Annotated in this window: 46 protein-coding genes (1 of these 46 only partly in view); 6 read left to right on the forward strand and 40 right to left on the reverse strand. The window is 53.1% G+C overall.

The window, feature by feature from the left end; all coding sequences use genetic code 11:
• Nucleotides 1-219: 219 nt before the first annotated feature.
• Together zntB and ACP4QI_RS12140 are read right to left on the reverse strand one after the other, a co-directional pair.
• Nucleotides 220-1203, reverse strand: a complete 984-nt coding sequence (gene zntB, locus ACP4QI_RS12135) for a zinc transporter ZntB (protein WP_142489748.1) — start codon at nucleotides 1201-1203, stop codon at nucleotides 220-222.
• A gap of 169 nt (nucleotides 1204-1372) precedes the next feature.
• A complete protein-coding gene (locus ACP4QI_RS12140) occupies nucleotides 1373-2341 on the reverse strand; it encodes a methyl-accepting chemotaxis protein (protein WP_426494532.1) in 969 nt (322 codons plus the stop codon).
• 598 nt (nucleotides 2342-2939) lie between these two features.
• On the opposite strand from ACP4QI_RS12140, the gene ACP4QI_RS12145 reads away from it, so the two are divergent.
• From ACP4QI_RS12145 to ACP4QI_RS12155, 3 genes are all read left to right on the forward strand, one after another.
• The gene (locus tag ACP4QI_RS12145; RefSeq protein WP_426494531.1) at nucleotides 2940-4214 is read left to right on the forward strand and encodes an MHYT domain-containing protein; all 1275 of its coding nucleotides are present in this window, start codon (nucleotides 2940-2942) and stop codon (nucleotides 4212-4214) included.
• 293 nt (nucleotides 4215-4507) lie between these two features.
• Nucleotides 4508-5740: a sensor domain-containing diguanylate cyclase gene (locus tag ACP4QI_RS12150; protein WP_142489751.1), complete on the forward strand. Its 1233-nt coding sequence runs from the start codon at nucleotides 4508-4510 to the stop codon at nucleotides 5738-5740.
• 44 nt (nucleotides 5741-5784) lie between these two features.
• A complete protein-coding gene (locus ACP4QI_RS12155) occupies nucleotides 5785-6351 on the forward strand; it encodes a DJ-1/PfpI family protein (RefSeq protein ID WP_426494530.1) in 567 nt (188 codons plus the stop codon).
• 11 nt (nucleotides 6352-6362) lie between these two features.
• Here ACP4QI_RS12155 and ACP4QI_RS12160 read toward each other — a convergent pair whose 3' ends face one another.
• The 33 genes from ACP4QI_RS12160 to ACP4QI_RS12320 form a co-directional block, all read right to left on the reverse strand.
• Nucleotides 6363-6842: a hypothetical protein gene (locus ACP4QI_RS12160; protein ID WP_285125827.1), complete on the reverse strand. Its 480-nt coding sequence runs from the start codon at nucleotides 6840-6842 to the stop codon at nucleotides 6363-6365.
• A gap of 514 nt (nucleotides 6843-7356) precedes the next feature.
• Complete coding sequence (locus ACP4QI_RS12165; protein WP_426494926.1) at nucleotides 7357-8685, reverse strand: VasL domain-containing protein; 1329 nt, start codon at nucleotides 8683-8685, stop codon at nucleotides 7357-7359.
• 28 nt (nucleotides 8686-8713) lie between these two features.
• Entirely contained in the window at nucleotides 8714-9163 is a 450-nt protein-coding gene (tssE, locus tag ACP4QI_RS12170) for a type VI secretion system baseplate subunit TssE (RefSeq protein WP_285111691.1), read from the reverse strand.
• Nucleotides 9160-9432 carry a hypothetical protein gene (locus ACP4QI_RS12175; RefSeq protein ID WP_426494529.1) on the reverse strand — a complete coding sequence of 91 codons (273 nt, stop codon included), beginning with the start codon at nucleotides 9430-9432 and terminating at the stop codon, nucleotides 9160-9162. The genes tssE and ACP4QI_RS12175 overlap by 4 nt, the downstream gene beginning before the upstream one ends.
• Nucleotides 9433-9550: 118 nt before the next feature.
• Nucleotides 9551-9781 carry a hypothetical protein gene (locus tag ACP4QI_RS12180; protein ID WP_426494528.1) on the reverse strand — a complete coding sequence of 77 codons (231 nt, stop codon included), beginning with the start codon at nucleotides 9779-9781 and terminating at the stop codon, nucleotides 9551-9553.
• Between the two features lie 151 nt (nucleotides 9782-9932).
• On the reverse strand, nucleotides 9933-10295 hold the full coding sequence (locus ACP4QI_RS12185) for a DUF6201 family protein (RefSeq protein WP_426494527.1): 363 nt from the start codon (nucleotides 10293-10295) through the stop codon (nucleotides 9933-9935).
• The gene (locus ACP4QI_RS12190) at nucleotides 10296-11165 is read right to left on the reverse strand and encodes a DUF6402 family protein (protein WP_426494526.1); all 870 of its coding nucleotides are present in this window, start codon (nucleotides 11163-11165) and stop codon (nucleotides 10296-10298) included.
• Entirely contained in the window at nucleotides 11165-13642 is a 2478-nt protein-coding gene (locus ACP4QI_RS12195) for a type VI secretion system Vgr family protein (RefSeq protein WP_426494525.1), read from the reverse strand. Before ACP4QI_RS12195 ends, ACP4QI_RS12190 begins: the two co-directional genes overlap by 1 nt.
• A gap of 4 nt (nucleotides 13643-13646) precedes the next feature.
• Complete coding sequence (gene tssJ / locus ACP4QI_RS12200; RefSeq protein WP_426494524.1) at nucleotides 13647-14171, reverse strand: type VI secretion system lipoprotein TssJ; 525 nt, start codon at nucleotides 14169-14171, stop codon at nucleotides 13647-13649.
• Nucleotides 14172-14204: 33 nt separating this feature from the next.
• Nucleotides 14205-15287, reverse strand: coding sequence for a type VI secretion system baseplate subunit TssG (gene tssG / locus ACP4QI_RS12205; protein ID WP_426494523.1), 1083 nt, complete (start codon nucleotides 15285-15287; stop codon nucleotides 14205-14207).
• A complete protein-coding gene (tssF, locus tag ACP4QI_RS12210; protein WP_426494522.1) occupies nucleotides 15251-17020 on the reverse strand; it encodes a type VI secretion system baseplate subunit TssF in 1770 nt (589 codons plus the stop codon). Before tssF ends, tssG begins: the two co-directional genes overlap by 37 nt.
• Nucleotides 17021-17052: 32 nt before the next feature.
• Nucleotides 17053-18660, reverse strand: a complete 1608-nt coding sequence (gene tssA / locus ACP4QI_RS12215) for a type VI secretion system protein TssA (RefSeq protein ID WP_426494521.1) — start codon at nucleotides 18658-18660, stop codon at nucleotides 17053-17055.
• 19 nt (nucleotides 18661-18679) lie between these two features.
• On the reverse strand, nucleotides 18680-22051 hold the full coding sequence (locus ACP4QI_RS12220) for an ImcF-related family protein (protein ID WP_426494520.1): 3372 nt from the start codon (nucleotides 22049-22051) through the stop codon (nucleotides 18680-18682).
• The gene (locus ACP4QI_RS12225; RefSeq protein ID WP_426494519.1) at nucleotides 22044-23252 is read right to left on the reverse strand and encodes a hypothetical protein; all 1209 of its coding nucleotides are present in this window, start codon (nucleotides 23250-23252) and stop codon (nucleotides 22044-22046) included. The genes ACP4QI_RS12220 and ACP4QI_RS12225 overlap by 8 nt, the downstream gene beginning before the upstream one ends.
• A 2-nt stretch (nucleotides 23253-23254) precedes the next feature.
• A complete protein-coding gene (locus tag ACP4QI_RS12230; protein ID WP_142489767.1) occupies nucleotides 23255-23518 on the reverse strand; it encodes a PAAR domain-containing protein in 264 nt (87 codons plus the stop codon).
• 570 nt (nucleotides 23519-24088) lie between these two features.
• Complete coding sequence (locus ACP4QI_RS12235) at nucleotides 24089-24304, reverse strand: hypothetical protein (RefSeq protein ID WP_260609650.1); 216 nt, start codon at nucleotides 24302-24304, stop codon at nucleotides 24089-24091.
• Nucleotides 24305-24437: 133 nt separating this feature from the next.
• Entirely contained in the window at nucleotides 24438-25397 is a 960-nt protein-coding gene (locus tag ACP4QI_RS12240; RefSeq protein WP_426494518.1) for a hypothetical protein, read from the reverse strand.
• Nucleotides 25384-26856, reverse strand: a complete 1473-nt coding sequence (locus tag ACP4QI_RS12245) for a hypothetical protein (RefSeq protein ID WP_445730291.1) — start codon at nucleotides 26854-26856, stop codon at nucleotides 25384-25386. The genes ACP4QI_RS12240 and ACP4QI_RS12245 overlap by 14 nt, the downstream gene beginning before the upstream one ends.
• 150 nt (nucleotides 26857-27006) lie before the next feature.
• Nucleotides 27007-27864 (reverse strand): hypothetical protein, encoded by an 858-nt coding sequence (locus ACP4QI_RS12250; RefSeq protein ID WP_426496020.1) that lies wholly within the window; start codon nucleotides 27862-27864, stop codon nucleotides 27007-27009.
• Complete coding sequence (locus tag ACP4QI_RS12255; RefSeq protein WP_445730292.1) at nucleotides 27851-29455, reverse strand: glycoside hydrolase family 19 protein; 1605 nt, start codon at nucleotides 29453-29455, stop codon at nucleotides 27851-27853. The genes ACP4QI_RS12250 and ACP4QI_RS12255 overlap by 14 nt, the downstream gene beginning before the upstream one ends.
• 668 nt (nucleotides 29456-30123) lie before the next feature.
• A complete protein-coding gene (locus ACP4QI_RS12260; RefSeq protein WP_426494516.1) occupies nucleotides 30124-30429 on the reverse strand; it encodes a hypothetical protein in 306 nt (101 codons plus the stop codon).
• Nucleotides 30430-30433: 4 nt separating this feature from the next.
• Nucleotides 30434-30727, reverse strand: coding sequence for a hypothetical protein (locus ACP4QI_RS12265; protein WP_286966027.1), 294 nt, complete (start codon nucleotides 30725-30727; stop codon nucleotides 30434-30436).
• 210 nt (nucleotides 30728-30937) lie between these two features.
• Nucleotides 30938-31864, reverse strand: a complete 927-nt coding sequence (locus tag ACP4QI_RS12270) for a hypothetical protein (protein ID WP_286966026.1) — start codon at nucleotides 31862-31864, stop codon at nucleotides 30938-30940.
• Between the two features lies 1 nt (nucleotide 31865).
• The gene (locus ACP4QI_RS12275) at nucleotides 31866-34547 is read right to left on the reverse strand and encodes a hypothetical protein (RefSeq protein ID WP_445730293.1); all 2682 of its coding nucleotides are present in this window, start codon (nucleotides 34545-34547) and stop codon (nucleotides 31866-31868) included.
• A 14-nt stretch (nucleotides 34548-34561) separates the two neighbouring features.
• Nucleotides 34562-37003, reverse strand: a complete 2442-nt coding sequence (locus ACP4QI_RS12280; protein ID WP_426495385.1) for a type VI secretion system Vgr family protein — start codon at nucleotides 37001-37003, stop codon at nucleotides 34562-34564.
• Entirely contained in the window at nucleotides 37000-39630 is a 2631-nt protein-coding gene (gene tssH / locus ACP4QI_RS12285) for a type VI secretion system ATPase TssH (protein WP_426495384.1), read from the reverse strand. The genes ACP4QI_RS12280 and tssH overlap by 4 nt, the downstream gene beginning before the upstream one ends.
• A 173-nt stretch (nucleotides 39631-39803) precedes the next feature.
• Nucleotides 39804-40295 carry a type VI secretion system effector Hcp gene (gene hcp, locus ACP4QI_RS12290; RefSeq protein WP_029883904.1) on the reverse strand — a complete coding sequence of 164 codons (492 nt, stop codon included), beginning with the start codon at nucleotides 40293-40295 and terminating at the stop codon, nucleotides 39804-39806.
• A 5-nt stretch (nucleotides 40296-40300) separates the two neighbouring features.
• Entirely contained in the window at nucleotides 40301-41971 is a 1671-nt protein-coding gene (locus tag ACP4QI_RS12295) for an OmpA family protein (RefSeq protein WP_426495383.1), read from the reverse strand.
• Nucleotides 41971-42636: a type VI secretion system protein TssL, short form gene (gene tssL, locus ACP4QI_RS12300; RefSeq protein WP_426495382.1), complete on the reverse strand. Its 666-nt coding sequence runs from the start codon at nucleotides 42634-42636 to the stop codon at nucleotides 41971-41973. The genes ACP4QI_RS12295 and tssL overlap by 1 nt, the downstream gene beginning before the upstream one ends.
• Complete coding sequence (gene tssK / locus ACP4QI_RS12305; RefSeq protein WP_426495381.1) at nucleotides 42633-43973, reverse strand: type VI secretion system baseplate subunit TssK; 1341 nt, start codon at nucleotides 43971-43973, stop codon at nucleotides 42633-42635. The genes tssL and tssK overlap by 4 nt, the downstream gene beginning before the upstream one ends.
• Before the next feature lie 13 nt (nucleotides 43974-43986).
• Nucleotides 43987-45522, reverse strand: a complete 1536-nt coding sequence (tssC, locus tag ACP4QI_RS12310) for a type VI secretion system contractile sheath large subunit (RefSeq protein WP_285128854.1) — start codon at nucleotides 45520-45522, stop codon at nucleotides 43987-43989.
• A 42-nt stretch (nucleotides 45523-45564) separates the two neighbouring features.
• Nucleotides 45565-46056, reverse strand: a complete 492-nt coding sequence (tssB, locus tag ACP4QI_RS12315; RefSeq protein ID WP_285128853.1) for a type VI secretion system contractile sheath small subunit — start codon at nucleotides 46054-46056, stop codon at nucleotides 45565-45567.
• Nucleotides 46057-46430: 374 nt separating this feature from the next.
• Nucleotides 46431-48047 carry a peptide ABC transporter substrate-binding protein gene (locus tag ACP4QI_RS12320; RefSeq protein ID WP_426495380.1) on the reverse strand — a complete coding sequence of 539 codons (1617 nt, stop codon included), beginning with the start codon at nucleotides 48045-48047 and terminating at the stop codon, nucleotides 46431-46433.
• Nucleotides 48048-48232: 185 nt separating this feature from the next.
• Between ACP4QI_RS12320 and mpaA the strand changes: the two genes are divergently transcribed.
• Complete coding sequence (gene mpaA, locus ACP4QI_RS12325; RefSeq protein ID WP_426495379.1) at nucleotides 48233-48946, forward strand: murein tripeptide amidase MpaA; 714 nt, start codon at nucleotides 48233-48235, stop codon at nucleotides 48944-48946.
• Here mpaA and ycjG read toward each other — a convergent pair.
• Entirely contained in the window at nucleotides 48937-49902 is a 966-nt protein-coding gene (gene ycjG, locus ACP4QI_RS12330; RefSeq protein ID WP_426495378.1) for an L-Ala-D/L-Glu epimerase, read from the reverse strand. The genes mpaA and ycjG overlap by 10 nt on opposite strands.
• Before the next feature lie 105 nt (nucleotides 49903-50007).
• On the opposite strand from ycjG, the gene tpx reads away from it, so the two are divergent.
• The gene (tpx, locus tag ACP4QI_RS12335) at nucleotides 50008-50514 is read left to right on the forward strand and encodes a thiol peroxidase (protein WP_285128849.1); all 507 of its coding nucleotides are present in this window, start codon (nucleotides 50008-50010) and stop codon (nucleotides 50512-50514) included.
• A 108-nt stretch (nucleotides 50515-50622) separates the two neighbouring features.
• Here tpx and ACP4QI_RS12340 read toward each other — a convergent pair whose 3' ends face one another.
• Nucleotides 50623-51678, reverse strand: coding sequence for an AraC family transcriptional regulator (locus ACP4QI_RS12340; protein WP_426495377.1), 1056 nt, complete (start codon nucleotides 51676-51678; stop codon nucleotides 50623-50625).
• A gap of 169 nt (nucleotides 51679-51847) precedes the next feature.
• Here ACP4QI_RS12340 and ACP4QI_RS12345 point away from each other — a divergent pair, with 169 nt between their 5' ends.
• Entirely contained in the window at nucleotides 51848-54595 is a 2748-nt protein-coding gene (locus tag ACP4QI_RS12345) for a nucleoside hydrolase-like domain-containing protein (RefSeq protein ID WP_426495376.1), read from the forward strand.
• 53 nt (nucleotides 54596-54648) lie between these two features.
• On the opposite strand, the gene tyrR is transcribed toward ACP4QI_RS12345, so the two are convergent.
• From tyrR to ACP4QI_RS12360, 3 genes are all read right to left on the reverse strand, one after another.
• A complete protein-coding gene (gene tyrR / locus ACP4QI_RS12350; protein WP_106993113.1) occupies nucleotides 54649-56190 on the reverse strand; it encodes a transcriptional regulator TyrR in 1542 nt (513 codons plus the stop codon).
• Nucleotides 56191-56318: 128 nt separating this feature from the next.
• On the reverse strand, nucleotides 56319-57368 hold the full coding sequence (locus ACP4QI_RS12355) for a TIGR01620 family protein (RefSeq protein ID WP_426495375.1): 1050 nt from the start codon (nucleotides 57366-57368) through the stop codon (nucleotides 56319-56321).
• Nucleotides 57365-57671 carry the final stretch of a YcjX family GTP-binding protein gene (locus ACP4QI_RS12360; protein WP_156263947.1) on the reverse strand. It continues 1091 nt past the right edge of the window, so 307 of the gene's 1398 nt are visible here — the last part of the coding sequence; its start codon lies beyond the right edge, outside the window; its stop codon occupies nucleotides 57365-57367. Before ACP4QI_RS12360 ends, ACP4QI_RS12355 begins: the two co-directional genes overlap by 4 nt.

Consider the following 57671-nt stretch of genomic DNA (forward strand, 5'->3'; position numbering starts at 1 on the left):
GCAAAAAAAAGCCGACTTATTTAAGTCGGCGTCGTACGAATCAATTTTGCTATGCAGTAATTCAAAAAAGGAAGTAAGACAATATGGAGCGCAACGCCCATCGCTTGACGTTGCATTCACCTGCGGGAGAGATAGTGCACCTTATGGGTAAAGGGTTTATTGACCTCGCTCAATTAAAATAGCGTTTCAGGCGCATCTGAACGCCAGAATAGTGTAAATTTACAACCATTTACTGCGATGTAACCACCACGCAACACCACCGATTAAAACGACTAACATGATGCAAAACAGCGAAAAGCCGAAGCGGAACTCCCCGCCGGGGATACCTCCGAGGTTGACGCCAAATAGCCCGGTTAAGAAGGTGCTGGGCAGAAAGACCATCGCCATCAGCGACATGGTGTAGGTTCTGCGGGAGAGCGACTCCTGCATGACCTGCGCGATTTCGTCTGTCAGTATCGCCGTACGGGCAATACAGGCGTCGATTTCATCGAGGCCGCGCCCGAGGCGGTCGGCAATATCCTGCATTCTGCGGCGCTGATCGTCATTCATCCAGGGGAGTCGTTCACTTGCCAGCCGGGCATAAACATCGCGCTGCGGGGCCATGTAGCGGCGCATCACGATCAGCTGTTTACGCAGCAACGCCAGAAATCCGCGAGGCGGAATAACCTGATCGATCAGATTATCTTCCAGATCGATGATCTTATCGTGCAGCTCTTCGATAAACTCGCTGGCATGATCGGTGAGCGCGTCGCAGACATCCACCAGCCAGCTCCCGCAATCCTCCGGGCCGGTGCCCTCTTTTAAATCCCCGACGACATCGTCCAGCGCCAGCACTTTTCGCTGCCGGGTCGAGACAATAAGTCGCTCATCCATATAAAGGCGCATCGCCACCAGCTGATCCGGCCGCTCATCGGTGCTGCCATTAATACAGCGCAGGGTAATGAGTGTCCCCTCGCCCATACGGGTCACGCGCGGGCGCAGGCTTTCCCCCGCCAGCGCGTCGCGCACGTTGTTGGGCAATAACGGGGTTGAAGCCAGCCAGTGAGCGCTCTCCGGCTGGGTATAGTTCAGGTGCAGCCAGCAGGGATGTTGCCGATCGATAATATCGTTATCGGTGAGCGGTCTCGCCCCACCTTTCCCATCGAGTAACCACGCAAAAACTGCGTCAGGAACGTTAACTTCCGATCCTTTTAAGCCTTCCACAGCGCCTCCGCCAGTAGCTGTTCTTTGCTGTCAGTCTAGCCACACCGGCAAGTTAAGCAACCATTTACCCCGCCATCGCGCTGAATTTATTCATAAAATAGACTATTCCTGAATCAACTGCGGCGGACAAAAAAGCCTGGCGAACCAGGCTTTTATATCAGATGGCGTGTCAGGCACGCGCGGGGTGATGTTGCCCATCGAATAATGGCGCAGAGGATGCCGGTTCCAGATGGAAATTTCGCGTACGGGCCTGCAACTCAACCACCTGTTTTTTTAGCACCGTCGAGGAGCCGGACAGCTCTTCCACCATCCCCACGTTACTCTGGGTGACGTTTTCCAGATCGGTCAGGGCCTGAGTGATTTGCGCGATGCCCTTCTCCTGTTCATAGGTCGAGGTGGAAATCTCATCCATCAGCTTGCTGACCTGTCCTGAGCCGCTGACGATTTCATGCATGTTCTTTTCGGCTTCGGCCACCACCATCGCCCCCTGACTGACGTTGCTGCTGGTCACGGCAATCAGGGATTTAATGCTTTTTGCCGCCTCGGCACTACGATGCGCCAGGCTGCGCACTTCACCCGCCACCACGGAGAAGCCCTTGCCATGATCGCCGGCCCGGGCAGCTTCAACCGCGGCATTGAGCGCCAGGATATTGGTCTGGAACGCGATACCGTCAATCATGGTGATGATCTCGGTCATCTGCTGGGCGCATTCGGTAATGGAGTGCATATTGTTGGCAACCTGCCCCATCAGCTCGCCTCCTCTCTTTGCCTGCAGAGTCGCCACGTTTGCCTTTTCATTGGCGAGGCGAGTGTTATCAGCGGTGTTTTTAGTGGTGGCTGCCATCTGTTCCATGCTGGCAGAGGTCTGGATCAGCGACGCGGACTGCAGCTCCGTTTTCGCTGCCAGTGCCGAACTGCGGGCGGCCAGCTGTTCAGACAGACTCATTGCGGTTGCGGAGGAGGTGCGAATCTCACGCACCAGCGTGGCGATGTTGCCCGACAGGGTGTTAATGCCCGGGATCAATCGCCCCGCGCAGTTATTACCAAATTCAGGAATAGTAACGCCCAGATTGCCGGAGACAACTTCTTCGATACTTCTTTTTACCGTATTGATGGGCACAACCAGGTACCGGGTCATGTAAACCCGGAGGAACATGAACGCGACGATAAACAGAATATTAAGTGAAATTAACAGAGGTGTTTGCGGTGCTAAAGAAATGACCAAGCCATCAATTAAGAGAAAGACAACCATCAGATAAGAAAGAATAAAAGTCCTTACGCTAATGTTCCTGAGCATAATATATCCCACAACGGAATTTTTAGATGATAAGGAATATATAGCATTGCGTTTTTAATTTTTCATCTTCATTTCGTAGAGACAATTCATAAATGGTATACCTCTTGTTATTTGCGTTAGGTAGAACAAATTCATCCACCAAAGCAATAATTAAAGTACTATACACTGTTGTTACCGTAACCTGAGAATGTCAAAGCGGTGAGCGATAATGCAGCTATTCAGACCTTCATACTTAAGCCCTATTCCTACTCCAGATGATGGCAATTTAGCCACGCTTAACTAACGCATTAAGGAATATATTTTAAGTTTTTACTGAAAAAACATTAATGTTTTCCCAGCGCTAATCCGATACTGAATTAAATAGATACCCTCGTATACCTGTGCGGTTCGTTTTAACGCCGCCAGTGTGTTTCTGTGAATGTTAAGCGTGAGAATTTTGATGATGTACATCGCGTGGGATCCCATCCTCATAGGCGTTTCCTGGCTGGTCGCGTTTTTCGCCGCATTTGTCGCGCTGGACAGTGCAGAGAAAATACGGCTCGCCAACTCGCGAGCCTCGCTGTTCTGGCGCTTCGCTGGCGGCGTAACGCTGGGCACGGGGATCTGGTCGATGCATTTTATCGGCATGCTGGCGATGCGCATGCCGGTAATGATGAGCTACGATCCGGAGCTCACCCTCACCTCATTCGGCATTTCGCTGGTCGCGGCAACGCTGGCTATCAATATTGCCGTGTCAGGGGGGTCGCTCTCCCTGCCCCGCCTGCTGCTGGCCACCGTCATCCTCAGTGCGGGCATCGTCTCGATGCATTATGTGGGGATGTCTGCCCTGCTGGCCCATAGCGCGATTCGCTGGAATATGCCCGTTGTGCTGCTGTCGGGGGTGATTTCGCTCATCGCATCTGGCACCGGCTTGCGGCTGGCCTTTCATCTTCGCCATCAACACAAAGGTGTGGTGAAGAAGCGGATTATCGCCGCCGGGGTGCTGGGTGCGGCCGTGTGCGCAACGCACTATACCGGCATGGCCGCCGCGGATTTCCATTCGGGCGCACATGCCATATCCGCCGGGATCGGCGAAATGAGACTCTCTGTCTGGGTTTCAGCCACAACGCTGTTATTGCTCGGCATTATGTTAATTATCTCTCACATCGATTCACATAACCGCGCCCACCAACTGACCGAGAACCTGCGCCAGCTGAACAACCAGCTGGAGATCCAGGCGCGCTACGACGCCCTCACCGGACTGGCGAACCGCCATCAAATGGACCTCATGCTGCTGGATGGTCTGCGCCTGGCAGATGAAAACAACCGCCCTTTTGCGCTTATTTTTCTCAATCTCGACCGCTTCAGGAGTATTAATGACACCTGGGGCCATTTTGTCGGGGATGCATTGCTGATCAATGTCGTTAAACGCATCAAGGCCAGATTGCACCCCGCCATGACCCTTGCCCGTATGGGCGGGGATGAGTTTGTGATTTCGGGGCCAGACTGTGACGAAGCCCAGATGTCAGCACTCTGTACAACGCTGGTGAGTGATATTGCCCAGCCTTTTTACTTTAGCGGTCATGCGTTGAATATATCCCTCAGCGCCGGGATAAGTCTCTACCCTGAACACGGCCTGACCCTGCATGAGCTTAAACTGAAAGCGGATATGGCGTTGTTTAACGCCAGGAATGAGGGACGCAATGGCTGGACGGTTTACCATCCGGGGATGTGAGCAACAGAATATAGTGCCGGTTTGGGCTGAAGCCTGACAAAAATATGCCTGCGCCCTGGAACGCTATATATTTTGCAGGTCATTAACGAATGGAAAAGTGAGCTTTTTTTAATGCGCTAACATCGGCGGAAAATAAAACTGTTCCAGCTGGTATAATTAATACAAATTTCACACGGATATCACAAAAAAATCCTGCCCGATCGGATGAAGTAGAGTATGTTTCAGAGAAGCCCACGCGTGCCGCTCCGTCGTGGATCTCAGGCACGTGACGTGCTGATAACTGAGACTGGCCTATGTCGCTTTCAGGGTTTGCTGCGCTGGATATGCTTAAAACGCCCGTGTGGGTAGTATCCCCGGTCACGGAGGATGTTCTGTTCGCCAATACGGCAGCAAAAAAGATCATGCAGGACGCGACGCTGGACAGCCTGCGCAAAGGAGTCTGCTCGGCACATGCGCAGGCAACGCTTGCGATGTATGTGCCCGATTTAAAAACCCAACAAGAGATTATTGAAATCTGGAGCGTGCTGGTAAATAACCAGCAGATCAGCCTCAGCTGCCGACTGTCGCTGGCCTTTTTTGATACCTGCGGCGAGGTGATTGTTTTTGAGGGCATCGCCCGGCAACCGGTAACGGGTCTTAAAGCCACCAGCTCCGGGACTTACCAGCGCAAAAAGCAGGGGTTCTACGCACGTTTTTTCCTGACCAACAGTGCGCCAATGCTGTTAATCGATCCCGCCCGGGACGGTCAGGTGGTGGATGCCAATCTCGCGGCACTCAATTTTTATGGCTACTCCCATGAACAGATGTGCAGCAAGCACACCTGGGAGATCAACACCCTCGGGCGCAATATTCTGCCGGTGATGACCGAGATCGCGCGCCTGCCCGGCGGCCATAAGCCGCTCAACTTTGTCCATCGACTGGCTGACGGCACCACCCGTCACGTACAGACCTATGCCGGCCCGATTGAGATTTACGGCGATAAACTGATGCTGTGCATCATTCACGATATAACCGAGCAAAAACGACTTGAACAGGAGCTCGAACACGCCGCGCTGCGCGACTCGTTAACCGGCCTGCTCAATCGCCGTCAGTTTTATAACCTCACCGATCAAGCCTCACCGAATCATCTTCCGGCCCAGCAGGAGTTCAGCCTGCTGCTGGTGGATACGGACCACTTCAAGCGCATCAACGATGTGTTTGGACATCAGAAAGGCGATGAGGTGTTGATTGCCCTCTCGCGAATGCTGGAAAGCTGTTGTCGAAAAGATGATTACGTTTTCCGCTGGGGCGGCGAGGAGTTTGTGCTGTTGCTGCCCCGCACGTCGCTGGATGCGGCGATGCAGATCGCAGAAACCTTACGCGCCGCGGTTGCCCGCATTGCCATCTCCGGCCTGCCCCGCTTTACCGTCAGCATCGGAGTGGCGCGGCATAACCCGGAGGAAAATATCGACGATCTGTTTAAGCGCGTGGACGATGCGCTGTATCGCGCCAAGAATGATGGTCGTAATAAAGTGTTGGCGGCGTGATGTCGCCATCTCTCTTTCAATGTATTCCTTGAGGAGTGGTTAAGATGAGCAAAAAGATCCTGATGCTGGTCGGGGATTATGCAGAAGATTACGAAACCATGGTGCCGTTTCAGGCATTACAGATGATTGGCCATCAGGTCGACGCGGTCTGTCCTGACAAAGCCAAAGGCGACTTTATCATGACGGCGATCCATGATTTTGACGGCGCCCAGACCTACAGCGAGAAACCTGGCCACCGTTTTATTCTCAACGCCGATTTTGCTGAGGTGCATGAAGAGGATTATGACGCCCTGTTAATTCCGGGCGGACGGGCGCCGGAATATCTGCGCCTCAATGAGAAGGTACTTGAACTGGTGCGGGCCTTTGACCAGGCGCGTAAGCCGATTGCCGCCGTATGCCACGGGGCTCAGCTCCTGGCCGCCGCTGATATCCTGAAAGGACGGACCTGCAGCGCCTACCCGGCCTGCGCGCCGGAAGTCCGACTCGCCGGCGGATACTACGCTGATATTGGTATCGATGAGGCGTATGTCGATGACAATCTGGTTACGGCTCCGGCCTGGCCTGCGCATCCGCAGTGGCTGGCGAAGTTTGCTGAAGTGTTGCAGAAGTAAGGTAGGTGGTTTCAGGCCAGCCTGTCTACAGTCTCAAAAAAGCGCTCTTCGGTCATGATGACGTTGTCTTTTGCGCTCTGATACTGACGCCGGATAAACCAGCCCGTTTCCGGCGCCATGCTCAGATAAAACGTCTGGCGGATACCGGGCGCATCGACATGCAGGGTCACAATGCCTGTCTCTGCGCCATTCCAGAGCTGCTCTGGAAGAAGTCGGACGCTACGGTCGCCGTTCTGCAACCGGATGGCGGTGATGTCATAACGGCATATGCCGCTGTTCAGGCTGTAGCCCACCGCGCTCAGGTCATGTAGATGTCTGGTGGATAGCGTCACCTCGATTCCGGAACCCGTGAACCACTGGCTGATTTGCTGCGCAAGTCCATCCATTCGCGAGCAGAACGTTCTGACTTCTGCGTCAGCAGATTTTATGCCGGACGGTACTCTGTCGTTTTTATGCTGCAATTTTTTAAAAAAATGTTCTCTGGCTGACACATTCTCTCCCGACGTTTTATTCCGTTCCGGCTGACCAGAATCGGTAATATTAAATGCTATTTACACGATGATTTTCTGTTCAATAACCGTTCATGGGCCTACTCTACTGCGCACGTTTTCAGTTGTTCCGCCACACCCAGATGCATATTACTCTCCAGCTTCTGCCATTCTTCATCACTCCAGGGACGAAAACCACTGGTGCTCCGTGCGGATTTTTTCAACCCCATCCGCCTAGCCATCACCTTCACTGCTACGGAATGTCTTCCCGGTAGACGAGCGGTAATGGCGAATCCTTCGTCCGGATAGTACATTTTCAGTATCTGTCATTCGTCCTCAGTCAAGAACCGTCCGCTCAGCACGCCCATTTTTTCCGCCATCAGAGCCACGGCTCCCGGCGTCCGGCCCAGATATGCCGCCAGCTCCATTAATGGCTGATGCCGGTAGTGCTACTCCAGATACTGCGGATGTTCAACAGTCCACGGGGTATGGGTATTCCGTTATTTTTGAAGCCGATTCATCGCGTTTTGTCTCCGGGCCGGTTTTCCGATAAAGCGTAACGACTCAGCAACTGATTCAGCCGGGCTTCAGTCTGTTGTTTCTGTGCCGGAGAAATCTGCCCTCCCTGTGCCTGTACCGCCATCTGTCGTAACAGTTCTTCCACAGGAATGGTACGGTTAAACGACTGCGCGATGGCGAACACCGCCGTTTTCAGTTCGCTGACGGTCATGTATTTGCCTCGCTTCTCATCCAGCGCGTTCAGTTGATTCGCCAGCTGCTGTAGCTGCGTCATCCCCTGATGCCAGCCGTCAAGCGACTCAGACGGTAATACAGCGGCCTCCAGCTGCTGCTGCCACTGTTGCGCCAGCGGTTTCGCCTCTTCAGGCCAAAGGAACAGTGCCTGCTGCACCAGACTGTCGCCATAACTGATAGCCCAGTCCGCTTTTAACTGTGCAAGCCGTGTGAGTTGCTGCTGTGTTTGCTGTAAACCCGTTTCAGACGACGGCGCTTTTTGTCGCAGCCGGGCCAGTTGCTCACCGGAAAGCGCGACGGGCAGCGGAGAAAGCGTGGCGGCAAACTCCACCTTTTGCGGGTCCGGCTGATGTGTTACCTGCCAACCCCATACGCACGCCCCGGCCAGCACCAGCATAGTCAGCATTCCGGCGGTAAATGGCTTCCAGGGCTTCGCAGGTACCGGCGGTCCGGTCATCACCTGCCTGTCCGGCAGCGGCTCTGGCTGCACGACATGCACCCGCTTTACGTGTTCTGACGGGGCTGTAAGGCTGGCCGGGATGACAGCACCACCCGCATTTCTCCCGCCGTCGCTGCTTTCCAGCCGCACCGCCGCGTTATGCATCAGGGTGCGCAGGGCATCAAGCTGGCTGGCATGCTTCAGCTCCAGACGCTGCAGCACCTCACCCAGCGCAGTCAGGTGAGCTTCCGCCTGGTGCAACTGGCTGAGGTCGGCATACGACAGCGTCAGGGTGCGCATCTCCTGCTGCAGACGTTTATTCAGATTGCTGAGAATTTCCATTCGCGCAGGTACCGGTTGCGGCCAGATATTGACCCACTGGTGGGAAAGGAGCGTTTTCAGTATCGCCAGTCCTTCGTTCATGCCGTACATGCCAGCCAGCCGGGTGCGGACGAGCGTGTACCAGGCGGCGGTCTGGAGTTCCACCCCATTGTGCTCAAACAGCGAGAGGCAGAGTGTTTCCGCATGCCGCCAGTTGACGTCCGGGCGCGCCGGATGGGTCAGTTTGTTCATTTCATCGCGCAGGACTGCGTAATCCACAAACGTGCGCGGGTCCCCGCCGGTTTTGAGGTGGTGGGTGTTTACCGGATTCATCATGCTGTCCTTGCCGGGTCACAAAAATTCAAAAACAGGAACGTTTATCAAGATAGTTTTGCTGCTTCAGATGTCGAAGCAGAACCTTCCCATCAGGCATGAATTCAGTGCCGTAACGCACCAGCCCGACACCTTTCAGCTCCGCATCTATGGTGTATCTCAGTTCACCCGGAATGTGCTGCTCCAGTAAAGTCACATTCATCGACTGCAACCGGGGTTCGTACTTTAATAAAACATTCGATAACGTCGCTGTCAGTTGATGTGCGGTTCCTGGCATGCCCTGAAGGATTTTTGTCATATCAGGCAAACCGTAGTCAGGCAAATGTGAAATGGCTCCGGCTCTTGAATTGAGGATACGCTGAATATTATCCAGTACAGACAAAATGACCTGGTCCTCTTCGTTTATCAGCTCCATGGAAAGATCCCCTGTAAAATTACCAGTAAGCGTTTCATATAAAGATGGGCGTTTATAATTCATAATACATTCGTTGAATCCTGTAGCGAAGCACAAATCACATACTTTATTGTGCTTTCTTTATTTTCATAAATACTTTTTTTTACAACACCACCAATAACCACTATGCTATATGCGGTTAAACACCAGGAAAGCATCAAACTAACTCGAAGTGGATTTGTGCCATACCAAGAAGAGATCATATAGATAATAACCAAACCAATAGCCAATAGCCAATAGCCAATAGCCAATAGCCAATAGCCAATAGCCAATAGCCAATAGCCAATAGCCAATAAAGTGTATTTTATCTTTATAAATCAGAAAGAAACCTCACCGGGATAACAATATATCTCATATATATCATTACAAAACCTAGCGAAACCCCCAGTGCATGCACTCCAAGCCAAACAGTTAATTTTGACGATTCTTTAGTGAACACTCGTTTACATAACCCTGAGAGTCTGTAAAACCTTTAAATTTTTCTCCGCTCTTATTACGAATAAAATATGGTGTGTTCACTATTGGTATACCTTCGTCATCTATCACACGAAATTGCTCATCATATAAACCATCTTTTATCAACTCCTCTACTAGTGGCAATGTTTTTGTTACAACTGGTAAGTTATTAGATACAGCCGCCATCGTCCTTTTCGTTCGCCGCAGGTACGTCCCCAGGGTTCCGTACTCGATTTTAACGGCTTCGAGCCGCAGGTAGCTTCCGCCGCCGAGGAGCGTGATGCGCTTTTTCTCCGCAAACGTGATGTCGCTCTCCGAGGTCAGGATTTGGATGGGTTTATTTTAAGACATAGCCGTCATAACCTAGTTCGCTAGGATAAAGAAGTTCTTTATCTGTGCCGTATAAGAATTCAATAGAGTCATAGGCTGCAACTTCAGATGTGCCGTAAAATGGGGAAGGTTTAAATATTACTTTCCCTTCAACGTCGTATAAAATAAAATAATAATCCTCATTCTTCAGGTATTTATAAAGTGATAGTGGAGATATTATTTTAGCATGGTATATATCTACTTTGTATTTTCCATCAGGGCTGACCATATCAAAACTCTTTGTTTTTTCATTGACAAACAAAGTAGAAGGCAAAAAAAACCAAGTAATTAACAATAGAAAAAAACAATGTGTACTTTTTTTTATTTTCATTTACAGAGGGATCTCCTTGTCGTTTTCTCTCGGTGAGATCCATAATACATCAGAAAAAACAATATAATCCCCACCTGAATCATGTTTTCTTTGCCACTCCCGAAAATCTTTATTAAAGATAGGTACAAATCCTGAAAAACCTCTCACCAGATGCCCCCACAAACCAGATAAGTAGGTAGACATGTAAATACTTGTTTCTTCTTTATTGAGAATGCGATCTTTACTCCAAATCCCTAGAGGCTCTGATGAATTCCCTTCATCAACAAAATAATAGGTATCCTTCAAGTAGAATCCCAACTTATCTACAATAAAAAATGTTTTTTCTTTCCTGGTTTGTGTCATTCCACGAACGCATATTTTAAGATTTGAGTTACCCATTGCACCATACCAATCGTTTATCGTATCCAATTTACTACCTATTGGACTGAGATTGACCTGGGATGTTTTATCCAATTCTATAACTTCGTCAGTGTACCCAAGAGATATCACATTTTTATTGAAATCACCTTTACTCTGAAGAAGTTTTTTTAGTCGGGCAATGCCTTTTGTACTTTTCCAACGACCAGAAAGTTCTTCAATCCCAGCGCTAACTTGTTCAAATTTTATTGCCCAGGACATTTTGACTATTTCAGTACTAACTTGAGTTGGTGGCAAGTTTCTTGCGTCCTCATCTAATGATTTTCTTTTACTTTCAGCAGTGAACGCAAATGCTGGCGAAATTTCAAACCACTGTTCCATTAACTTAGGAGCCATCTCCCACCCCATATTTCTCATCGCATCCGGAATCATATCAATATGAAAGAATTCCACACTGACTTTCTTTTCCTGCTGTTCCGGTTCCTTTGACGTCGTTGTCGATGAAACGGTCATCACCTAGTCCCCGCTCTAATCTGGAAAACATAGTCCAGGACCACGTTTTCTTCAGTATCCGAATTCACTGTATACGTCAGTGCTGAATCAGTTCTTCCCTGCAACGCACCTGTGGGTGTATTAACCTGATAAGCAAATTCCATATCTTCTGCCCCTGTTAATGCATCTGAAATTCTGAAACAGGCGGAGTTTGGTCCACATGACAAAATGGGTAATGGTGTGGGCATTTTAGTCTGGTCTTGCTCCAAGGAATTACCCCCCGCCGCCATCGTCCGCGTCGTCCTTCTCAGATACGTCCCCAGGGTGCCGTAATCAATCTTCCCCGCATCCAGCCGCAGGTAACTCCCGCCACCAATCAGGGTGATGCGTTTTTTTCCGGCAAACGAGATGTCACTCGCCGAACTCATCGTCAGCTTTTTCTCCGCAATCAACTGCATCTTCCCGTTCTGCGCCTGCATCTCCACCTGGCCTTCGCTGGCTTTCAGGCTCAGTTGGCCCGATCTCGCAAACAGCCCGATTTTTTCTCCGGCCAGCGCCGTCATGTTGCCCATCACGCCAGTGCTGATATCGCTCCCGGCGTTAATGGCAATGTTCTTCGCGGCGGTCATCTGCAGATGCTCACCGCTGGTGAATGCCATCCCTTCCGGCGCGGAGAACAGCAGGGTTTCGTTCAGCGGCTTCAGGCGCTTTTCAAACATCTGTATCTGGCTGTCAATGTCCGCCTTCAGCGCCTGCGCCTGTTCAGCGGCAGTTTCCAGTTGCTGAAGCTGCTGCAGGCAGATATCAATTTCTTTCAGGGCGGTCTCCATCTCCAGCACCTCGCCCGCCGCCTTCTGCTGTCCGTCCGCGGTGATAAACAGCCCTTTTGCGACGCGAATCACGCCATATTCATCGGTTCTGAGCTCAAATCCCTTGCCACGGAGTTTCTCCTGTGCATCCACCAGATGCCCGGTATTCAGCTGCGTTTTGCCGTACTCCGTGGCGAGCTTGATATGCTCCTCCCCGCGCCGGTCTTCCATCCTCAGCTTATTGTTCGCGGGCGTGCGCAGCACGTTGCGGGTGTGGTTGTCGCGGGCAACATGGTCCGGATGCTCAGAATCATGCAGGGCGTGGGAGATATACGGCAGGTCGATGTCGCCGTTGCTGTATGCGATGGCCACTTCGTTACCGTCGAGCAGCGGGGTGTGCCAGCCGTATGTCCCACCGGCATACGGCTTCGCCATCCGCAGCCACAGGTAGGCAAACCCCTGTCCAGTATCGTCCCGGTCGAAATCCAGCCTGACGCGGTAGCGACCCTGTTCATCCAGATGCGCGTAGATGTCGTTCTTCTCCCGGCTCTCAACCCGCGCCGGGAGGGTGCCATGCACTTCCGGACGTCCGGTTTCCGCCGGGCGGAAGCAGTAACGTTCGGTATAGGGCATCCCGTCGACGGAGACATGCAGGCGGGTGTCACGGGCGGCGTGGTACTCCACGGTGGTGATGACCATCCCTTCCTTAAGCGCCCGAATCACCTCGCCCTGCGGCTCCAGCACCTGGCCCGGCAGCAGGCAGGCGGCGTTACTCTCCAGATGAATACGCGCCGAGGCGTTCAGCTCCCGCTCATGGTGGATACGGGCATAGAAGGCCCCGGATTCGGTTTCCGGCTCCGGGTCGGTGTCGTCGCCTGCCTCCCGGTACGGCGCGACGTAGCGGTAATGCTCTCCGGTGGTCACCGCCTCACTGCGCACGCTCACCGTCGCGTCCATCGGTGTTCCGGCGATACGGTAGTTGTAATCCCGTACGCTGACCATGCCCGGCACCACCTGGTTCAGGGTGGACACGTCCCACACTGACTCCTGTGCCCCGTCATACAGCCCGGACGGCTCGCGGTACGGCAGATGAACGTCAAACCGGTAGTTCAGCTGGCTGTCGGCAAAAATATAAATATCCAGCCCGCGCGCCTCGTCCATTTCCGTGCGCCAGAAAATCCCGACCTCTGACAGTATGCGCTGAATAAATTCCAGGTCCGTCTCCCGCCACTGAGTAATCAGTTCACGTGCCGGGTAGGTACGCTCCAGACGAAAATCAAAATCCGCGCCTTCAAGGCCATGCTGGCGTAATACCTGCTCCACCACCTCCGGCACCGACTGATTCTGAAATACACTGCACTGACGGATACGCGTCAACAGTGCCAGACGGGAGCTCAGCACCACCTGGTAATGCGACTGGTCGGCAGTGGTGGAAATCCACTCCAGACGGGTGATGATACCGTGCACCGCCTTCCCGCTGCGCATATGCAGGGTGGTGTGTTTCATCAGCACATCCTGCGGGGCGATATTATCCTGCGGGGTGGTGAAGTCGATTTCCCAGCGAAACGGCTCGCTGAGTGCTTCGCGTCCGGTAAACTTCAGCACATCAGGTTTTACCGGGCTGTCGTTAATCTCCAGCAGATAGCGCGGCTGCCCGTCAAACAGCGCCAGCCAGTTGTCCTTGTCCATCACATCACTCCTTTACCGGTACAAGGCTGAGCCAGCCGTCGCCCAGTTCAATGGTGCGGGGTTTATCCGGGTCGAGGTCGTCCCGCGTGAGCACCAGACGCCAGCGGTTGTCCTGCATGTCCGGGCGGTTAAACAGCCCCACCACGGCGACGAATTGTGTGTCTTCATCCATCGGCATAGTGAGCGTCACGCTGCCTTTGGGCATCACCAGCAGCGCTTTTGAGGCCAGTACATCGTCTTTCAGTACCGCATCAGCATTGCGCAACAGAGACTGATAATCAGCACTATCGACTGCCTGACGGTCTTTCAGCTGGTAAACCCGTACCATGGTGGCCAGCGGCGTCTGGGCGCCGTCAGCATTCGCCGCGGTACGGGGGGTGAAATCCAGATGCAGCGTTTTAATTTTCTTGTAAAAGATGGATTTAGTGAGACTGACGGTACCTTCCGTCACGGTCTGGGTCAGGCCGCAGCCTGTCAGCAGGGCGCAGGTGATTAGCGTCAGCGCCCGCCAGCGGGTGACTGTTGTCATTCAACATTCCTTTTGAGGAGGGAAAGTGCGTAATTAATCGAAACGGTAATGACCATCTTCAGCGGGCGGTAACGCCCGGCAGTTCAGACCTTTATAGCAGCCCAGACTCACCGTGAGAGTCTCCCGGTTATCGCTGAGCCTGCCGTCCTTCAGGCCGAGCAGGCCTGTGCGGCCCAGCTGTATTCGCCGGCCTTTATCCAACCGGGGAGCTGGCAACAACCGGACCGGTACGGTAAGACGCAGCCGTGCATCGCTGCGGTAACCCAGATAAACCCGCATCAGAACCAGCAGGTCAGTATGGATCTGACCACCGGGTAACCAGCCTTCGGCTTCGTCAGGATCTTCCGTGACAAGCGTAACCCGCACCCTGCTACAGGCTTCCCTGGCGGTTTTGCCAAGCGTTGCCCGCTGCGAAAGTCGGACACGGTTTCCGGCTTCCAGCCCGGTGCGGTTTTCGATATGCACTGTAACCGGGTCGGGTTGGGTGATAACCACACGGGTATGCGGAGCCAGCAGGCTGACCAGCGCGCGGATACCTTCCGCATTGCGGGTGGGCAGCCGCATGGTGCCGAGCAGCGCCAGAAAGCGGGAAACCGGCGTTTCCACATGTTCCGCCGTGCCCGGGATACCCAGCCCCACCAGCCCCAGCAGGCACTGGGATGTCGCATCTTCCCCGCCCGCCTCAAAGGTGGCCGGATAAGCGTATTTGCGCCAGATCCGGTAGTACTGCGTGGTGATGCGGTGACTGAAGATGTCCAGAAACGACGTGACCGCCTCATAACCATCCCGGCACTGTGCGATATCATCCAGATACGCGCCCGGCAGGGGTGAATCCACACCGTACATCCCCAGGAAGGTGGTGCGGACGGTCGGGGGTAACCCGGGATTTTCCTCATCGGTCTCAACCGTCCGCAGCTCGGTGACCGGGAATCCCATCCCCGGCCAGGAGCGGAAACGCACCGGATCGTCGCCCGGATGGCTGGTCGCACCGAGCTTCGGCGCATCTGGACGCTCCTGCTCCAGCAACTGGCAGAAACGATAAAAATTAGCCTGCCAGATGTCCTTATTGAGGGTTAACGTCAGCCTGGTACGTGCTGGCTGTGATTCTCGTTCCATCTCAGTCGTTTCCCTCTCGGTTGCAGTACCAGCGTGAGCTGGTTAAAGAGGTGAATATCCGCATAGAGCGCGAAGAAACGGTGCAGCATCTCGCCGAACAGGTTCACGTCGCCCTCGCCTGCAAAGTTGTCCATGTTCAGCGTGACCTCGATATCCACGCCCCGCAGCATTAAACCTTTTTCAAAGCGGCGGATCAGTGTGTGCTTCACCGCAACGATGGCCTCAAGGCGACGGCGGTTCATCTCATCACCGGTCCAGTCGTACAGCGCCAGCGTCCCGCGCAGCACTTCCGGGTTATCCATCATGCTGAGGAAGTTTGAGCCGAGATGGCTCATCACCCTCCAGTGGAACCGGTCGTTTGCCGGAGGATACAGGGGCATGGTGGGGGCCGTGACGTTCAGTACCCTGACCGGAACTTTGCCCGCTTTCACCACCCTGTCCAGCAGGGTACTTTCCAGTGCCTTACGCGGCAGCTGGCCGTTGGTGCCGGTGATCCGCATGGAGAGCGATTCCGGTTTTTCGGAAAGCTGATCCAGCTCGAAAGAACGTCCGCCGAGGATAAGCCAGGTGTCATAAAGACCGGAAGCGCCGCGCTTAACGCGCGTGTGGTAGTAGCGTTCCGGCGCATCGTGGCGCATCATGCCGCCCCGGTGCCGGAAGCTGGTGAACGGGACATAATGGTGCTTGCCGAGCTTCACCGCGCCGTGGATATTATCCACGCTGTAAATCTCGGTGTGCCCGTCCTGGAGGCGCAGCGGCCGCAGCAGGTACTCATTCTGCAGCGGACTGAGCGTCAGCGGATCTGCCTCAAGCGTGAAGAGATTGATAACCGGCGCACAGTGCAGGCGGAAATTATCCGTTTCAAACGGCAGGTCAGGTGACCAGGCTTCACTGAGCACCATGTCGATTTCAAACCAGGTGCTGGCCGCCGTCAGTCCGATAGTGTCAAGGCCGCGCAGCTCCACAAACATAAACTTCGGACGGAAGCTGAAATACTCCAGCAGCAGCTGATAGCCGCTGAATGCCGTGTCGCTTTTCTTCCACAGACCGTCATTGTCATCAAAACCCACCGGTCTGCACCAGCCGTCAAACGTATGGCGTTCAGTGCCGGTTCCGGCATGACGGGCATACATGGCATGCACCCGACGGGTCATCGCCAGATGCAAGGCGGAACTGACCGGGCTTTCGGCATTCAGGAAAATAGCGACTTTCTCAAGCCCGGCCTTGCTCCAGTCCACTTTTTCCGGGCATTCAAAACGCAGGCGGATGGCCGAACGGCCGTCCGTTTCGGTATGCAGTCGCGCACCCGCAAGGTGCAGGGGTTGCAGGGGGACATCCCGCGTGGTGCGGTACTGGCAGGCGGTTTTGTGTGGCCCCACCGGACGCGACAGCACCGAAAATCCTTCTGCCAGCGTCTCTGCCTGACGCAGGCTCCGCCAGTCCGGCGTAAACTCAACGATGGCAAGCGACGGGATGGTCCGCATGTAGTGTGGCCATAACAGGCTCACCAGCCCCTCAGTCAGCTCCGGCAAGTCATCATCGAGCTTTTCACGCAGCCTGCCCATCAGGAAGGCAAATCCTTCAAACAGACGTTCTACGTAAGGATCGCGGGCACCGGGTTTATCCAGGTTAAGCATCGCCGCCCGGTCCGGGTGGGCGCGGGCAAATTCTTTTCCGGCCTCACGCAGATAGCGCATTTCGGCCTCGTAATAGCGCAGGGTTAAGTCATCCATGCACAGTATTCCTGATAGTTAACAAAGATATTCTAGTCACACAGCACCATGGCCCGGGCCGGATCGATGGCAATCAGCCCCGCCAGCAACACATCCATCTCGGGCATCAGCCGGGTTTTATCGGACTCGCTGCGACTGGCTTCCATGCGCAGCAGCTTCAGACGGCGGGCCTGAACCTCGAACAGCAGGCCCGGCTCCCAGTCCGCAAGCGTCAACAGCGGAGCGGAAGCCGTCAGTTCCCCCAGCAGATGCAGCGCCATCTCGTTGCGTCCATACTGCTCGGCCACCCGGGCCATCAGCAGGCGCACCAGCCAGCGCTGACGCGGGGTATCCATTCCCGGGCGGGACTGGAGCCAGGCGAGTGCAGCTTCAGGCCCTTCGCTGTCGCCCTTTTCCATCGCTTCAGATTCCAGTAACAGCACGTCGTCCTCATGCCCAGTGGCAGCCGTTACTGGCTCAGTACCAAATGACAACCCCTCTTCGTGTACCTTTTCCGCAATCCAGCCCATGGTCACCTCATCTGCAAACGGAGTGCCGTCATTCCATGCCAGTCCTTCCAGCCCGGGCAGGCGTCTGAGGAGCAGCCGCAGATCCAGCAGGACTGACGCCGACCAGTTCTCCCACGGCTGCCCCGAATGGCTGAGCCCCTGCCAGAGATACCACTGAAGATCGAGCCAGAAATGGTTCACCGCTTCGCAGAACATCTGGCTGGCCTGTTCGACCAGCTCAGCCCAGTTTTTCTGCAGATACAGACGCTTCAGTTGCGCCCGGTACTCAGGTTTAGGCGGGAGCAGCCGGGTACGGCCAGCGCTGTCCAGCGGCGGGATCTGATCGACTGTATCCCAGCGAATGGTTTTTATCAGCCGGTGAGAGGCCAACCATCCCTGCGGTTGCTCACCCAGCCAGTCGGAAAGTAGCCTTGCCTGATCGAGCAAATCACGCCCGGACTTCACGGCAGTCAGTTGTGGCGACGGAGAAAAGTCGGTGTCGCGTCCGGTTTCATGAATGCTGCTGTTCTGGGGTATAAGCACCTCCACCCCGCCGGAATGCGCTAGGCGATTATCCAGGATGGCACAGAAACCGGCAAAAGAGGGTTTTTCATCTTCAGGCCAGTCAGCGACGCTCGCCGCCAGCAAACTGACAGCCCCCGCAGTCAGCACGGCATCATCCCGATCCACTTCCGGCCAGCGCGAAAGTGTATCCAGCATTTTTGAGCTATTTAACCATTCCAGTGCAGCTTTCCTGGCATTAGCGCGCAGTGGGTGACAGCGTTTGCCGTAGCGGGACAGCATCGCGACCAGCAGTAATAACCCTTCTGCCAGTCCTTTCTCACCGTCGCGGCTAAGCCGGGCCTGGATATACCATGTGACGACACGGATATCTTTGGCGCTTTCACACAGTATCTTTTCCGCCAGCGTACAGAGCAGCGCCGGATCGGTCCCCGAGAGCTTATTAATTTCTTCGCGCATCAGCTGGAAATTGTCATCATAGGCCGGATCGTCACCCGTTTCCGTCTCAGGGCTGACAGGTTTTAACCAGTTATCCCAAAGTGACAGGGTGCCGGAGGCATTATCGATAAGGCATTGTTGCTCTTCCTGATTTGTGGCGCATGCCGATAACAGGGCTTGGGGTGAACTCATGTTTTTCCTTGTCTCATCTTTATTCGACGTCTTCAGCGCTGGCCGTAACCGTAAATATGGTTTCAGGCAACGTAAACCCCTGGAGCTTCAGCAACGCAAGCGGACCGTCGCCCAGTTCGCTGCGCATCACAAATTTCAGCGGATTACCGTCCTGCGCTATCCAAACCAGCTGAGTGCGGCTCGCATCAAGCGGGGTAACCTGGGCTTTATCCAGCAGACGGATGAAACCCCAGTTTCCCTGGTTGCTGGTGTAGAGTTGCATTCCGCTGCTGACGCTGCGCCAGCGGAGGCTCGCACCGGGGTAGTACGTGTTTCCCGGCCAGGTAAAACTCTGCCAACTTTCCATCTGGTTAAAAAAGTCCAGATTCTGTTCATCAAGCGTCAGCTGCATACGAGCCACATCACGGGAAGGACGCGCCATCAGTTCGAAGTGAACGTTCGCGTCCCCCTGGGCAAAAACGATATCCGACAGTTCAGCCAGCTGGTTAATGGCCCGAAGGAAATTCGGGTTCACCTCCATACCCTGGTTTGCTGAAGGATCCACCACCCAGTGACTCCCTTCCTGGTGAAGGATGCCGCCGAGGCTGGTTTTCAGGAACGTCGCGATACGGCCTGAATCACTGCGCAGGAACTGCGCCAGTAACGGCAGTGAGGCATCACCACCGGTGGCTTTAAACGGATAGCGACCGGCAAAGGCTTTGTTCCACTGATCGACAATAGTCGTCTGCCAGCGGGTATTAAGGCTTCCTGCCGCCGGAGTCAGCACCTGTCGCCAGGCCAGATCCAGCGGCTGAACAAACAGTGACTGACCGAATCCGTTCCACTCCTGTCCGAGGCTTGCCGCCACCAGACTGCTGTAGTCACGCGTATCGGTCAGGTCGGTAGCCTTGCCCTGGAAGACTGTCTGGGCCAGCATCTGGGACATCGCCTGCGGATCCGGCGCGCTGGTGACCTGCTGGAGCTTGAGGCGCACCTGCGTCACGCGGGCAAGCCAGGACTGGAAACTCAGGTTACCGTTACGTCCGGTGCCCTCTTTTCCCTCCATGAACCCCGTCAGCGGACCAAACACGTCATCCAGCGGTCCTTTCGGCCCCTGTGCCTGTTCGATGAACGGCCGGGCATATTTTTTTCGGCCAACCAGTTTTTTCGCCGAATCCACGATCGAATCCGCCAGCGCTTCGCCCTTCTCGCCTGTTTTTCCCTGGTAGTTCAGGGTGTTCATTAACGCCACCAGGGGTGACTGGCGCACATCGCCGATCAGGCTGAGCTGGGCAATGGCTTCTGACAGCGATGTCGCTTCCTGCCACTGAATGCTGTTGACCATATTCAGCCAGGCATTACCAAAATCGGTAAAATACCGTTCGGTCAGCCGGGCCTTCAGCGCTTCGGGTGCAATATCGCTCCCTGGCTGACGGGTTTTATCCGTCAGGACCCAGTCAATTTCATCGCGGCGAGTTTTAACCACGTCGTTAATCGCATCCTGCACCTGCTCTTCCCAGGCTTGGCGGGTAAACATGCCTGGCACTACTTCGTCCGTGCTGAAAACGGTGGAGGCATCGGTGTCGCCGGTCATATCCGCCAGCGTTAAATCTGGCCAGTTACTGGCCACACGCTTCAGCATGTCCTGATACAGCCCCGATTCAGCATTGCGCTGGCCAATCTGTTTGAGCAGGATCTGGCGCACGGTTGCGACAAGTTCAGCATCGTGCTTAATTTTCCATTCCGGATGAGCCGGGAGATTCTGCGCGTAAAAACCCAGCAGTTTCGGGGCCAGTTCATGCCAGGCGCCATCCGGCACGCCCTGTCGTTTTGACCAGGCCAGCAGCACATTTTTCGCCAGCCATCCGGCATCCGCTTTGTCCGGCCGGGCCATCATCAGATAGCTTTTCAGCACATCGTAAGCCCGCTGTGCTCCCTGCGTGCGGGCATCACTGGCAGGGGGAAGCTGAACATAGGCGTTCAGTTGCTGCTTCAGGCGCGCTGCGGTGGCATCACGCATTAACAGGGCATTATTGCGGGCATACAACGGCCAGAGCGCCGTCAGCGTGTCGCGGTCCTGATTGAGTCCAAAGCGGGTGTACCACGGCGCACCGGTCGCCTCACGGTTCTGCAGCCGGGCAATGGCCTGCTGAAGCACGAGCTGGTTATGCAAACGTTCGGTCAGCGGCTGTCTGGTATCGGCAGCAAGACGGGCGGTGCTCTGCGCCTGGTAAATCTGCGCCCGGTTGACGGTGAGGGACACGACTGTACCTGTGCCCCAGAATATAATCAGGCCAAGCAGCAGTAAACGCAGCCCCTTAAGCCAGTCGAAACTCAATTTTCTGGCGCGTACGACAGCACAGTCATCAATAACGGCTTTCCAGCCAGGGTTATCGAGCCGGGTATTGGGTACTGAGCCGGCAACAGCCAGTTCCGGGCTGAACATTATTCCCCGCAGACGGTATGCCGCCGTTCCCTGCACCAGTCCGCTCAGCAGGATGTTCAGGTCTGCTTTAAGGTCACCCTGCAGGCGGGAGGAGAGCTGCAGCAACCAGTTGTGCTGCGGGTTGTTCAGCACCTTAGACATTCCGGCCTGACGTAAACGCGACACCAGCGTATCCAGCGTGGCGAGCGCATTCTGCGGGGTGGCTCCGGGGCCGAACAGCGCACCGGTGGCTACCGGTTCACTCTTATCACCGGTAGCCGTTTCTTTGTCTGTCAGCCATATCCAGACGGGAGCCTGCCAGCCGAGGAGATAATCGGCCTTCTGGCGGCAACGTAAGAAGGCGTCACGCTCAACGTCGGTTGGCAGCGCTGAGGTATTTATTACCTGGATGATGCCGTCCACAGCTTTACCCGAAAGCAGATGTTTTAACCGGGACAGGAAAATTTCATCCGGCAGTGACTGCGCATTGCCACCATAGATAAGCACATTGCCGTCACCTTCCTGCCAGAGATCGCAGCACAGCCCCGGCACCGCCTTCTGAACCTCATCCTTATTGCCCATAACGAGCAGGATCCTGACCTGATGCTGCCAGCGACGCCCGTACCGCAGGCGCAGATGCTCTGTTACCGGTTCATGCAGAAAAACAGGCTCACTGTCATCCTCTGCCCCTGCAATAACCTGCGCTACCGGGGCGAGAATCTGCTTTTTATTCTGATTCCAGTGGACGTACAGACCTGATTTACCCGCAAAATCGAATGCCCTTTCCACCAGCCATCCCAGGAGTAACAACGCGGCCACTAGCACTGCACAAAATGTGAGTATTCGTTGTCCATCATACGGGCCTAACCCGGTGGACGAAGCCATATTTTCCGGAAAGGCGTAAAACAAAAATGCAACGATGACTGTCAGGAAAAAAATGACAGTAACAACAGAGCCGATGAGTGTTTTGACTTTGACCTTAGACATTCCCTGACGATCCCTTGCGAACTTCTTCTTTGGTGATTACGGTGACCCAGATGTCATCTTCATCTGAGGCAGGCTGCGCCGCGATAACCTGCGGGCCATTGTCGTTACAGGCAGCAGAAGCGAGAATAATGGCAAGCCAGGGCGCGGCACGTCCGGTATATCCCAGCGCGGGATCAATACTCCTGTTATCTTTCGACAAACTAAATACCACCCCGTTATTCTCACAGGCCATATTCCATCCACTTCCGCTGGCTATCGCCGAGCCTGTATGCCAGCCGGCTTTTAGTGCTACAGAGTCTGTTGCGGCCCATAACAGCGCTCTGTTTAGTGTTTTTTCAAGCCCGGCTTCCTGGCCTTTTTCAGGCCTGTGGAGACACACAGCATCAGGCCAGGCGACAGCATTACGGTTGCTGAGTACCAGCAGCGTGATGGCGTCGGCATCACCTTCATATGGCAGCGCTGGCAACGAAAACGTCACTGCTACAAGAATGCCCGGTTGCTCCCAGCGCTGGTCGAGCCAGGCATCAAACGCCGCCAGGCCTTTGCCAGCCAGAAGCCTGAAAAGCCGCCCTGTTTTGGCTGAGAGTTCATTTCTGAAATGTTCCTCTACTCTGGAACGAATATCATCATCGCAGTCCAGCATGAGGCAGCAGGGAATATCTTTCGGGAGCATTTCCGTTATCTTCTGCACCCGGGTGACAAGTGTTGACGTAGTGGAGATGATTTCAGCATCTAAATCGGTCTGGAAGGCATTCAGGGCTGCATACCTGACAGCAGACAACCGACCACGAGGGGTTGAAAGTTTTGCCGCCAGCGAAGAGCTTTCTACCGCTTTAATCAGTACACCCGTTTTGTTTCCTGTAATATGCTGAACGCTGGTACCCAGTATCCACGCACAGCGCTGACCCCGTTGAATTTCACGCTCAATCAAAAGCTCACGTTCTGTATTGCGGGATTCGGCTCCAGTCTGTTCCGCCTTATAGGCGAACCGGCGAAGCCCAAAAATAAGCCCCCATGAGCAGAACGGCAGACCCAGTGCAGTAAACCAGAATACAAACCCCGTACGCTCAGCGGTCCATCCCCAGAGCGTCAGGGCAATACCGCCCAGCATGATAAATACCAGAAACAGCATCCAGCGACGGGTATCAGGACGCGGAACTTTCGCCGCCTTTTCGGGAACAGCATCCAGCCAGACGGGCATAATCAGGCGACCTTTGCAGGTGCATAAGAACTGATCAATGTGCAGCCACACCCACATCTGTGTCCATGAAAGGCAACCGGGATCCCGTTATCAAGATAATTCGGGTTACCTTCGATGATAGTTGTCGGGCCATGTCCGGGTATCGGACAGGAAACCATGTCACCTTTACGCGCCACACCGAGCCCGCCAAATTTCATCGTTTCGGAAGCGGTCATCACTGAGCCACCGTGAGTGGTTTTATCGCCTTTTCGAATAATCTGGAGCATTATTTAAAGCCTCATTGTTCGTTTATAGATGATTTACTGTTCTCTTATCAAAGATACGAGTTTTAGTTCATTTATAAAAAATAAAATCGTAAGGTGTGATATTTTTATCCACAAAAAAACGAATACATGCTTCACTTCTGACTTTGAAATAAATATTTATTTAACAACGGCATCAACCTTAACCAAGATAACAAGTGGAGTGCCTTTTGAATTGATATAGCCGACATTCACACATTTATTATCGAAGGACCACTGTATTATTTTTATTCTTTCAGTGTTACAAGATAGGCTTTGGTTTGTGTGTTACTATCTGAAACAGTGAATAAATGTGTCTTCAAGTTAATTGATGATTCATTTTCAATACTATGCAAGTAATCAGATGTGGCATTTTTTAGAAATTTTTCGTTTTTTCATTCTCTTTCGCTAATCGTTGATATTTGTCTATATTTTCTTTTGAGGGGACATCGCAACGAAGCATATTACTTGCACGTCGGATATCCAATGAAGATAGTTTATTGTTCATTTTATTGATTGAAGGTACGTATTCCACAGCGGGTCATCCTTGCCGTATTACCATTCACTCCCATGCTTAGCAATCACACGGTATAAGCGGTCGCGGTAGGAGGCATTATGCACCGCCTGAAGATACTCCTGCTCCGGGTAGGAGCCGTCATGGTTGCTTTCAATCAACTCCAGCAACCGCTGGTAGTTATATTTGTTCAGTGCGTGAGTCGTACGCGTTTCATCCTGCGCCGCTTTATACAGCTGCTCCAGAATACCCTTCACCACGTTGTCCGGTTGTTGTATGCCATCAATCAGTTCAAAACTTGCAGGTGCCCTGTTCAGCGTGACAAAACCCTGTGATTCCAGCGCATACTAGTTCATTCTGAACCTGGCATGCACAATACCAGACGTCGCTTTACTGGATTAACTTCATATAAAAAGTGAATGGATATTTTTTATTACCTGCTGCATTTGACCATATCCCTTTCAACTGTCCCTTTTCAAACAGACCATCAAACGTCTCCGTTCCCTCAGGAACAAAAGCATTCAAGATCAATCGCTTATCTTTCCGACGGCCAGTTACATTTATTTTTTTATTCATTTTCTCATAAAAATAATAACCAGAAACATTGTCACTGTTATATTCGAGATGCAAGCCTATTCTGAATCTTCCGTTTAATTTTCCTATATAATTAGTCGAATCAGAGTCTATACCACAGTTACTTAAACAACCAATATCATTCAAATTTATAGAGTCAGAATCTTTGCTATCAAGAGCAATTACAGGGAATTGTTTGTTTTCAACACCATTAATAATATGTGATAGATAAAACAAAATATCATTCCCTGTATATTTATTGGGTTTATATGCTAACTTAATTTGATTCACACATAATTCTGAAGCTACTTGTAAAAGCAAGCCATCTTTTTTTTCAGAAATTTCCCCTGCCGATGTATCACATTCCTTGCCAGACCATTTTTTCACGTTATTACTGAAATCAACAGAGCTTTCAATGTAATAATACCTTACAGGTGAAAGGAGTTTATTGTTATATTTAAATGTAATAAACTCTATAGCCTTTGTACTATCAAGGTACGCTTTCGAAAAAGCGTATCTTTCTCCATATTTTTGCAAAGAGACATTTTCTGTTGTTTCATTCATATCAAAATAAGGGAATATTTTTTTTCCATTTTCAATATCTGCCAATTCAACTTTGTAAGATACATCACCAATATTCCGTTCCATTTTCAAGAAAATATCGCAAGAAACACTTCCCTTTAAAGAACAGTCTGTAACATCTAAGTCAACATTTGCATGTACATAAAAGGAACATAAAGATAAAACAAGACACACTATATTATTAGATTGTTTCATTTATTATCACCTCAAATAATTCAGCATAATCCTTAAACTCATCAGCCTTATCAGGAATACCATGCCGATAACCATTGATGATTAATCTTGCATTAAAGTAATCCTTTTTACCTGTTCCCAAATAAGCCTCTAATGTATGGCCGGCCCTGAAACTACCTTCTTTCATACCTTTCATCATAATTGAAACAGCAGTACCGATTTCAAGGCAGAGATCTGGGCTGGTAACAATATCTGTACCTGTTATAGATTTGAACTTCTCATAGGAAATTTTCCATGTTAACTGAACTAAACCACGCCCGCGATATTTATACCCATCGCCAATATTTGTGTTGTGGTTCAACATAGCTCTTTGTCGGTTAGATGCAGTTGGACCTGAACCATAATCGACTTCCGCTTTGTTATATGAAATATCTTCACTAATTGGTTTAAAGAACAATCTTTGCTTGTAGGCATAAGACTCTATTCTTATTGTAGCAAGCATATAAGAAATATATTTCTCATTAAAATCCTCGAAATAATTATAATACTGCCTCTTCATTTCATTTAAAAGTTTTCGCAATGAATCTTCAGAGTCTTGAGTCAATGCAGGGATGGTTATTTTGTTTCCGCTATCATAGAATCCAAAAACTACAGAATGTTTTTCTTTATACTTTTGAATAAATTTTTCGATATCAAACCATTTAGATGAACTGTTCATTGCCTCCAAAAACACCACCGGATGCATATGCCACGCCTCCGGCCCCAGCGCAACGCCCTTTTCAGACACTTTCTTCATCCATGTCATCTTATCCAGAAACGTTTCCAGATACGTCTTCCACAACGGCGCATCCCTGGTTAACGTCCCCAGGTACGTCTTCCACAGCGGGTCATCCTTGCCGTAATACCATTCACTCCCGTGCTTCGCAATCACACGGTATAAGCGGTCGCGGTAGGAGGCATTATGCACCGCCTGAAGGTACTCCTGCTCCGGGTAACAACCGTCATGGTTGCTGTCAATCAACTCCAGCAACCGCTGGTAGTTATATTTGTTCAGTGCGTGAGTCGTACGCGTTTCATCCTGCGCCGCTTTATACAGCTGCTCCAGAATGCCCTTCACCACGTTGTCCGGTTGTTGTATGCCATCAATCAGTTCAAAACTTGCAGGTGCCCTGTTCAGCGTGACAAAACCGAGCTCGCCTAACGCATACTGTGACACTTTCTTCACACTGGCTGCGGGCAACCACCCACCCTCAGGGCGTATCTGATACCAGGCCGCGTCCTGGGTACCGGCCAGCGCATTCCCTGCCGCATCAGCGCCGGGCACGTTTGCAAGCGTCAGAATACCCGGGGCCTTTGTTTTACGGCTGCCTGCAGTTATTCCGGTATCGCCCCTTTCTGATAATGGCGCATCCTTCTGCCAGGTCAGGTAAACCGGAGCATCGTCCCCCGCCTTTCCGGGATTGGTGATGAACGTTTCCATATCATCCATGCTCAGGCACTCGATGTGCACCTGGTAGCGCGAGCGTTTCCCGTTCTCTTCCGGTAGCTGGTAAAAACCCATATGCCCGAGACTGTCTCCGGCACTGACCGGCACTGGCGCGGGAGGGACATACACATAATTGCCTTTATGTTAGGAACCATATTTTTTAAGTAAATATTCTTTCAAAGAATTCGCATTCTTATATTTAAATGGATTGTCCTTTGTATCATACCCTGATAAATTAAAGTCTTTAGCCAACAATTCATTAGTATGTATGCTTCCTTTTTTATCATATGTATATCCATATACTTTATAATAACTGCCTTCCCCCCCCTCCCCCCACATTACCAAACTAATGATATTTATTTCTGACTCAAGCTTCGTAAAAAAGACAGTACGCACAGAAGGAGCCATATTATCATGGTTCTTTATCGCATCGATAATAATTTCACCACTCGAATTCTCACGAATAAGATTCAAAGCATTATCCCTTATATATTTAATAGCGACGCTATTAACCCCTTTTAAAAGAAAGGGTCCCTGCTGTATAGATTCAAAATCGACAATGTAGCTTTTTCTTGTTATCGGATCTATTTTTAAAGCATTACTTGAGCGCTTACAAACAGAACTCTTTAAGTTGATGGGATCAATCCATTTTTGACTCATACGGCTATATGACTTTGCAAAAACTATATTTAATTCACCATCTACTGCATAGATATTATCAAATAATAAAACTCCATCAATAGATGCTGAATCCATGCTCAATCTAACACCAGAAACATCTCCCCATTGACAGGAAAAATTATAGTATTGTTTTATCACAACATTACTGGAGTTACCTTCGAGTCCCACATCAATGTTTTTAATTCCACTATCATTCTTCACTTGCAGTGAAAAATATTTGATATCTTCAACTTGATCAGAAGGTGATAATTTAAAATCTGTTGCATACGATAAATTTGCAAAAAAGACAAACAAAAAAATCAATACCTTAGAAAATTCCATCAAAAACTCCCTCGTGTAAAAATCTCATTAAATTATTATGCCTATCGTCATAGTGGTTATCATAAAGATTAACAACCCTTGTTATTGAGTCTGATACAGTTCTGCTAATACCATTATCAGCCCTGCTAAATAAGTTATTCTGATCCCAAAAGTACAAAGCAGATCTTGCTGCATAAACAGGTTCAACCAAGAGATCTGGGTTAGATTCAAAATCAACATGCTCTCCCCAAATCCTTTCGTGATAATTTGTAAAAGATCTATAGTTATTTTTAAATGTTAACTGTTTCATTCCTCTTCCCCGATATCGCCATCCATCCCCACTTGCAATATTATCATTCCCCTCTCGATCACCATATGCTCTGTTCGCAATATTTTGTTTATCTGCCGCTTGCCTCCCCGGAATATACCCATCCGTTTGAGCATCTTGAGGATGATTACGATAATATGCAAACTTATCTATAAGCACTTGTGGTCTATAATTAAAACCCTCGCTCAGATTAAAAGCAGGACCTACTTCTTGATATATTTGAGCAAAAAAATGATATAGCCTATTTTTAGTATTAATATTACAAACATCAAACTTATTCGAAAATTCTTCTGCAAGAATATCAAGAACAGAGTCAGAAACATTGCTTAGGCTGGTCCATATCCTCCTGAGCATTTCTCGCGTAATTTTTGACTTCCCTTTTGTTATACCATTTAAAAATGTTACAGGATGCATATGCCACGCCTCCGGCCCCAGCGCAACGCCCTTTTCAGACACTTTCTTCATCCACGTCATCTTATCCAGAAACGTTTCCAGATACGTCTTCCACAACGGCGCATCCCTGTTTAACGTCCCCAGGTACGTCTTCCACAGCGGGTCATCCTTGCCGTAATACCATTCACTCCCGTGCTTCGCAATCACACGGTATAAGCGGTCGCGGTAGGAGACATTATGCACCGCCTGAAGATACTCCTGCTCCGGGTAGGAGCCGTCATGGTTGCTGTCAATCAACTCCAGCAACCGCTGGTAGTTATATTTGTTCAGTGCGTGAGTCGTACGCGTTTCATCCTGCGCCGCTTTATACAGCTGCTCCAGAATGCCTTTCACCACGTTGTCCGGTTGTTGTATGCCATTAATCAGTTCAAAACTTGCAGGTGCCCTGTTCAGCGTGACAAAACCGAGCTCGCCTAACGCATACTGTGACACTTTCTTCACACTGGCTGCGGGCAACCACCCACCCTCAGGGCGTATCTGATACCAGGCCGCGTCCTGGGTACCGGCCAGCGCATTCCCTGCCGCATCAGCGCCGGGCACGTTTGCAAGCGTCAGAATACCCGGGGCCTTTGTTTTACGGCTGCCTGCAGTTATTCCGGTATCGCCCCTTTCTGATAATGGCGCATCCTTCTGCCAGGTCAGGTAAGCCGGCGCATCGTCCCCCGCCTTTCCGGGATTGGTGATGAACGTTTCCATATCATCCATGCTCAGGCACTCGATGTGCACCTGGTAGCGCGAGCGTTTCCCGTTTTCTTCCGGTAGCTGGTAAAAACCCATATGCCCGAGACTGTCTCCGGCACTTACCGGCACTGGTGCGGGAGGGAAATGCACATCATTACCTTCATAGTAGTGATTTTTTCATATATCAATCCTTAAGCAATCGTTAACCCTATTAATCCAGCCATTGAGAAATCTAACCTGCGTGTTAGGTACACCATCAGTTATGCTTAAAGAACGATAATAAGCTTTCCTAATTTCTGCGATACGTAACAATAGTTGCTCCTGATCTTCAATTGCATTAATGCACTGGTTTATATCATCATCCATTGTGTTGCTGTTCTTATCCCCGTATTGTGGACACAGCCCTAAGTGAGGTTCTTCTTTTCAAGTGGCATCGCCAGCGATTGTAATCGCACTAAATATAATTAAACACCATTATCCTCATTATTTTCCGGCAGACAAAGCCCTCACTGTAGATGTTACTTCACCAGCCTCAGTACAAATAAGCGTAACCCTGTTCAGTACTATTACGGTCAAAGCCCAGCCTGACGCGATAACACCCATGCGGGTCAAGCCGTCGCACCAATACCTCCGGAATTATTTATAATGTGACTCTAGATACTTCTTAATCTCCGCTGCATTTTTATACTTAAAGTGTAACTCTTCTCCATTAAACACTCCATCAAGGCCATTAAGATTCTGGTCATTTTTTATAGAGGTGTTTATATCAAGATGATTAGAGGAGTATTTATAACCATAAACCTGATAAGAAACTGCATTTATTTTTCCGCAGAATGGCGTTGCTTCCAAGAGATCAGTACAATTACATTGTTTTGTTTGTATATGTTAACTAAAAATACTGTTTCAACATTAGGAAGATCACCATCAACCTCATAAGAATCCACTTTATAATGATTGCCATTACTTTCAAAATAAAGACCCAATGGATAATTGATGTCACTATCCTTCTTAATATAGACACTACTTTCGTTATCTAACTTAAATGGCCCTTGCACTATATCTGATTGAGCGACCGTATAAAAAGATAAAACTAAAAAGGACAGCCCTAAAATAAACCCACACATAAATTTACTCCTTGTCCACGCCCAATAACGGGGCTACAGCATTAAACCTCTGTAGGCGATCAGAATAACCGTTCTGTCCACCATTAACTTTTTGCGTAACCTCGTATACGTTTAATGTACTGGCAGTTTTGTTCAGGTTCTTACTTGCCCAGAAGGAAAATGCTGACTCTACACCATATTCAATATTACTCATCACTAATTCGGGGCTTTCAATAAAGTCTCTCTTATCATCAGGATTCATTTGATTATGTTTATTAGTGAAAAGCCTATATCCATCTTTGCCAGTCAGTTGGATCATTCCCCTGCCTCTGTATTTATAGCCCTCACATGCAGGCGTATTTCTTTTTTTCCATGTCCTGTTTCCTGCGTTGAATAACTGTCAAACTCACCCGTATTTATTCTTTTTATCGGAAACTCATTTTTAAAGCATGATATAATTTACCCTGTTCCCCCTTAACTGCTAGCGAGTAATCAGTTTTTTATAATGCATCTGATCATACCTCACTGACTACATGTTTAAATCTGAACATAACATATTGTTATCCATGGATTTATTTTTATTATTGATATATCTTACCTTACACCATTTCCCATCATCACTAACAGACAATAAATTAACTTCATCACCTTTAATAAGATAGGTTTTCTTTATCTTATACACCGAGTCGTAAAAATAAGATCTCGCTGACACAACATTTATCGTTTGATATGATGAGCATTCATTTTTACCGGATTTAATTGGAGTTGCTTTAATTAAAACAAACTTTCCATTTGAATTTTTCTCATCCATAACTTCAACTTTTGCAGAGTCTTTATTAAATATAACCCAAGGGCTATTAACAAAAGTCTCGCACTTCCCTTTTTTATTTGCAATCACAATGGAGTAGTTGTCATCAAATAATGCATTCTTATTATTATACAACTTATATATCAATTTATCCGTACTATTATAAATTACAATTGACAGATGTTTTATTTTGTCGTTTAAGATTATGTTCGTGTCATAGGCATCCATATCATTTTCTATTTCTTCTGTTTTTTCACCTATAAAGTTCATATATTTTTCGGCTGGCGTCTTATCTAAATAACAAATACCTTCTTTAACCAATATTCCATTCTTTTTACTTTTAATATTCGAGTATAGACAATCGATAAAGAATTTATTGTTACTATATTTCAAAGTTGCATAGACCGTAGAATCATGCAACGATCTACTGTCAGCTATAATTGCAGGGGCATTTGAAAAAAAATCAAACGAATAAGAAGGGTTTCCTGTGTAATCTTCTGTGAAGTTTAATATTCCTTTTTTATCGTTTTTTTGTGCATAAATCACATTGTTTATTTTATCGTATCCGTAATTTATTGGCTCATCAGCAAAACTAACCATTGAGCATCCACTTAAGGAGAGCAATAACAGATATATATATTTATTCATTTTAAAACCCCTTGGAAATAGAAGACGTTTCTTCTAAAATGGTTTGGAATTTCATAGCATATGAAGCTATTAGAACCTTTTGATCACTACCGTTAATGATCTTTCTTGCCCCTTCGTAATCTATCCCACTATTGTTTATATACGAGGAAAGTTTCTTACCTGTAAACAAACCATCCTCCATACCCCAAATCATAATTGGCACAGCATGTTTAAAATCACCCGCGAGATCTGGTTGACTTACATAATCGATTTCAAATTTATCCTTTGCTTTTTGATAATTATTTTTCCAGGTAAGATGCACACATCCTCGCCCTCGATATTTATATCCATCACCCTCTTTCGTATTTCCGTTAACTAATGCTCTGTTTTTTAATGCCTGTGTTGCAGCAAGAACGGGATCGTATTTATTAAAGTAACTCAGACCACCTACCTCTGGTTGTTCACTAAAAAACTCACCAGTTGGGAAGTGATATGTCTCATGTCTCGTAGTTGCAAGCATATACGAAATGCCATATAAATTTGGTTTATACTCCAAATGTTTTGGATAAAAGTTATTTATGCTCTCTAGGATTTTTTTCAAATTATTTTTTGAATTTTGAGATAAAACTGGCGTACCTGAAGCAAAAGTAACATGTTCTTTTTCATAAAGGGCAATAAAAGCGTTAACATTAATTAATTTTGATTTTTCCTTCAGCGCTTCCAAAAAAACAATCGGATGCATATGCCAGGGTTCTGCCCCCAGCGCAACCCCCTTTTCTGCCGTTTTCTTCATCCACGTCATCTTATCCAGAAACGTTTCCAGATACGTCTTCCACAACGGCGCATCCCTGGTTAACGTCCCCAGGTACGTCTTCCACAGCGGGTCATCCTTGCCGTAATACCATTCACTCCCGTGCTTCGCAATCACACGGTATAAGCGGTCGCGGTAGGAGGCATTATGCACCGCCTGAAGGTACTCCTGCTCCGGGTAACAACCGTCATGGTTGCTGTCAATCAACTCCAGCAACCGCTGGTAGTTATATTTGTTCAGTGCGTGAGTCGTACGCGTTTCATCCTGCGCCGCTTTATACAGCTGCTCCAGAATGCCCTTCACCACGTTGTCCGGTTGTTGTATGCCATCAATCAGTTCAAAACTTGCAGGTGCCCTGTTCAGCGTGACAAAACCGAGCTCGCCTAACGCATACTGTGACACTTTCTTCACACTGGCTGCGGGCAACCACCCACCCTCAGGGCGTATCTGATACCAGGCCGCGTCCTGGGTACCGGCCAGCGCATTCCCTGCCGCATCAGCGCCGGGCACGTTTGCAAGCGTCAGAATACCCGGGGCCTTTGTTTTACGGCTGCCTGCAGTTATTCCGGTATCGCCCCTTTCTGATAATGGCGCATCCTTCTGCCAGGTCAGGTAAGCCGGCGCATCGTCCCCCGCCTTTCCGGGATTGGTGATGAACGTTTCCATATCATCCATGCTCAGGCACTCGATGTGCACCTGGTAGCGCGAGCGTTTCCCGTTCTCTTCCGGTAGCTGGTAAAAACCCATATGCCCGAGACTGTCTCCGGCACTGACAGGCACTGGCGCGGGAGGGACATGCACATCATTGAAAAAAGGCTCACTGCCGGATGCTGCCGGGGCAGCCGTCAGGCTGTCACCATCTGACACCACCCACACCCGGTCGCCCTTCTTCAGCTTATCCTTATCCCGGCCCAGTGTGACCAGACTGAATGTTCTTGCTGCATCGCCGGCGTTCCTGCCGGGGCGAACGACCTGCTGCGCGGTATTACCGGGCTCGTAAGAAAGCGGGAAATCTGCCGTCAGTCTGCCTGCATTTTTATACTGCAGTACGTCTTCACGGCTCAGATAGTATGACCAGTCTGTACGCGAGGTGCAGTTCACCATTCCTTCTGACTGAGTGGTGTAAGCCGGGGCGCATTTTGCCCACCAGGAGGGAACGGGCGCTGACGCCGCCGCTTTCAGTGAGCCCCGGTCAGACACCGTCCAGATTTTCGTTCCTGCGGCCAGCGTTTCTCCTGCAGCATTTTTCGTCTCACTGGTAATGGTCACCTCTGTAAACTGACGCCGGTCACTGCTGCGGGTCACGATGGTGTCACTCAGCGTGACAGGGGTGTCTTTAGCCAGTTTTCCGGCTGCGCGCCCCGCCTGCAAATCTTCCGCGCTGGTGTAGTAACGCTGGACGCCTGCTACTTTTCTGTCTGACAGGCTTCCCTGTTGTTTATAAGCGACACAGGGCGCCAGATTCATATACAGCGTGAAAAATGTCAGTCCACTTTCTTCCGTGTCGCCCGGCTGAATATGATGTTTCACCAGCACAAAGGACGTTGAAAGGTGCAGATTTTCTCCCCGCCATTCAATAGCGGCGCTTTCGTAGTCCTTACACACACGCCAGGCTACGATTTCTCCGTCGGCCATACAACGAATAAATTGCTCCCCTTTATACAGTTCACAGCGATATTCTTTCTCGGCCTCGCTGTCCGTACTCAGGGCACACCAGGGGATGGTAGCATCGGTAATATGAATGCCTCCATGCCACATTCCCTGACTTCCTACCAGATACAGTCCCGACCTTTCACGTTCAAGCTTCGATAATAACTCTTCAGCAGAAGTGAACTCCTGACCTTTAGCATCTGAAGGGACGGGAAAACTCTGTTTAGGTATAACTGCAGCCATAAAAAACCTCCGTGTTAATCACATGCCCATTTTGCAGAACCTTTGGCAGGATCCTTTTCAGGCTGATTCTGTCGATGTTGATCATCATTTTTCGATGGGTCCGAATTATCCGTTCCTGGCTCGTTATTAGTGTCCGGGTTTAAAGAGGTTAAAGGAAAATCGGGAGTGTCACAGGGAAGACTTGCAGGAGTACAGGGAACCAGATACGTCGCCACTTTCATTATCATCATCCCTTCCGAGCCATGCTCTATCCCGTTCTGGCTCAGCTTCAGATATGATCCGCCGCCGTTCAGCGTTAAGATTTTCGGCGTGGTAATGGTGATTTCGTCTTCGTTACTGGTGATGGTCATCTGCTTTTCAGAGAACAACGCCATAGTGTTATGCTGTGCCTGAACCTCAATATCCCCCTGATTCGCAACCAGCTTCGCCCCATCCTTATGTACAAACAGCCCCAGTGCCTTTTCTACCGTCACGGACAGGTTTTGCATGGCGCCGATATTCAGATGCTCGCCGGCGTTAATCATGGTGTTCTTCGTGCTGGTCAGCTGGAGATGTTCACCGGAGGTCAGTGCCACCCCCTGCGGGGCGCTTGCCAGTATCACCGACGACTGAAGGTCTTTCAGCCTGCCCGTGACCAGGTTGATCTGGGTGCTGATATCCGATACCAGCGCCCCGGCCGCTTCGGCGGCACCGTTCAGCGCCTGCATCTGACTGTTGGCTTGGGTAATCTGATTCACCGCCGGGGTCATCTCCAGCACCTGCCCCTGCGCTTTTGGCTGCTCATGTGCGGCCAGGAAAAGCCCCCTGGCCGCACGAACGGCACCATACTCATCCGTGCGCAGCTCAAAGCCTGTACCGCGACGTTCGCGCTGCGCATCAACCAGATGGCCCATATTAAGCTGACTTTTCCCGTACTCCGTGGCGAACTTGATATGCTCCTCACCGCGCCTGTCTTCCAGCCGCAGTTTGTTATTCGCCGGAGTACGCAGAACGTTGCGCGTGTGGTTATCACTGGTTACGTGGTCAGGGTGTTCAGAGTCATGCTGCGCATACGCAATATACGGCCGGTCAGGGTCTCCGCTGTCAAACATTACCGCCACTTCCGTACCGTCGAGCAACGGCGCATGCCAGCCGTAGGTGTCACCGGCGTACGGTTTCGCCAGCCGTAGCCACAGATAAGCGTAACCCTGCTCGCTGCTGTTGCGGTCAAAATCCAGCTTCACCCGGTAACGGCCCTGCGGGTCAAGCCAGGCATAGATATCTCCTTTCTGTGTGCTCTCCACGCGCGCCGGCAGCGTGCCGGAAATCACCGGACGGTTAAGCGGTGCCGGGCGGTAACAGACGGTCTCACTGTAGGGGATACCCTCGAACGACATCCGGAAGCTGTCCTGCCGCGAGCCGCTGGCTTTTACCGTGGTGATAACTATCCCGTCCTTCACCACCTCCGGCAGGCCGGCATTGGTTTCCAGCACCTGTCCCGGCGCCAGATGCGGGCTGGAGGTGCGCCCGCTGACGGTATACTGCTTATTCAGGATGCGCTCGTGGCGCAGACGGGCGAAGAACGCGCCGGTTTCGGGGCTTTCCGTATCACCGGCTGTCAGAAACGGCTCTGCGTAGTGGTAGGTTTCACCCGTTGTGATGCCTTCCTGACTGCTGAGGCTGACCGTGCTGTCCTGCGGCGTCAGCGCTTCCCGGTAGTTGTAATCCCGGGTCGTCACCCCGCCACTGACAACGTGGTACGCGGTATGAATATCCCAGACACTCTCCCTTCCGCTGTCACTCATCCCGGCAGGGTTGCGTAACGGGAGGGTCACACCAAACTGGTACTGCTCCTGAGAGTCCTGAAAAATGACGACATCCTGCTCAAGGCGGCTGTCCATCTCGAACCGCCAGAAAATCCCCACTTCGGCCAGCAGACGCTCAATAAACTCCAGGTCGGTTTCACACCACTGAGTAATCAATTCCCGGACCGGATACTCGCGGGACAGGCGGAATTCAAAGTCTACCCCTTCCAGCCTGTGTTTACGCAGGATCTGCTCCACCACTTCAACAACGGACTGATTGAGGAAAATTTCACAGCCCTTCGTTTTCGCTAACAAGGCAATACGTGGCACCAGCGTCAGGGCGTAAACGGTATCCTCTTTTGATGTGGATTTGCGCTCAAATTCCTCAATCACGCCGTAAACGGTACGCACAGGTAAAGCAGGCGTCCCGTCAAATACCGGGGTCTGGAACGTAAAGGATGCGGGTTTTAACAGCACGGCTTCACTTGTGATATCCGGCGAAGAGCAGGTCACGGAGATATCATATCGCCAGGGCTTGCTCAGGGATTCCACCGAGCTGAATTTCAGTACGTCAAGAAATTCAGCGCAGTCATGAACATCGACCCGGTAGCGCGACTGGCCCAGCAGTTGCTGTACCAGACTGGCCGCATCGTTTATTAAAGACTCGCTCATACGCCCGCACCTTCATCAAACGCCAGCACAATCCCATTCTCGTCATCCCAGCCAAGCCGCAGGTTCTGCGGCTTCTGCCCCGCAGCCATATGGCTGAGCAGTTGCTGGCTCAGTACCGGTAGTATCTGCTGGTTCAGCAGGCTGTCGATATTGCGCGCCCCGGTATCCGGCAGCAGGCAGGCGACGATCAGCGCGTCGTACAGGGAGTCATCGATCGAGGTCTGCATACCATAGTGGCGCGCCAGACGCTGGCTCACCTGGTTCAGCTTTATTCCCACAATCGTGCGCATGGCCTCCCGGGTGAGCGGGCGGTAAATCACCGTCTGGAAACGCGCCAGCAGCGCAGGCTGGAAGTGATCGCGCAGCAGCGGGCGCAGCAGTTCATGCAGGTCTGATTCGGTACTTTCCGGCTGTTCGTCCAGCATCTGCATGATGTAATCGCTGCCGAGGTTGGAGGTCATCAGAATGACCGTGTTGCGAAAATCGATTTCACGCCCCTCGCCGTCACGCATAAAGCCGCGGTCGAACAACTGATAAAACAGGTTCATTACGTCGCGGTGGGCCTTTTCCACTTCATCCAGCAGCACCACACTGTACGGGCGTTTTCTTACGGCCTCAGTCAGAATACCGCCCTGACCGTAGCCGACGTAGCCTGGCGGTGAACCCTTAAGCTGGGAGACGGTGTGTGGTTCCTGATATTCGGAGAGGTTGATGGTAATCAGGGATTTCTCGCCACCGAACAGTTCACCGGCAAGCGCTAAAGCGGTTTCGGTTTTGCCAGTGCCGCTTGGCCCGGTCAGCAGGAACACGCCCTGCGGGCCGTTCTCCGGCGCGAGGCCGGTTTTTGACGCGCGCAGGCGCTGCGCGATGGCATTCAGCGCCGCAACCTGGCCCACCACGCGTTTACCGAGGCTGGTTTCCAGGCTCAGCAGCTCCGTCTGCTCGTCCTTCATTAATGAAGAGAGCGGCACACCGGTCCAGTCGGCAATCACCGTTGCGACGGTACGCACGTCCACGTCCAGCCCCAGCAGCGGGTTACTCTGCTGAACCTCACTCAGTTGCTGTTGCAGGTCGGCAATTTCTGCCTGACGAGAATTATCCGCGCGGCAGGCGAGCAGTTCTTCCGTGAGTTTCAGCTCCTGGCCGTACTGCGTTTCCCGTTCGTCGAGTTCCACGATGATGCGGACTTCGTCCTGCTCAATGGCCGCCAGGCGCTCACCGGGAGGAGTGTTGCCCACCGCGATATCTTCCAGCAGCGCCTGCTTTTCCATCGCCAGGGCCGTGAGCTGTGCCTTCATCCCGGTCAGCGGCTCCGGCACGGTGTCAAGGCTCATACGCACGCGGGCCGAAGCAGTGTCCAGCAGGTCCACCGCCTTGTCCGGTAGCTGGCGGCCGGTCAGATAGCGCCTTGACAGGGTCACCGCCGCCCTGACCGCCTCATCGGTAATGTGCACTCCGTGGTGCTGCGCGTAGCGTGATTTCAGACCCCGCAGCATCAGGCAGGCGGTATCGTCGTCTGGCTCATCCACCTTCACCATCTGGAAGCGCCGCTCCAGCGCGGCGTCGCGCTCGAAGTACTGTTTGTACTCGCTCCAGGTCGTCGCGGCGATGGTTCTGAGTTCGCCACGGGCGAGCGCAGGTTTCAGCAGGTTGGCCGCATCCGCACCACCCGCTTGGTTGCCTGCGCCGATAATGGTGTGTGCTTCGTCAATAAACAGCAGCACCGGTAGCGGCGACTGCTGCACTGCCTCAATGATGTTTTTCAGGCGCTGTTCAAATTCGCCCTTCACGCCCGCGCCGGCCTGCAGCAGGCCAAGGTCAAGAGTGCGTACCGAGACCGGCTTCAGCGCATCCGGCACGTTGCCCTCCGCGATGCGCAGTGCCAGCCCCTCGACCAGGGCGGTTTTGCCCACGCCGGGCTCGCCCACCAGAATCGGGTTGTTCTTACGGCGGCGGGAGAGAATATCCACCATCTGGCGGATTTCGTTGTCGCGGCCGAACACCGGGTCGATTCTGCCCTCGCGGGCACGGGCGGTGACGTCGAGGGTGAACTTGTCCAGCGCGTTCTGCAGTGCCGGGGTGAGTTCACCTTCCTTGATTTCTTCATCTATAAGCGTCGCATCGCCAGTCTGCGACAACCCCGCCTCCTGCTGCACCTCCGGGCGCTCGTCCGACTGCGCGTCCAGCAGCGGCCGCAGGCGCTCAAGCTGGCTCTGCGCCAGGGCCAGCAGCGGCCAGAGACCATCGCAGCGCACCCGCAACGGTTTCTCCACCAGCGCCATCAGCAGGTGAATGCTGCGGATCTGCTCTTCACCCGCCAGCGACGCCCGCAGCCAGGCGTCCTGCATCAGGCTCTGAATGCTGTCAGATAGCTGCGGACGGCTGCGCACTGAACGGGGCAGCGTGTCGAGAAATACCAGCAAATCCTGCCAGATGGCGTCCATATCCCATTCGTAGCGTCGTGCCAGCACCGTCAGGTCGCCCTCGCCCTGCTCCAGCAGCTTCAGCAGCCAGTGCTCGGGCAGGATTTCCGCGTGGGCGCGGGTCTGGCACAGGGAAGCCGCGCCCTCCATCGCACGGGCGCAGTAGGGGTTAAGACGGCGTAACAGGATGGCTGGGTTTTCCATGAGACTCTCTCTTTATCAGTTCCGGGCACGCTACCGCCCGTCGCTGTTCCCTGTCATTCAGGAACCCGAAGCGCATCAGGTCAGGCAGGCAGATTGTGTTGTTCTTTGCTGAACGCCCGCGGTTACAGACGTTCAGCAAAAACGGCGGACAGGCAACCCTGTCCGCACGGGACTTACGCGGTGGTACGTTCGTTCCAGGAATCGGAATGAATGATGTTGCCGTCCTTGTAGGTCCAGGTGATTTTTTCGTAGCGCAGCTCAATCTGCTCCAGGTGGTTGTGCTTCTCGAACGCCGGATCTTTAATGTCGTGCATCTTCGGATTCACTTTCACCAGCTTGACGTTCTCAAGCTTGGTGTTGAAGTACTCCACTTCCTGGCCGGCGTCGTTGATTTTGTACCACTTGAATTCGGCAGATTTCAGGGTCTGGCCGGTGGTCACCGCCTTGTACAGATACGGGCTGGAGGAGTCGATTTCCTTGGTGAACAGGAACGGCGTGTGGATACGCGTGCCGGTCAGTTTGCCGGTATTATTGTCGGTCGGGATGTACAGGTTATGCTCCTGCGCCACCACCTCAATGCTGCCTTCACGGTCCTTCACGTCCACGGACCCTTTGATGTCCGCGCCGCCGTCGTCCTTCAGCCACAGATAAACAGGAATTGCCATGTTAATTACTCCATTTCATTTTTTGAGACATCATCATCCGATGACGCCAGTGTGTTGCCCGGCAACCGGCAGGCATTAGCCTGCGGCACCAGACTGATTTCGACACGGCGGTTCAGCACGCGGCCTTCCGGGGTGTCGTTGGTGGCGACTGGACGGTTTTCGCCGTAGCCCTGCACCGCAAAACAGCTCTCCGGCACGTCGCCGGTGTCGCGCATCCAGTCGCGTACGGACTCCGCCCGCTTAAGCGACAGCACCTGGTTGGATTTGTCATCCCCCGTGCTGTCGGTATGGCCCGCCACCACAATCAGCCAGCCGGGCTTCGCCTTAATCCCCACCAGCGAATTCACCAGCAGCTTCGTGGTGCCGGGTTTCAGCGCCCACCTGCCGGTGTCGAACAGCGACATACTGTCGAGGCGGATGATTTTCGGTACTGGCTTAATGGCGGGTGCCGGAGGGGGCACATACGAGTCAATCGCCTTCTGTAACGCCAGCCACAGACGCTGACCGGGGTAATAGCCCAGCGCATACCTGAGCGGTTCCCCCTGCCGCTGCCAGCGTTCCAGCAGAAGGGCGTCCTGTTTCAGCGCGGCAAGTGACTGCGCCTTCGGCTCATAATGGTTCATGGGGATGGCATACCAGCGCTGCAAATTCGTCCAGACCTGGCGGATCAGCGCCGCGTTATTCACACCAGAAAAACCGATGGCAGCAAGAACACATACCAGCATCCATAAAACGAGGCGACGGGTACGCTGCCCACCCTGGACGGGCGCACAGTAAGGCGCAAGCATCGGTAACACCTCATCAGGAAAACGCCCTGCCACCTCTGCGGATCCGGCTGCCGGTGGTAAAACCAGATGCGTCAGACGACTCAGGTGATGCGACCACAGCGAACCCGTGTCAGCAGAGGCCATACCGCTGCGAAACGCCACAGCAAACAGATGAACCGACGGGAACAGTCGATCCTCTTTCACCAGTTCATCCATCAGAATGGTGCGTATAAAAGCAAAGGCTTCCCGAAGGACAGGCATCAGCGCCAGATGATTGTCCTGCTGCCAGTCATCCAGCGCCTGTGGCGTCTCATCAACAGGGCAAACAACCGGTTTATCGCCACGGACAATAACCCACGGGGTTTCGGGACCGGAAAACTCACCGCTCAGGATCACCGGCGGAGTGAATCCGGCGATCAGACACAATTGTTTCATCTGCTGGCGCAACGCTTTCAGGGTCGCGCGCAGCACCGCTTCATCCTGATGCCCGTCGGGGTGGCAGGTATACATAACGGCGATTTGTCCGGCCTGCCGCGGCTGCTGCTCCTGGATATCGCGCACGATATCAGTGAGCCTGCTGATGTCATTCACCCGCAGCCACCAGCCCTGCGCTGTTTTACGCAGCGTTTGCACCCCAAACAGTGCATCCAGGCTGTCCCCACAGACGAGAACAATCGGCCCCGCGTCAGCGAATACAGGCAGCTCAGCACCAGACGTTCCGCCATTGCCCCGAGCCTGGCTGAAACGGCTTTTTCGCCGGATCTGCCAGACGTTCAGCGCAACGATGCACAGTGTCATCACCCCTTTAAACAGCGTGCCTGCCGGAATGAAACCCCACAGAAGCCACAAAAGCGCAGCGGCACTCGCCATTACGTGGAGTATCAGAGAAACCATGACTGATTTGCGCATTAGTGGGGCAACTCCGGTAACTGCGCGGATAACAGCGCCTGAAGCCAGAGATGACCGCCCCACCACACGACGGCCATGACCACAGCCGCCGCCACGATCCAGAACCAGACGGAACGAAGCAGGCTGTAACGGTGCTTTGCGGTCCGGCGCACCACCAGAGAGATCTCCGCATCCAGAGGCGGCACCCGCTCAGCAAGCGCTTTAATCACTTCTTCCCGCTGCGACTGGCTGACTGAGCTCTTGCTGTATAATCCGTGGAACCCCAGCGCGATCACCCGGTGGTAGCAGGTCAGAACGGCCATATCCGGCGCAGGCTGGCGCAACACCTCAGCGATACGATCCCAGAGGGCCTCGCCTGCGTGTAATGATCCGAAATAGCGTGCCTGTAACGGCGCTTTTCGCCATGCCGTATGGCCTGCATCGGCTTCACCCGGCGCTCTGCTCATCACCACTTCATCAAGCAACGCACACTGGGCATAGGAAATATGCGCAATGCTGGCCTCGTCGTATCCGGCACGTTCCAGTGCCCCGCGCACCTGTTCCACCTGTTTGCTGCAGGTTTCATACAGCACATTACCGTCCGGTGTTGTTGCCCCCTGCTTAAGAAGGGTGACAGTTAGCCAGGTGTCGGCCATCAGTGCATCAATATCAATACCTTTTCTCATGATCGCAGTACCGCAAACAGTTCGAGTTCAAGCCGTCCCAGCAGGGCTGGCACGTAGAACATGCAGACGCCCTGCTCCAGCATGTCCCTGGCCGCAGCACTCTCCATGTCCAGCGCGAAGTACTGGTTCTCCATTCGCACCGGCAGTGCTGCCGGCACGCGGTTAACAGCAATAATCGGGATCCCCTGCAGGGCGACGGTCGAAATCGCATTCACCTCATCCGGTGAACCCGCCTTACATAATGCCGGGAACTTCTCTACCACCTGCCAGGCGGGAACGTCAGACCTAACAGAGAGCCAGAGATCGGCCTCCTCACGCAGACGAATATCATGCAGCGAGGCTTTCCACGTCTGTTCGTCCGGGCGAAGCATGTCAAGCGCGATAACACGGGACGGCAGGCTGGCTTCCAGTAAGCCGGTAATCAGTTCAAACAGCGGCGGAAACGTTTTTTCCGGTTCGGCATGGTCATAGCCGGGAATGGCGTCCAGATCGCTGTCGAGAGAAAACGTCAGCATGCTGCCCGCGAGCCGCGCAAGCTCCGCCCACACCTGTTCAGGATGACGGGCCGGAAAACGTTCAAACTCTGTCAGCACCCGCGCATGGGAGTTCAGCGCATTGAGCAGCCAGAAAAGAGAGACGTCTGCCACCGCGAAATCGGCCAGACGCTCGTTGCTTTCCCGGCGCATGGACATCAGACGCTGGCGGCGAGAGCGAAGCTGGCGGTTCAGTAACACCAGTCTTTCCCGCATCGCCGGGCTGGCAGAAAACAATGCCATGGGCGGAATAAATGCAGGATCCTGACGCCATCCCTGTCCGTCGCGGATAAGCCGTGCAACCGGGCAGCACTCCCACGACGCGTTATCCTCATGTTCAAACCGGATAGCGAGGTTAAAGCGGGCGACAGCGACGGACTCCTCTTCGCTGCCAAACGCATCCTGGACACTCACCCACTCTTCACGGTAGCGAAGGGGCCGGTCTGCCATAACCGGGTCCTGCTGCACGTTATTCAGCCCCGACTGCAGGAGCGGCAGGGCAATCACCACCGTAACCCTGTCTGAACGCTGCGATAAATCCAGTTCGCGTGGTTCCGGCGGCAGATCGCTGACGCCTGTATCTACCAGCGTGCCATCAGGCAGCCAGAGCCGCAGGTGTGTCACCTGAATCAGGCCTGAACCCAGCAGTCTTTCATCAAATTGAGCCCGCTCCACGCCCCACGCAAACGGCGAGGCGAGCGCCGCTACGCCTGTGCTGCGAAAGGATCCCCATTCTGACTGTTGCTGGAACTGCTGAGGGGACAACAGCGCCCCCTCGTTCCACAGCGGACGATAAATTTTCATCCCTGTTACCGCCTTACGCTTTCGCTTTTGGCATCTGGCTAACCAGCGACAGATTCACATCCATCCCTTCCACCTGGAAGTGCGGTACCGCGTACAGGCGCACGCGGAAGAAGCCCGGGTTGTCCTCAATATCTTCCACTACCACTTTCGCGTCGCGCAGCGGATGGGAAGCCTGCAGTTCATCGCCCGGGTCGGTCATTTCGGTCACCAGACCGCGTACCCAGGTGTTGAGTTCCAGCTCCAGCAGGCGACGATCCTTGGTGGTACCGATGTTTTCGCGCTGGATCAGCTTCAGGTAGTGCGCGATACGGGACAGCAGAAAGATATAGGGTAGTCGCGCGTTAATGCGGCTGTTGGCGGTTGCATCGGCGGTGTCGTACAGCGCCGGTTTCTGTGTAGAGTTGGCCGAGAAGAAGCAGGCGTAATCGCGGTTTTTGTAGTACGACAGCGGGATAAAGCCCAGATTCGCGAACTCAAACTCCCGGGTTTCGGGGATCATCACCTCGGACGGGATCTTCACCTGGTTGCCGGTCCCCAGATCGTACAGATGGATCGGCAGGTCTTTCACTGCGCCACCGGCCTGCGGGCCACGGATCTGCACGCACCAACCGTTGTTGATAAAGCTCTTCACCATATTGGAGGCGAAAGAGAATGACGCGCTGGTCCAGAGGTATTTCTCATGATCCGGGCCTTTCACCTGTTCAACATAGTTGAAGCTGCGCACCGGCACGGTATCCGGGCCGTACGGCAGACGCCCCAGCACGCGCGGCATCACCAGACCGATATAGCGGGAGTCGTCGGTGTCGCGGAAGGATTTCCATTTGATGTACTCGGCACGGTCGAAGTAGTTGCCGATATCTTTAATGGCCGCCACCTCTTCCATCGACTCCTTCAGGAAGAATTTCGGCCCGACGGATCCGATAAACGGCATATGTGCCGCGGCGGAGACTTTGGAGATGTTGCGCAGCAACGCCATATCCTGCGGGCTGGCGTCAAATTCGTAAGAAGAAATCACCGAGCCAATCGGCTCCCCGCCCGGGGTGTCGTATTCGGCAGTGTAGGTGTGCCAGTAAAGTCCGCTCTGGATAAGCTCCGGCGCATCTTCGAAGTCCTGGCGCAGGTCATCTTTGGAGACGTCAAGAATTTCGGTTTTTACGTTCTGGCGATAGTCGGTATTGTCCACCAGCTGTTTCAGGCCACGCCACAGGGATTCTACCTTCTGGAATTCTTCATGGTGCATCACCGCATCCAGCTGGCGGCTGATTTGAAAATCCAGCTCTGCGATATGGTGATCGATCAGCGTTTTATCGAGCTTTTCCACCTGCTGGCCGGATTTACGGATGCAGTCCATAAACACCTGCATCGCAGCCGTCAGGCGCTCGCCCGCAGGCGCATCCGCCAGCGCGGCATCGTCCAGAAATGCATTAATATCCCCAAGGCTGGACGCCGGGGTAAGGTTGATTTTTTCAAACAGGGAGGCGTAAACGCCCTCTTTTTCAAGTACGGTGGTTTGCCCTTGAGCAGAGCCAGTTTCAGTATTTACAGACATCAGCATATTCCCGGTTAATCCATTAAAAGAGATACCCACGTTTTATTTCGGGGCAAGCGCGCTCATTTCGTCGCGTAATTCCTGAGACAGCGCCGGATCCTTAAGAATTTTCTCGAGCTCTTTTCTGAAAGTGGCGTTATCAAGCAGATTGGATTTTAGATCGCGTAATAAATTACGCATCGCCAGCATGGCGCGAAGCTGAGGAATTTGACGGGCAACCTGTTCGGGCTCGAAATCTTTTATACATGAAAATTGCAGTTGGATATTTTCTTCTGAACCCTCGCCAGCCAGCGTATTCTGTACAGCCAGGTTAATTTCCGGGTTAAATTCTGAAAGTACACTGTCGAAATTATTTTTATTAACGTTAACCTTTTCCCTCTCTGATAACGGCCGTTTTTCTTTGCCATTACTGAAATCACCAACGGTAAGGAGCTTAAGCGGCAGTTCAACTTTCTTTTGCGCGCCCCCCGTATGGAGAGCCAGCTTGAGATTTATACGTGCCCTGGGCACTTCATTCTGAAATGTATCAGCCATAGCAGTCCCTTTTCCTTAAGGAATAGTTATTAAGTAAAACTACATTTGTTTGCAGAGGCGATATTAGAACAAGTAATTACATGTAATCAACTAACTCTTGGTCCAAAAGTAGACTTCCATCAAACAGTTAACTTTAATTCCTGTCAGTGAGTAATATTAAACAATAATTATGTATTTGCGAGGCGAATAACATATTAATACTCAATCTATGCTTTAACAAATATCGATGGGTAATTATGGTTTTTACAGAAGGGATAATAACGTAAAATTAGAGCTACGGTAGATTCTTGCATAATTCTAAATCAGATCAAAACTGGCGCTACAATTCGCGCCAGTTCCGGTTATAGCATCCGTTATAAGGAAAACATACTCTATCAATGCTTCTCGATATAGATGGTGCGACTGTATGCCACATCTTCCGGGTTGTTAATCGGATACCCTTTCACCCAGGGTTTGATTAAGCGCCCGTTGGTGTACTGATAGATCGGCGCAATCGGCGCTTTTTCCGCGAGGATTTTCTCCGCCGTATTGTAATCCGCGTTGCGGGCCTTCGCGGTGGTCTCCAGCGACGCCTGATTGATGACCTTGTCATACGCCGGATCGTTGAAGCGGGAAATATTGCCGGTATGCGTGGAGGTCAGCAGCGAGAGGAAGGTCGAGGGTTCATTGTAATCTCCCACCCACGAGGCGCGGATCACATCGAAATTACCGGTGTTACGACTGTCGATATAGGTTTTCCACTCCTGGTTTTGCAGCTTCACATCGACGCCGAGATTCTTTTTCCACATCGACGCCACCGCGATGGCGATCTTCTGGTGGTTTTCCGAGGTGTTGTACAGCAGCGTCAGCTTGAGTGGTTTCTGCGCATTGTAGCCCGCTGCCTGCAGGAGCGTTTTGGCCTGCGCGTTCATCTCCTCCTGGCTCATCTGCTCAAAGGGTGATGGCTCCGGCGTAAAGCCTGCGGTCACGTCCGGGGTGAAGTGCCATGCCGGTTTTTCGCCGGTGCCCAACACTTTCTCGGCCATGATCCGCCGGTCGATGGTCATGCTCAGCGCCAGGCGCACCCGGGCATCCGCCGTCGGGCCTTTCTGGGTATTAAAGGCGTAATAGTAGGTGCCCAGCTGCGGCGGGGTATAAACCTGCCCCGGAATGTCCTTCAACAGCTTCTGGTAGAGGTTTTTCGGGAATGATTCGGTGATATCGATATCGTCCGCCAGGTAGCGCTTGGTGGCAGACGACTCCTGGTTGATCGGGATAAAGGTCACTTTCTGCAGCACCGTTTTATCGTTATCCCAGTAATGGGTGTTGCGCTCGACGACCAGCTTCTCGTTGACCACCCGGTCTTTCAGAATGTATGCGCCATTGCCCACCAGCGTACCCGGACGGGTCCACTCCGCGCTGCTCTCAACGTTGGCTTTTTGTACCGGATAGAAGGCGAAGCTTGCAGTGAGATTGGCAAACCACGGCAGCGGTTTATCCAGCTGGACGCGCAGAGTTCGGCTATCTACCGCAGTCACGCCGAGCTTATCCGGCGTGGCCTTGCCGTCGATAATGGCCTGGGCATTGCTGATCCCGGCCAGCGCCGCAAACCAGGCAAACGGCGACGTGGTTTTCGGATCGACCAGACGCTGCCAGCTGTAGACAAAATCCTGTGCGGTGACGGGGGTGCCGTCAGACCATTGGGCATTCTCACGCAGGGTAAAGGTCCAGGCACGGTTATCGTTACTCTGCCAGCGGGTGGCAACGCCCGGCACCAGCTCCCCTTTTTCATTCTGGTTGACGAGACCTTCGAACAGATCGCGGATCACCTGAATTTCGGGCAGTCCCACCGCTTTGGCGGGATCCAGTGACGCCGGTTCATCTTTAATATGACGCACCAGCTCCTGCTTTGGTGCCAGCGTCGTCCCGGAGGGAACATCCGCAGCAAAGGAATAAGAAGAGAGGCCACACAACCACAAGGCAGAACAAATCAACGAAACCGGATGCTTCATGAGATCCCCTTTGAAATGATGGGTAACGAGCAGATGCGTAATTATTTGTTTCTGAACAGGGAAATGCAAACAACTTCCATCGGAAAGTTGATATCTGCCGGTTTTGCCCTGGAGCTGAAACTATTTGATTAACCGTGTGTTTTGCACAACACTGCCAGTAGTATAACTCTGATTCAGGAACGTCTATGTCCCTTACTCGTCCAAGAACGGAACGTGGCGCTTTCCCGCCGGGAACCGAACACTATGGCCGTTCATTCCTCGGCGCGCCCTTGATCTGGTTCCCTGCGCCACAGGCCGATCGCCACAGCGGCCTAATCATCGCAGGAACTCACGGGGATGAAAACTCATCAATTGTGACCCTCTCCTGCGCCCTGCGCACCCTGGCCCCGAAGTTGCGTCGCCACCATGTGGTGTTAACCGTCAACCCGGACGGCTGTCAGCTGGGACTGCGCGCCAACGCTCGCGGAGTGGACCTGAACCGTAACTTCCCGGCGGCCAACTGGCGGGAAGGCGAGACGGTCTACCGCTGGAACAGTGCGGCACAGGATCGGGATGTGGTATTGCTGACCGGCGAAAAGCCCGGTTCGGAACCGGAAACGGAGGCGCTATGTCACCTGATCCACAAACTGCATCCGGCCTGGGTGGTGTCATTTCACGATCCGCTGGCCTGCATTGAAGATCCCGCGCACAGCGCGCTGGGAAGCTGGCTGGCGGATGCCTTTTCGCTGCCGTTGGTGACCAGCGTCGGCTATGAAACGCCGGGCTCTTTCGGTAGCTGGTGCGCTGATTTAAGCCTGCACTGCATCACCGCCGAGTTCCCGCCGATCTCGTCCGACGAGGCCAGCGAGAAGTACCTGAGAGCGATGACCGATCTGCTGCGCTGGGAACCTCAGAGATGAACCATGCCGGTGGTGTAATGCAGCGCCGGTGAGACGTCCACCGCCAGCCAGGTCGGACCGTCAAGATCGGCAAACTGCACCTCGCCCGCCAGCGGCAAAGCCGCATTAATGGCGCGTGAGGTGCAGAGCATACAGCCGAGCATCAGCGCAAAACCCTGCTGACGCGCCTCGGCAGCCAGCGCCAGCGCTTCGGTGATCCCCCCGGTTTTATCCAGCTTCATATTCACCATCTCGTAGCGTCCTTTCAGGGCGGGAAGGCTCTCACGTGTATGGCAGCTTTCGTCGGCGCAGATGGGTAGCGGGTGAATGAAATTTGCCAGCGCGGCATCGTCACCCGCAGGCAGGGGTTGCTCGAGCATGGTAACATCCAGATCCGCCAGTAGCTGACAGCGGGCAGCCAGTCCTTCGCTGCGCCAGGATTCGTTAGCATCGACAATCAGCGTGGCTTCTGGTACGGCGGCGCGAATGGCAACCATCCGCTCGCTGATGAGATGATCGTCCAGCTTCACTTTCAGCAGGCGCGCCCCGGCGGCATACAGGGCTTTGGCGCTGGCGGCCATCTGCGCGGGTTCGCCAATCACTACCGTCTGGGCGGTCACTAGCGTTTGCGGCAGCGTCATCCCGGCAAGGGCGGCCAGCGGGATCCCCTGCTGGCGCGCGGCCAAATCCCACAGGGCGCAGTCAATGGCATTGCGCGCCGCACCGGGCGGCAACAGGGCCTGTAGCGCTTCCCGGCTGAGCCCCCGCTCCAGCTCCGGCGCCAGCGCCATGATCTGCGCCATCACCGAGGCGATACTTTCACCATACCGCGGATAAGGGGTACATTCCCCTACGCCTTTGACACCCTCTTCCTCTATTTCGACCACCACCACGCAGGCCTCGCTCCGGGTTCCCCGGGAGATCACAAAGGGTGTATGCAGTGGCCAGGCTTCTTCATAAACCTTGAGGGTTCTCATTACTCACTCCTGTATAGCGGCTTCGCGTAAATAGGGTTTGCTGTGTTATTGGCTGATGACATACACTAGCGGCGACGTTAACTATATGTAAACAGGAAGATAACTATGTCACAACTCGTTCATTTCCAGGGCAACCCGGTTTCTGTTGCAGGATCCATTCCTCAGACTGGCAGCAAAGCGCAGGCGTTTACGCTCGTGGCAAAAGATCTGTCTGACGTCGTGCTGAGCCAGTTTGCCGGCAAGCGTAAAGTGCTGAACATTTTCCCAAGCATCGATACCGGCGTGTGTGCCGCATCTGTGCGTAAATTCAACCAGCTGGCGACAGAAATGGACAACACCGTTGTGCTGTGCATCTCCGCCGACCTGCCGTTCGCCCAGTCCCGTTTCTGCGGTGCCGAAGGCCTGAGCAACGTTATTACCCTTTCCACCCTGCGTAACCCGGAATTCCTGGAGCAGTACGGTGTGGGCATCGCTGAAGGCGCCCTGAAAGGCCTCGCTGCTCGCGCAGTTGTCGTGATCGACGAAAACGACACCGTCGTGTTCAGCCACCTGGTGAATGAAATCACCACCGAGCCGGACTATGCTGCTGCGCTGGAAGTGCTGAAAGCATAAAAAAACCTTCTGCGGCGCTGACTCCACACGCGAGCCAGCTCAGCACAAAGCGACATGGCATGAGCCCGGAGAAGCATGGGCTCATGCCATTCATCTGGCAATATAGCTCTAAAGCAACCCTGCACAACGCGCCTTTCGATACTCCACCGGCGTACACCCCATTTCCCGGCGATAAACAGAATACATGTACTGAAGCGACGTAAAGCCGCTTTGCATAGCCACATCTGAATAACTCAGGTTAGTCTCGCTCAGCAAATGTTGAGAGCGTTCAAGCCTGAAGCTCAGTAATTCGTCGTGCAAAGTCTTTCCGAGTGTACGCATAAAGTGCATGTCCAGCGTCGCACGGGAACAGCCCACATGCTCTGCGACCTGAGCCGCCTTAATCCCCAGACTGCCGAACTGGCGGATAAAATAGCGTGCACGCAAAATATAGGTATTCATTATAGAGCTATGCCGGGTAGACGCCTGGGCATTCACCCCCTCGGGTCGCACCACCACATGCCTCTCGCGCAGCGGGGTGCCCGTCAGTTGCCGGTGCAGCATCTTCGCGGCGGTACGCCCCATCTGGTGGGTGCCCTGAGCGACCGAGCTAATGGCAATACGGCTGAGGCTACGCAGCAGCGGATCGTCATCAATACCGATAATGGCGACTTCTTCCGGCACGGCGTAGCCTGCTATAGAACATGCCTGCAGCACCTGCCTGGCCCGGGAGTCGGTCACCGCAATAATGCCAATGGGTTTAGGTAACCTGTCCAGCCAGCGTGCTAAATCTTCAAGAATGTTTTGCCACACCAGGGCGTGTGTCGGGATCCCTTCAAAAATCTCCGCCTGGTGACCGTCCACCTCCACAAACTGGCGAAAGGCGCGGGCCCGCTCCACCGCCCAGGGATTCATAATCGTCGACTCGATGGAGTAACAGGCAAATCGCGGCAGCCCCATGTCGATCAAATGCTGATAGGCAAGCCTTACCAGTTCAACGTTATCAGAGGCCACATAAGAAAGGGAGCGGATCGCAGGACTGTTCATCTGCCAGGTGCCGCCAATACCGACCACCGGCATATCCACTTTCGTCAGCAGTGAGGTGAGCATCGGGTCGTCGAAATCAGCGATGACGCCATCCCCCTTCCATTCGAGCAGACTGGCTGGCGAAGAGCGAAACACCACCCTATCACAAGCCGATCGACGGCTGAACAGGTATTCTTGCAGTTAACTTCATGTAATTAAAAATTAAATGAGCAATTTAGAAAAATCATAAACCGGTTTTGCACCGGACTTATGCCAGGCTGCTTTTCATCCCTGAAGTGTCATAACTATAAAAACCTCTGGAGGAAATGTGGCTGCTCTGAAACTGAAAACAAAAGGACGGCGTATTTTTATGTCGCTGGTGATGCCCTTAATGGTCGTCGTTTATGATGCGCACGGCCAGGCCAGCGCCGCGGTTGGCTCGTCAGCCAGCATCGTAACGCCCAAACCGCGTGTGATCGTCTCCACGGATATTGGCGGGACGGATTTCGACGATTACCAGTCGCTTGTTCACCTGCTCATGTATGCGGAAGCCATGCAGCTGGAGGGGCTAATCTCTTCGCCCCGGGGCCCGGTGCGTAATCGCGTGACTGAAATTCTGAAGACAATCGATCGGTACGCACAGGATTACCCGAACCTGAAAACCTGGTCTGCCGATTATCCGACTCCGGATTATCTGCGGTCAATTACCCGTCAGGGCGGGATGGACTCTGCGCCTCCCGACGGTTTTAGCCAGCCCACCGATGGCTCGAAGCTCATTATTGAAGCGGCAAAGCGCCCTGACCCCCGTCCCCTCTGGATCCTGGTCTGGGGAGGAATTGACGATCTGGCGCAGGCCCTGCACGACGACCCGACCATCAAACAGAAGATTCGCGTCTACTATATCGGCGGCCCGAATAAGAAATGGTCTACTTCTGCGTATAATTACATCGTCCGGCATCACCCGGATCTGCACATCATTGAAAACAACGCCACCTACCGCGGCTGGTTCACGGGAGGGGATCAACGCAATGGCGTCGATGGTGCCACTTTCGTGGCAAAACATCTGAAAGGCCACGGCGCGCTTGGCGATTTCTTTAACGCTTATGGCGATGGCCAGCTCAAGATGGGCGATACCCCGTCGGTGGCTTATGTTCTTGGCCCCAACCCTGAAGAACCCACCCAGGAAAGCAAAGGTGGAGGACGGTTCGTGCGGGCATGGGATCGCCCGATGTACAGTTTTAACGCCACGCCCACCGCTGCCGATGTGGTGGAAACCTACGGTCTGGTTGAGCTGATCGTTCATCCCGACGGCCGTGCGCCTGCGGGGACTAAGGCAGAGCTGGTAGTACCCACCTCCGCCTCGGCAAGCGATCGCTTCCCTGGCTTTGCGGCAGCGGATGGAAGCTGGCACTTCCGTTTCGTCTCCAAAGCCTCCCAGACGTGGAAATACACCATTGCGTCAAACTGGCCCAGCCTGGCAGACCCGATTGGCGGCAGCTTCACTTCAGTTCCTCCTGCGGCTTCCCGGGCGACGCAGCCCTCCGCCCGCTATCCAAACTGGTGGACAGACAATCCCGATCCCGCCCTGAGCGAGGACGTGGCCCCCTTTGGTCCTCAGCACGGGATTAAGACCATAAACCAGTGGCGAGCGACCTATCTGGCCGACTTTGCAGCACGTGCCGACCGGCTGCTGCCTTCTTCGTCTGCAGCAAAAGAGGCCAAACAACGCCTGTTCGTGTTGACAGACATTGGTGACGATCCGGATGACCAGATGTCAATGGTGCGTTTGATGACCTACGCCAACCAGATGAACATCGAAGGGCTGGTCGCCACCTCGACAGGCAAAAATAAAGATCAGGTTGAGCCTGAACGCATCGTCGCCATCGTTAAGGGCTACGGCCAGGTTCGTGACAACCTGGAGCGTCACGAGCCAGGTTTCCCGTCAGCGGAGGCGCTGCTTAAAACCGTTGCCCAGGGATTACCCGTCCACAATATGGCTGCGGTGGGCGAAGGCAAAGACTCGACGGGATCCGAGCTGCTGATTAAGGCCGTTGATCGCCAGGACGATCGTCCTTTGTGGGTTGCGGTCTGGGGCGGCCCGAACGTTCTCGCGCAGGCGCTCTGGAAAGTACGTCACACTCGCACAGCTGAGCAACTCGAACAATTTGTTGCCAAACTTCGTGTCTATGCCATCTCCGATCAGGATGACAGCGGCCCGTGGATACGCAAAGAATTCCCCTCGCTGTTTTATATCGTCTCACCGGGTCAGAACGCCGGAGGCGGCTTCCACCACGCAACCTGGATAGGTATTGGCGGCGACTATTTTCATGGTCGTTTTGCCGGAGCCGATTATCAGTTGGTGACCAACGAATGGCTGGATAAAAACGTGCGCAGCAAAGGGCCGTTAGGCGCAGAATATCCGCGCTGGAAGTTTATGATGGAGGGCGACACGCCTTCATTTTTAAACCTCATCAATAATGGATTATCGGATCCTGAGCATCCGGAGTGGGGTGGCTGGGGTGGTCGCTACGAGCTTTATACGCCACATAAAGAGAGATGGTTTATGGCGCAGGAGACACGCCCGATCTGGACCAATGCACAGGATGAAGTGCTGGGGTTTGATAACCGCTGGCATACCACCAACCATGCGACAATCTGGCGCTGGCGCGGCGCGTATCAAAATGATTTTGCCGCCCGAATGGACTGGACCGTTAAGCCCTACAGTGAGGCGAATCACCCGCCGGTGCCGAAGCTCGATCATCCTGCCACCCTAACGGTGAAAAAAGGCGAACGCGTGCAACTCAGCGCGGTAGGTTCAAGCGATCCCGACGGGGATGCCCTCTCATATGAGTGGTTTGCCTACGCAGAGGCAGGAACGCGGGTGCTGTCGAACGCGGCAACCGGCATTATGTTAGACATTAAAAATGCCGACCAGCCGAAAGCCTGGTTCGATGTGACCGACGCCCGGGTGATGCCACCGGGAACCGGTACGATGCATATCATTCTGGCGGTCACCGATCATGGTACGCCGCGCTTAACCCGCTACAAGCGAGTGATTGTTAACGTTGAGCCATAAATACCCGCGTGGCAGGCATTATGCCTGCCACGTCAGTTCGGTTCAGAGGCAGATTACTCGTCACCTTTCTTCTGGCTCAGACCGTACTCGCGCAACTTATTGGCGATGGCGGTATGAGAAACGCCCAGCCGTTTCGCCAGCTTACGCGTGCTGGGATAGTTACGATAGAGCTGCGTCAGGACCGAGCGTTCAAAGCGGCTGGTAATGTCATCCAGCGACCCTTCCATCGCCTCTTCGCCCACCGCCACCGTACCGGCGTCGTAATCGGGCAGTAAAATATCCTGCGGCCGCAGCTCATAGCCTTCAAGCTGGGTCAGCGCCCGATAGATCGCATTTTTCAGCTGGCGGATATTTCCCGGCCAACCGTAACGGGTAAGCACCGTATTGAGATCGGCCGAAAACTTCGGCCGTGGGATGCCCTGCTCATCGGCAAAGCGCGCCACAAAGAGTTCGGTCAGCGGCATGATGTCCTGCGGACAATCGCGCAGCGGCGGGATATTCAGCGTCAGCACGTTGAGTCGATAATAGAGATCTTCGCGGAAGACGCCCTTCTGCACCAGCTCTACCAGGTTCTTCTGGGTAGCGCAGATCACGCGTACATCCACATGCACCTCATGATCTTCACCCACGCGACGGAAAGTGCCGTCGTTAAGGAAACGCAGCAGCTTGGCCTGCATCCGCGGCGACATTTCGCCAATCTCATCCAGCAGCACCGAGCCGCCGTTGGCCTGCTCAAAGAAGCCTTTTTTGCCTTCCGGGGCGTGGCCGAACAGCTCGCTTTCGACAGCATCCTCCGGGATAGAGGCGCAGTTCAGCGCCAGGTAAGGTTTAGCCGCGCGCGGCCCCGCCTGATGTACCGCATGGGCCAGCAGATCTTTGCCGGTTCCGGTATCACCGGTGATAAGCAAAGGTGCCGCCAGATTCGCCAGCTTGCGGGCCTGCTCTACCACGTGACGCATTTTCGGGCTGACGGCAATAATCTGGCTGAAAGCGCCGACATCCTGACTCGACAGGTTTTGCAGCTGACGTCCCATGCGCACGGTGGAGCGCAGCATAATCACCGAGCCGGTCAGGGTGCGGTCGTCGTTATCGCCCTGCAGGTAAACCGGGGTGATCTCCATCAGGAAATTCTGCCCGTTGATGATCACATGCTCGCTGTGGGTTGACCGCGGATTGCTCTCCAGCCAGCGCTGGAAGTTGAAGCCGGGGATCAGCTGGGCGGCATTGTGACTGCTCAGCTTGTCCTGCTCCTGGGCAAACAGCTGACAGCTCGCCAGGTTGGCCCGGTCAATTTTACCTTTCAGATCCAGAGATAAGAACGGCTCAGGCATCGCTTCCAGCAGCGCGCTCAGGGCCAGATGCTCGCGCTCGGAGGGCATCCACGGCACGGTGCGCACGTCCGTAACGCCAGCGATACGGCGGATTTCAGCCATTAAGCTGCTGAATGTATCGAATGCAATTTCGGCAAAGTTCAGGTAAATCTTCCCGATAGGGTCGATCTCAATGCCGCGCAGATCAATGCTACGCAAAACAAGGAGATCGAGTAACTCGCGAGTCAGGCCGAGACGGTCCTTACAAAACACTTCCAGACGCATGGGAAAATCACTCTATAAGCCAGTAACCCTGAAATGATAAGCCAGATATCGGCGATCGGGAAGAAGGCTGTCAACAAATATTGACAGCCTGTGAAGCGAGTGGCGGAATTATGTGCGAGAAGGAATAGCTACTGCGGTTTTTTGTTGAGCGTTTCTTTCAGCTGGCCGATTAATTCCCGGCGAAAATCGCCCAGCCGTGGTTTATCGTCCGCTGTCCACGGTAGAGGACGGCACAGCTCCATCGCTTTGATTCCCAGCCGTGCGGTCAGCAGTCCGGCGCCAATCCCCTGGGCTGCGCGGGCCGACAGACGTGCGGCCAGATCCTGCGACATCCAGTCCATTCCCACCTCGCGCACCACCTCGCTGGCACCGGCGAAGGCCATATTGAGCAGCACCAGGCGGAACAGACGCAGGCGGCTGTAATAGCCCAGCTCAATGCCGTACAGGGTGGCGATGCGGTTAATCAGGCGCAGGTTGCGCCAGGCGATAAAGGCCATATCCACCAGCGCCAGCGGGCTGACGGCGATCATCAGGGTCGACTCTGCCGCCGAGCGGCTAATCTCCCGCCGCGCCTGACTGTCGAGCACCGGCTGGACCAGATGGGCATACAGCGAGACCACCTCCCGGTCGTTCTGGGTTTCATGGATCGCGGCATACCAGCGCTGCAGCGCCGGATGCGACTGATCGAGCCCGGCCTGCTTCGCCAGTTTTTCGCAAAACGCCCGTCCGTTGCCGGTGCCGTGGCTGTGGAGCAGATCCCGGGCTTCGTCACGCTCGTGCGCGCGCTGGCGCAGTCGCCACAAGCGTCGCCATTCGGTAGCGACAGAACCCACGCCCGCCCCGACGATCAGCGCCCCGGCCGCGCAGCCGCCCAGCGCCACCCAGTCCTGGGTCTGCCAGGCATTGATCGCCCACTGCACGCCCTGCCCCACCACCGTGACGCCGGTCAGCAGCAATCCGGCGCTGACCATTTTACGCCACAGGCTGCGTTTAGGCCGCAGGGCAGCCTCTACCACGGCTTCGGCTTGCCCCTCTTCGGCGGGGAGCATATCGGTTACCACCGGGGAAAACTGTTCTGCCTGAGTCGGATTAAAAGTCTGCGCCGCCTTAAAGGCCTCATGCTGTTCCTGCTCCAGCGTACCGTTAAAATCCACGCGCGGTTTTAAGGGTTCGGTCATCGCAATTTATCTCCAATTAAAAACTCCAGCGCGGCATCAAGGCGAATGTGCGGCAGCGGCTGGTCAACATTCATTGTCTGGGGACGGAAAGCTTCGAACTGGAAGCCCTGCTTTTGCCAGAACGCCTGGCCGGGCAGCCGGGCGGGCACCTCGCCGGGATAGACCGTCAGCGGAGAGCCATCGCTCAGTCGATGGCCGCGCAGCGCCGGGATTTTATCGCCATTGACGTCTATCAAGCCGCTCTGGGTAGCCTGCACCGACGCCAGCCCCAGGCAGTCCATGCTGATGCCTTCAAACGCCGCG

It is taken from the genome of Leclercia sp. TB492, assembly GCF_049974505.2.
In the GTDB taxonomy this organism is placed as follows: domain Bacteria; phylum Pseudomonadota; class Gammaproteobacteria; order Enterobacterales; family Enterobacteriaceae; genus Enterobacter; species Enterobacter adecarboxylatus_C.

Coding starts and splice junctions, on each gene's coding strand:
- ACP4QI_RS12140 (WP_426494532.1), bottom strand. CDS start 2,341: ATGACCCGGTACCTGGTTGTGCCCATCAATACGGTAAAAAGAAGTATC.
- ACP4QI_RS12145 (WP_426494531.1), top strand. CDS start 2,940: ATGATGTACATCGCGTGGGATCCCATCCTCATAGGCGTTTCCTGGCTG.
- ACP4QI_RS12150 (WP_142489751.1), top strand. CDS start 4,508: ATGTCGCTTTCAGGGTTTGCTGCGCTGGATATGCTTAAAACGCCCGTG.
- ACP4QI_RS12155 (WP_426494530.1), top strand. CDS start 5,785: ATGAGCAAAAAGATCCTGATGCTGGTCGGGGATTATGCAGAAGATTAC.
- ACP4QI_RS12165 (WP_426494926.1), bottom strand. CDS start 8,685: ATGAATCCGGTAAACACCCACCACCTCAAAACCGGCGGGGACCCGCGC.
- tssE (WP_285111691.1), bottom strand. CDS start 9,163: ATGAATTATAAACGCCCATCTTTATATGAAACGCTTACTGGTAATTTT.
- ACP4QI_RS12180 (WP_426494528.1), bottom strand. CDS start 9,781: ATGGCGGCTGTATCTAATAACTTACCAGTTGTAACAAAAACATTGCCA.
- ACP4QI_RS12185 (WP_426494527.1), bottom strand. CDS start 10,295: ATGAAAATAAAAAAAAGTACACATTGTTTTTTTCTATTGTTAATTACT.
- ACP4QI_RS12190 (WP_426494526.1), bottom strand. CDS start 11,165: ATGACCGTTTCATCGACAACGACGTCAAAGGAACCGGAACAGCAGGAA.
- ACP4QI_RS12195 (WP_426494525.1), bottom strand. CDS start 13,642: ATGGACAAGGACAACTGGCTGGCGCTGTTTGACGGGCAGCCGCGCTAT.
- tssJ (WP_426494524.1), bottom strand. CDS start 14,171: ATGACAACAGTCACCCGCTGGCGGGCGCTGACGCTAATCACCTGCGCC.
- tssG (WP_426494523.1), bottom strand. CDS start 15,287: ATGGAACGAGAATCACAGCCAGCACGTACCAGGCTGACGTTAACCCTC.
- tssF (WP_426494522.1), bottom strand. CDS start 17,020: ATGGATGACTTAACCCTGCGCTATTACGAGGCCGAAATGCGCTATCTG.
- tssA (WP_426494521.1), bottom strand. CDS start 18,660: ATGAGTTCACCCCAAGCCCTGTTATCGGCATGCGCCACAAATCAGGAA.
- ACP4QI_RS12220 (WP_426494520.1), bottom strand. CDS start 22,051: ATGTCTAAGGTCAAAGTCAAAACACTCATCGGCTCTGTTGTTACTGTC.
- ACP4QI_RS12225 (WP_426494519.1), bottom strand. CDS start 23,252: ATGCCCGTCTGGCTGGATGCTGTTCCCGAAAAGGCGGCGAAAGTTCCG.
- ACP4QI_RS12230 (WP_142489767.1), bottom strand. CDS start 23,518: ATGCTCCAGATTATTCGAAAAGGCGATAAAACCACTCACGGTGGCTCA.
- ACP4QI_RS12240 (WP_426494518.1), bottom strand. CDS start 25,397: ATGAAACAATCTAATAATATAGTGTGTCTTGTTTTATCTTTATGTTCC.
- ACP4QI_RS12245 (WP_445730291.1), bottom strand. CDS start 26,856: ATGGAAACGTTCATCACCAATCCCGGAAAGGCGGGGGACGATGCTCCG.
- ACP4QI_RS12250 (WP_426496020.1), bottom strand. CDS start 27,864: ATGGAATTTTCTAAGGTATTGATTTTTTTGTTTGTCTTTTTTGCAAAT.
- ACP4QI_RS12260 (WP_426494516.1), bottom strand. CDS start 30,429: ATGTGTGGGTTTATTTTAGGGCTGTCCTTTTTAGTTTTATCTTTTTAT.
- ACP4QI_RS12265 (WP_286966027.1), bottom strand. CDS start 30,727: ATGATCCAACTGACTGGCAAAGATGGATATAGGCTTTTCACTAATAAA.
- ACP4QI_RS12270 (WP_286966026.1), bottom strand. CDS start 31,864: ATGAATAAATATATATATCTGTTATTGCTCTCCTTAAGTGGATGCTCA.
- ACP4QI_RS12275 (WP_445730293.1), bottom strand. CDS start 34,547: ATGGCTGCAGTTATACCTAAACAGAGTTTTCCCGTCCCTTCAGATGCT.
- ACP4QI_RS12280 (WP_426495385.1), bottom strand. CDS start 37,003: ATGAGCGAGTCTTTAATAAACGATGCGGCCAGTCTGGTACAGCAACTG.
- tssH (WP_426495384.1), bottom strand. CDS start 39,630: ATGGAAAACCCAGCCATCCTGTTACGCCGTCTTAACCCCTACTGCGCC.
- hcp (WP_029883904.1), bottom strand. CDS start 40,295: ATGGCAATTCCTGTTTATCTGTGGCTGAAGGACGACGGCGGCGCGGAC.
- ACP4QI_RS12295 (WP_426495383.1), bottom strand. CDS start 41,971: ATGCGCAAATCAGTCATGGTTTCTCTGATACTCCACGTAATGGCGAGT.
- tssL (WP_426495382.1), bottom strand. CDS start 42,636: ATGAGAAAAGGTATTGATATTGATGCACTGATGGCCGACACCTGGCTA.
- tssK (WP_426495381.1), bottom strand. CDS start 43,973: ATGAAAATTTATCGTCCGCTGTGGAACGAGGGGGCGCTGTTGTCCCCT.
- tssC (WP_285128854.1), bottom strand. CDS start 45,522: ATGTCTGTAAATACTGAAACTGGCTCTGCTCAAGGGCAAACCACCGTA.
- tssB (WP_285128853.1), bottom strand. CDS start 46,056: ATGGCTGATACATTTCAGAATGAAGTGCCCAGGGCACGTATAAATCTC.
- ACP4QI_RS12320 (WP_426495380.1), bottom strand. CDS start 48,047: ATGAAGCATCCGGTTTCGTTGATTTGTTCTGCCTTGTGGTTGTGTGGC.
- mpaA (WP_426495379.1), top strand. CDS start 48,233: ATGTCCCTTACTCGTCCAAGAACGGAACGTGGCGCTTTCCCGCCGGGA.
- ycjG (WP_426495378.1), bottom strand. CDS start 49,902: ATGAGAACCCTCAAGGTTTATGAAGAAGCCTGGCCACTGCATACACCC.
- tpx (WP_285128849.1), top strand. CDS start 50,008: ATGTCACAACTCGTTCATTTCCAGGGCAACCCGGTTTCTGTTGCAGGA.
- tyrR (WP_106993113.1), bottom strand. CDS start 56,190: ATGCGTCTGGAAGTGTTTTGTAAGGACCGTCTCGGCCTGACTCGCGAG.
- ACP4QI_RS12355 (WP_426495375.1), bottom strand. CDS start 57,368: ATGACCGAACCCTTAAAACCGCGCGTGGATTTTAACGGTACGCTGGAG.